54 protein-coding genes and 10 pseudogenes (1 of these 64 cut by a window edge) are annotated in these 55,536 nt (G+C 59.5%); 29 read left to right on the top strand and 35 right to left on the bottom strand.

Annotated features, from left to right (window positions below):
- Positions 1–13: 13 nt before the first annotated feature.
- Positions 14–282: pseudogene (locus tag IVB05_RS12785) on the top strand (SOS response-associated peptidase); the annotation flags it as partial.
- On the opposite strand, the gene IVB05_RS12780 reads toward IVB05_RS12785, so the two are convergent.
- Positions 232–723: a hypothetical protein gene (locus tag IVB05_RS12780; RefSeq protein WP_247787445.1), complete on the bottom strand. Its 492-nt coding sequence runs from the start codon at positions 721–723 to the stop codon at positions 232–234. The pseudogene IVB05_RS12785 and the gene IVB05_RS12780 overlap by 51 nt on opposite strands.
- Positions 665–1,084, bottom strand: a complete 420-nt coding sequence (locus tag IVB05_RS12775; protein WP_247784710.1) for an EamA family transporter — start codon at positions 1,082–1,084, stop codon at positions 665–667. The genes IVB05_RS12780 and IVB05_RS12775 overlap by 59 nt, the downstream gene beginning before the upstream one ends.
- A gap of 427 nt (positions 1,085–1,511) precedes the next feature.
- Here IVB05_RS12775 and IVB05_RS12770 point away from each other — a divergent pair, with 427 nt between their 5' ends.
- From IVB05_RS12770 to IVB05_RS12745, 6 genes and pseudogenes are all read left to right on the top strand, one after another.
- The gene (locus IVB05_RS12770; RefSeq protein WP_346771876.1) at positions 1,512–2,324 is read left to right on the top strand and encodes a methyltransferase domain-containing protein; all 813 of its coding nucleotides are present in this window, start codon (positions 1,512–1,514) and stop codon (positions 2,322–2,324) included.
- Between the two features lie 33 nt (positions 2,325–2,357).
- Positions 2,358–3,491 carry a glycosyltransferase family 4 protein gene (locus IVB05_RS12765; RefSeq protein WP_247784708.1) on the top strand — a complete coding sequence of 378 codons (1,134 nt, stop codon included), beginning with the start codon at positions 2,358–2,360 and terminating at the stop codon, positions 3,489–3,491.
- 193 nt (positions 3,492–3,684) lie between these two features.
- Positions 3,685–4,533: a nucleotidyltransferase family protein gene (locus tag IVB05_RS12760; RefSeq protein WP_247784707.1), complete on the top strand. Its 849-nt coding sequence runs from the start codon at positions 3,685–3,687 to the stop codon at positions 4,531–4,533.
- Positions 4,523–5,244, top strand: a pseudogene (locus IVB05_RS12755) (metallophosphoesterase). The gene IVB05_RS12760 and the pseudogene IVB05_RS12755 overlap by 11 nt, the downstream one beginning before the upstream one ends.
- 592 nt (positions 5,245–5,836) lie before the next feature.
- Positions 5,837–6,715 carry a zinc-binding alcohol dehydrogenase gene (locus tag IVB05_RS12750; RefSeq protein ID WP_346771851.1) on the top strand — a complete coding sequence of 293 codons (879 nt, stop codon included), beginning with the start codon at positions 5,837–5,839 and terminating at the stop codon, positions 6,713–6,715.
- A 9-nt stretch (positions 6,716–6,724) separates the two neighbouring features.
- Positions 6,725–7,126, top strand: a complete 402-nt coding sequence (locus IVB05_RS12745; protein WP_247784704.1) for a 6-carboxytetrahydropterin synthase — start codon at positions 6,725–6,727, stop codon at positions 7,124–7,126.
- Positions 7,127–7,257: 131 nt separating this feature from the next.
- On the opposite strand, the gene IVB05_RS12740 is transcribed toward IVB05_RS12745, so the two are convergent.
- Positions 7,258–8,208 (bottom strand): RibD family protein, encoded by a 951-nt coding sequence (locus tag IVB05_RS12740; RefSeq protein ID WP_247784703.1) that lies wholly within the window; start codon positions 8,206–8,208, stop codon positions 7,258–7,260.
- A gap of 2 nt (positions 8,209–8,210) precedes the next feature.
- On the opposite strand from IVB05_RS12740, the gene IVB05_RS12735 reads away from it, so the two are divergent.
- Positions 8,211–9,350, top strand: coding sequence for a GTP cyclohydrolase II (locus tag IVB05_RS12735; RefSeq protein ID WP_247784701.1), 1,140 nt, complete (start codon positions 8,211–8,213; stop codon positions 9,348–9,350).
- Positions 9,351–9,390: 40 nt separating this feature from the next.
- On the opposite strand, the gene IVB05_RS12730 is transcribed toward IVB05_RS12735, so the two are convergent.
- Positions 9,391–9,591 carry a hypothetical protein gene (locus IVB05_RS12730; RefSeq protein WP_247784700.1) on the bottom strand — a complete coding sequence of 67 codons (201 nt, stop codon included), beginning with the start codon at positions 9,589–9,591 and terminating at the stop codon, positions 9,391–9,393.
- Between the two features lie 164 nt (positions 9,592–9,755).
- Between IVB05_RS12730 and IVB05_RS12725 the strand changes: the two genes are divergently transcribed.
- A complete protein-coding gene (locus IVB05_RS12725) occupies positions 9,756–9,917 on the top strand; it encodes a DUF2934 domain-containing protein (RefSeq protein WP_247784699.1) in 162 nt (53 codons plus the stop codon).
- A gap of 427 nt (positions 9,918–10,344) precedes the next feature.
- Here the strand turns inward: IVB05_RS12725 and IVB05_RS12720 are convergent, their stop codons facing one another.
- Both IVB05_RS12720 and IVB05_RS12715 read right to left on the bottom strand, forming a co-directional pair.
- Positions 10,345–11,421, bottom strand: a complete 1,077-nt coding sequence (locus tag IVB05_RS12720) for an ROK family protein (RefSeq protein WP_247784698.1) — start codon at positions 11,419–11,421, stop codon at positions 10,345–10,347.
- 65 nt (positions 11,422–11,486) lie between these two features.
- Entirely contained in the window at positions 11,487–11,678 is a 192-nt protein-coding gene (locus tag IVB05_RS12715; protein ID WP_247784697.1) for a hypothetical protein, read from the bottom strand.
- Between the two features lie 59 nt (positions 11,679–11,737).
- Here IVB05_RS12715 and IVB05_RS12710 point away from each other — a divergent pair.
- Positions 11,738–12,276 (top strand): annotated as a pseudogene (locus IVB05_RS12710) (DUF892 family protein).
- Here the strand turns inward: IVB05_RS12710 and IVB05_RS12705 are convergent.
- From IVB05_RS12705 to IVB05_RS12665, 9 genes and pseudogenes are all read right to left on the bottom strand, one after another.
- Positions 12,267–12,755: a DUF3147 family protein gene (locus tag IVB05_RS12705; RefSeq protein WP_247784695.1), complete on the bottom strand. Its 489-nt coding sequence runs from the start codon at positions 12,753–12,755 to the stop codon at positions 12,267–12,269. The pseudogene IVB05_RS12710 and the gene IVB05_RS12705 overlap by 10 nt on opposite strands.
- Positions 12,752–13,098: pseudogene (locus IVB05_RS12700) on the bottom strand (DUF3147 family protein). Before IVB05_RS12700 ends, IVB05_RS12705 begins: the two are co-directional and overlap by 4 nt.
- Positions 13,095–13,700, bottom strand: coding sequence for a cupin domain-containing protein (locus IVB05_RS12695; RefSeq protein WP_247784693.1), 606 nt, complete (start codon positions 13,698–13,700; stop codon positions 13,095–13,097). Before IVB05_RS12695 ends, IVB05_RS12700 begins: the two are co-directional and overlap by 4 nt.
- 12 nt (positions 13,701–13,712) lie before the next feature.
- A complete protein-coding gene (locus IVB05_RS12690; RefSeq protein ID WP_247784692.1) occupies positions 13,713–14,636 on the bottom strand; it encodes a YihY/virulence factor BrkB family protein in 924 nt (307 codons plus the stop codon).
- A 440-nt stretch (positions 14,637–15,076) separates the two neighbouring features.
- On the bottom strand, positions 15,077–15,814 hold the full coding sequence (locus IVB05_RS12685; RefSeq protein WP_247784691.1) for a hypothetical protein: 738 nt from the start codon (positions 15,812–15,814) through the stop codon (positions 15,077–15,079).
- Positions 15,811–16,206 carry a phage holin family protein gene (locus IVB05_RS12680; RefSeq protein WP_247784690.1) on the bottom strand — a complete coding sequence of 132 codons (396 nt, stop codon included), beginning with the start codon at positions 16,204–16,206 and terminating at the stop codon, positions 15,811–15,813. The genes IVB05_RS12685 and IVB05_RS12680 overlap by 4 nt, the downstream gene beginning before the upstream one ends.
- The gene (locus IVB05_RS12675; protein WP_247784688.1) at positions 16,203–16,748 is read right to left on the bottom strand and encodes a hypothetical protein; all 546 of its coding nucleotides are present in this window, start codon (positions 16,746–16,748) and stop codon (positions 16,203–16,205) included. The genes IVB05_RS12680 and IVB05_RS12675 overlap by 4 nt, the downstream gene beginning before the upstream one ends.
- Positions 16,745–17,776: a DUF3618 domain-containing protein gene (locus IVB05_RS12670; protein WP_247784686.1), complete on the bottom strand. Its 1,032-nt coding sequence runs from the start codon at positions 17,774–17,776 to the stop codon at positions 16,745–16,747. The genes IVB05_RS12675 and IVB05_RS12670 overlap by 4 nt, the downstream gene beginning before the upstream one ends.
- 559 nt (positions 17,777–18,335) lie before the next feature.
- Positions 18,336–18,461 (bottom strand): annotated as a pseudogene (locus IVB05_RS12665) (NAD(P)-dependent oxidoreductase); the annotation flags it as partial.
- A gap of 170 nt (positions 18,462–18,631) precedes the next feature.
- Here IVB05_RS12665 and IVB05_RS12660 point away from each other — a divergent pair.
- A complete protein-coding gene (locus IVB05_RS12660; protein ID WP_247784685.1) occupies positions 18,632–19,234 on the top strand; it encodes an alpha-ketoglutarate-dependent dioxygenase AlkB in 603 nt (200 codons plus the stop codon).
- Positions 19,231–20,484, top strand: a complete 1,254-nt coding sequence (locus tag IVB05_RS12655) for a DUF763 domain-containing protein (RefSeq protein WP_247784684.1) — start codon at positions 19,231–19,233, stop codon at positions 20,482–20,484. Before IVB05_RS12660 ends, IVB05_RS12655 begins: the two co-directional genes overlap by 4 nt.
- A gap of 378 nt (positions 20,485–20,862) precedes the next feature.
- Here the strand turns inward: IVB05_RS12655 and IVB05_RS43755 are convergent, their stop codons facing one another.
- The 4 genes from IVB05_RS43755 to IVB05_RS12635 all read right to left on the bottom strand — a co-directional run bounded on the left by IVB05_RS43755 (position 20,863) and on the right by IVB05_RS12635 (position 25,131).
- Positions 20,863–21,162 carry a hypothetical protein gene (locus tag IVB05_RS43755; protein WP_346771850.1) on the bottom strand — a complete coding sequence of 100 codons (300 nt, stop codon included), beginning with the start codon at positions 21,160–21,162 and terminating at the stop codon, positions 20,863–20,865.
- 100 nt (positions 21,163–21,262) lie between these two features.
- Positions 21,263–22,300 (bottom strand): glycosyltransferase family 4 protein, encoded by a 1,038-nt coding sequence (locus IVB05_RS12645; protein ID WP_247784683.1) that lies wholly within the window; start codon positions 22,298–22,300, stop codon positions 21,263–21,265.
- Between the two features lie 58 nt (positions 22,301–22,358).
- Positions 22,359–23,600 (bottom strand): glycosyltransferase, encoded by a 1,242-nt coding sequence (locus IVB05_RS12640; RefSeq protein WP_247784682.1) that lies wholly within the window; start codon positions 23,598–23,600, stop codon positions 22,359–22,361.
- 988 nt (positions 23,601–24,588) lie between these two features.
- On the bottom strand, positions 24,589–25,131 hold the full coding sequence (locus IVB05_RS12635; RefSeq protein WP_247784680.1) for a DUF4142 domain-containing protein: 543 nt from the start codon (positions 25,129–25,131) through the stop codon (positions 24,589–24,591).
- Between the two features lie 166 nt (positions 25,132–25,297).
- On the opposite strand from IVB05_RS12635, the gene IVB05_RS12630 reads away from it, so the two are divergent.
- Positions 25,298–26,155, top strand: a complete 858-nt coding sequence (locus IVB05_RS12630; RefSeq protein ID WP_247784677.1) for an SDR family oxidoreductase — start codon at positions 25,298–25,300, stop codon at positions 26,153–26,155.
- 72 nt (positions 26,156–26,227) lie between these two features.
- Here the strand turns inward: IVB05_RS12630 and IVB05_RS12625 are convergent, their stop codons facing one another.
- Positions 26,228–26,743 carry a ferritin-like domain-containing protein gene (locus IVB05_RS12625; protein ID WP_247784676.1) on the bottom strand — a complete coding sequence of 172 codons (516 nt, stop codon included), beginning with the start codon at positions 26,741–26,743 and terminating at the stop codon, positions 26,228–26,230.
- 161 nt (positions 26,744–26,904) lie between these two features.
- Here IVB05_RS12625 and IVB05_RS12620 point away from each other — a divergent pair.
- Together IVB05_RS12620 and IVB05_RS12615 are read left to right on the top strand one after the other, a co-directional pair.
- Positions 26,905–27,021 (top strand): annotated as a pseudogene (locus tag IVB05_RS12620) (DUF72 domain-containing protein); the annotation flags it as partial.
- Between the two features lie 68 nt (positions 27,022–27,089).
- Positions 27,090–28,697, top strand: coding sequence for an FAD-dependent oxidoreductase (locus IVB05_RS12615; RefSeq protein WP_247784673.1), 1,608 nt, complete (start codon positions 27,090–27,092; stop codon positions 28,695–28,697).
- A gap of 44 nt (positions 28,698–28,741) precedes the next feature.
- Here IVB05_RS12615 and IVB05_RS12610 read toward each other — a convergent pair whose 3' ends face one another.
- On the bottom strand, positions 28,742–29,446 hold the full coding sequence (locus IVB05_RS12610; RefSeq protein ID WP_247784671.1) for an NUDIX domain-containing protein: 705 nt from the start codon (positions 29,444–29,446) through the stop codon (positions 28,742–28,744).
- Between IVB05_RS12610 and IVB05_RS12605 the strand changes: the two genes are divergently transcribed.
- Entirely contained in the window at positions 29,445–29,621 is a 177-nt protein-coding gene (locus IVB05_RS12605) for a DUF3072 domain-containing protein (protein WP_247784669.1), read from the top strand. The genes IVB05_RS12610 and IVB05_RS12605 overlap by 2 nt on opposite strands.
- Positions 29,622–30,187: 566 nt before the next feature.
- Here the strand turns inward: IVB05_RS12605 and IVB05_RS12600 are convergent.
- A complete protein-coding gene (locus IVB05_RS12600; RefSeq protein ID WP_247784667.1) occupies positions 30,188–30,877 on the bottom strand; it encodes an HAD family hydrolase in 690 nt (229 codons plus the stop codon).
- 731 nt (positions 30,878–31,608) lie between these two features.
- Between IVB05_RS12600 and IVB05_RS12595 the strand changes: the two genes are divergently transcribed.
- Genes IVB05_RS12595 through IVB05_RS12585 form a run of 3 tightly spaced genes read left to right on the top strand, consistent with a single transcriptional unit; the run spans position 31,609 to position 33,923 of the window.
- Entirely contained in the window at positions 31,609–32,166 is a 558-nt protein-coding gene (locus tag IVB05_RS12595; protein WP_247784665.1) for a diguanylate cyclase, read from the top strand.
- Positions 32,167–32,169: 3 nt separating this feature from the next.
- The gene (locus IVB05_RS12590; protein ID WP_247784663.1) at positions 32,170–33,444 is read left to right on the top strand and encodes an SDR family oxidoreductase; all 1,275 of its coding nucleotides are present in this window, start codon (positions 32,170–32,172) and stop codon (positions 33,442–33,444) included.
- Entirely contained in the window at positions 33,441–33,923 is a 483-nt protein-coding gene (locus IVB05_RS12585) for a DUF2269 domain-containing protein (RefSeq protein WP_247784660.1), read from the top strand. Before IVB05_RS12590 ends, IVB05_RS12585 begins: the two co-directional genes overlap by 4 nt.
- Here IVB05_RS12585 and IVB05_RS12580 read toward each other — a convergent pair.
- From IVB05_RS12580 to IVB05_RS12560, 5 genes are all read right to left on the bottom strand, one after another.
- A complete protein-coding gene (locus IVB05_RS12580; protein ID WP_247784659.1) occupies positions 33,920–34,360 on the bottom strand; it encodes a DUF6766 family protein in 441 nt (146 codons plus the stop codon). The genes IVB05_RS12585 and IVB05_RS12580 overlap by 4 nt on opposite strands.
- Positions 34,361–35,953: 1,593 nt before the next feature.
- Entirely contained in the window at positions 35,954–36,184 is a 231-nt protein-coding gene (locus tag IVB05_RS12575; protein ID WP_247784656.1) for a hypothetical protein, read from the bottom strand.
- A gap of 71 nt (positions 36,185–36,255) precedes the next feature.
- Positions 36,256–36,870, bottom strand: coding sequence for a hypothetical protein (locus IVB05_RS12570; RefSeq protein WP_247784653.1), 615 nt, complete (start codon positions 36,868–36,870; stop codon positions 36,256–36,258).
- Positions 36,871–37,269: 399 nt separating this feature from the next.
- Positions 37,270–38,127 carry an SIR2 family protein gene (locus tag IVB05_RS12565; RefSeq protein ID WP_247784651.1) on the bottom strand — a complete coding sequence of 286 codons (858 nt, stop codon included), beginning with the start codon at positions 38,125–38,127 and terminating at the stop codon, positions 37,270–37,272.
- A gap of 898 nt (positions 38,128–39,025) precedes the next feature.
- Entirely contained in the window at positions 39,026–39,316 is a 291-nt protein-coding gene (locus tag IVB05_RS12560; RefSeq protein WP_247784649.1) for a hypothetical protein, read from the bottom strand.
- A 719-nt stretch (positions 39,317–40,035) separates the two neighbouring features.
- Here IVB05_RS12560 and IVB05_RS12555 point away from each other — a divergent pair.
- Positions 40,036–41,247, top strand: coding sequence for a DNA topoisomerase IB (locus IVB05_RS12555; RefSeq protein WP_247786669.1), 1,212 nt, complete (start codon positions 40,036–40,038; stop codon positions 41,245–41,247).
- A gap of 203 nt (positions 41,248–41,450) precedes the next feature.
- Positions 41,451–41,720 (top strand): hypothetical protein, encoded by a 270-nt coding sequence (locus tag IVB05_RS12550; protein WP_247784646.1) that lies wholly within the window; start codon positions 41,451–41,453, stop codon positions 41,718–41,720.
- A 45-nt stretch (positions 41,721–41,765) separates the two neighbouring features.
- Here the strand turns inward: IVB05_RS12550 and IVB05_RS12545 are convergent, their stop codons facing one another.
- Positions 41,766–42,143 carry a PRC-barrel domain-containing protein gene (locus IVB05_RS12545; protein ID WP_247784644.1) on the bottom strand — a complete coding sequence of 126 codons (378 nt, stop codon included), beginning with the start codon at positions 42,141–42,143 and terminating at the stop codon, positions 41,766–41,768.
- A gap of 775 nt (positions 42,144–42,918) precedes the next feature.
- On the opposite strand from IVB05_RS12545, the gene IVB05_RS12540 reads away from it, so the two are divergent.
- Positions 42,919–43,119 (top strand): CsbD family protein, encoded by a 201-nt coding sequence (locus IVB05_RS12540; protein ID WP_108522348.1) that lies wholly within the window; start codon positions 42,919–42,921, stop codon positions 43,117–43,119.
- A 160-nt stretch (positions 43,120–43,279) separates the two neighbouring features.
- Here the strand turns inward: IVB05_RS12540 and IVB05_RS12535 are convergent, their stop codons facing one another.
- The gene (locus IVB05_RS12535) at positions 43,280–43,444 is read right to left on the bottom strand and encodes a DUF3309 family protein (protein ID WP_247784641.1); all 165 of its coding nucleotides are present in this window, start codon (positions 43,442–43,444) and stop codon (positions 43,280–43,282) included.
- A 161-nt stretch (positions 43,445–43,605) separates the two neighbouring features.
- Here IVB05_RS12535 and IVB05_RS12530 point away from each other — a divergent pair, with 161 nt between their 5' ends.
- The 3 genes from IVB05_RS12530 (at position 43,606) to IVB05_RS12520 (ending at position 47,026) form a co-directional block, all read left to right on the top strand.
- Positions 43,606–44,388, top strand: coding sequence for a DUF1236 domain-containing protein (locus IVB05_RS12530; protein ID WP_346771849.1), 783 nt, complete (start codon positions 43,606–43,608; stop codon positions 44,386–44,388).
- Between the two features lie 1,982 nt (positions 44,389–46,370).
- On the top strand, positions 46,371–46,592 hold the full coding sequence (locus tag IVB05_RS12525; protein WP_247784638.1) for a hypothetical protein: 222 nt from the start codon (positions 46,371–46,373) through the stop codon (positions 46,590–46,592).
- A gap of 14 nt (positions 46,593–46,606) precedes the next feature.
- Positions 46,607–47,026 carry a hypothetical protein gene (locus IVB05_RS12520; protein WP_247784636.1) on the top strand — a complete coding sequence of 140 codons (420 nt, stop codon included), beginning with the start codon at positions 46,607–46,609 and terminating at the stop codon, positions 47,024–47,026.
- A 35-nt stretch (positions 47,027–47,061) separates the two neighbouring features.
- Here IVB05_RS12520 and IVB05_RS12515 read toward each other — a convergent pair.
- Positions 47,062–47,732: pseudogene (locus IVB05_RS12515) on the bottom strand (Ku protein); the annotation flags it as partial.
- 1 nt (position 47,733) lies between these two features.
- Between IVB05_RS12515 and IVB05_RS12510 the strand changes: the two are divergent.
- Positions 47,734–48,114: pseudogene (locus IVB05_RS12510) on the top strand (3'-5' exonuclease); the annotation flags it as partial.
- Positions 48,115–48,683: 569 nt separating this feature from the next.
- Here IVB05_RS12510 and IVB05_RS12505 read toward each other — a convergent pair.
- Positions 48,684–48,884 (bottom strand): hypothetical protein, encoded by a 201-nt coding sequence (locus tag IVB05_RS12505; protein WP_247784633.1) that lies wholly within the window; start codon positions 48,882–48,884, stop codon positions 48,684–48,686.
- 229 nt (positions 48,885–49,113) lie between these two features.
- Here IVB05_RS12505 and IVB05_RS12500 point away from each other — a divergent pair, with 229 nt between their 5' ends.
- Together IVB05_RS12500 and IVB05_RS12495 are read left to right on the top strand one after the other, a co-directional pair.
- Positions 49,114–49,719: an RNA ligase family protein gene (locus tag IVB05_RS12500; protein WP_247784630.1), complete on the top strand. Its 606-nt coding sequence runs from the start codon at positions 49,114–49,116 to the stop codon at positions 49,717–49,719.
- Positions 49,720–50,338: 619 nt separating this feature from the next.
- Complete coding sequence (locus tag IVB05_RS12495; protein ID WP_247784628.1) at positions 50,339–50,707, top strand: hypothetical protein; 369 nt, start codon at positions 50,339–50,341, stop codon at positions 50,705–50,707.
- Between the two features lie 655 nt (positions 50,708–51,362).
- Here IVB05_RS12495 and IVB05_RS12490 read toward each other — a convergent pair.
- The 3 genes and pseudogenes from IVB05_RS12490 to IVB05_RS12480 form a co-directional block, all read right to left on the bottom strand.
- Positions 51,363–51,785 (bottom strand): annotated as a pseudogene (locus tag IVB05_RS12490) (YihY/virulence factor BrkB family protein); the annotation flags it as partial.
- A 12-nt stretch (positions 51,786–51,797) separates the two neighbouring features.
- A protein-coding gene (locus IVB05_RS12485; RefSeq protein WP_247777928.1) for an IS630 family transposase occupies positions 51,798–52,741 on the bottom strand; the annotation gives its coding sequence in 2 pieces (ribosomal slippage) (positions 51,798–52,403 and positions 52,406–52,741; 942 coding nt in all).
- Positions 52,742–52,775: 34 nt separating this feature from the next.
- A complete protein-coding gene (locus IVB05_RS12480) occupies positions 52,776–53,453 on the bottom strand; it encodes a YihY/virulence factor BrkB family protein (RefSeq protein WP_346771848.1) in 678 nt (225 codons plus the stop codon).
- A 587-nt stretch (positions 53,454–54,040) separates the two neighbouring features.
- Between IVB05_RS12480 and IVB05_RS12475 the strand changes: the two genes are divergently transcribed.
- Complete coding sequence (locus IVB05_RS12475; RefSeq protein WP_247784626.1) at positions 54,041–54,901, top strand: hypothetical protein; 861 nt, start codon at positions 54,041–54,043, stop codon at positions 54,899–54,901.
- 286 nt (positions 54,902–55,187) lie between these two features.
- Here IVB05_RS12475 and IVB05_RS12470 read toward each other — a convergent pair.
- Positions 55,188–55,536: pseudogene (locus IVB05_RS12470) on the bottom strand (biosynthetic peptidoglycan transglycosylase) (its annotated part continues 116 nt past the right edge of the window); the annotation flags it as partial.

Here is a 55,536-nt window from a genome sequence, read left to right as displayed (position 1 = left end):
CAGCTTTCGATAGATGTGCAATCTCCACAGCATCACCACCAACCAAGAAGCGATCCGCGCGCTGTTCCGCGTCATCAACCGCTACGTCGGCAACCTGTCGCCAATGCCGGGCGTTTTCCCGAACCACCCGGCCCCTGTCGTGCGCACTCTGGCAGTGAGCGCGAGCCTGCATGCCTCCGCCGTCACCCCGGGGCCGGTGGATTTTCGGTACCGAACATCCGCAGCACGTTATCACCGCATTGGCGGGCTTGGCTCGGCTCGGAAAACCGCTACTTGGCTCCCGCCTAGGGTCGGGAACCAGACACAAGGAAGCGCGTTTAGTTTAATTGAGCCGAGCCCTCCCCGCTGTGTGCCGAATGTTATGGTTCGGGCTGGGGAGAACAGACCGCAACCGCGGTCTTCCTTGCTCAACGCGATGAGGCCAACAGCGCCGACTTTCGATTGCTTGAAGAGGTCGAGGAAATCTCTGCGGTAACTTGGAACGCAGACCAGGAAAGTCAAACCGGTCATCGTTTGGCCGACGAGTCCCCAAAAAAGCGAAACCCAAAAACCCTTGTCCACGGCGATCAGCTTGAAAATGACGCCATTTACCGCACTCAAGAAGCAAGCCCCCAGCATCAATGCCACGACGTTTCGCTTGAACCGCATTCCCCGCCGACCAAACTCAAACGACAATGCAAGCGCACCGACAATAATAACGAACGAACCCAATTCCTTGAGCAAGCGTGATCGTTTCACTCAGAATGAAATAACCGAGGACGTAAGCAAAGATGGGCACCATCTGATAAAGCGGTGTGACGAAAGATGCTTCCTCGATGTCGAGTGCGTAGAGATAGCAAACAGCGGCGAAGACGCTCGACATCCCGGTCGCGCCAAGCGCGGCTCCTTGAACGAAGCTGACGTCGTACACGTCCGGCTGAATGAACAAAACGATCGCGATCGCCACGCCGCTGAACAGCGAAGAGAGTACGACAATAGATCCGATACTTTTCTGCTTGAGGTATCTCGACAGCAAAAACTTGTCGTTGTGATTGGCGCAAGCAAGTAAGAATGGCGCCCACAGGGCGATGAAAAACCAGCTCATAATCGACACTCCGCAGGAATTGTCTTCAGTTCCGCCGAGGCGGAAAACTGTGGCTGATCCCGATTACCGGCCCCTTGTGTGCGTTTCACCGCGTCAGAACCGAAACCCCAAAAGAAATTCTGCGGCGTGCACGATCTTTTCCGGCCCTTAAGCCTAGCACTTGCGGCCCTGCCAGACGATGCGGCGTGGCATTCAGCGTCCGCGAATTCGGGCCGAATGGCGGCTTTGCAAACCGATCGCATCGACGCGCCAGGATCTGCACGAGGGATAAATGCAGCGCGCCCACACCTTGTAGATTGCGCCATCTGGGAACTTAGGCGGAGCAATTGAATTATTTGGTTGCCGGAGTCGATTCTCGGGGGCGCCTGTCATGCGGATGATACAGACGCGAAATCCGATAAGTTCTGCCGATCTCGCAGGCCACCCGCTGCGGGGACAGACAGTTGGCACCGAACGGCGAGCGCCTTGGTCAGGACTTCGCGGTGTCAGGACCGCTCCCTCATGCAACACAACGGACATCCGATCTTTCTTTGATCGATGTGCGTCAACAGGATCTCCCGAGCAACACGGTCACCCGCAACGGTTGCTCGAATACCGACTCGCGCTCGTGCGAAACCTGGCTCGAATCCAGCCCTCTGATGTGGTGCTGGACCTCGGTTGCGGCAACGGCCATCACCTGCTCGCCCTTGCACCTGAAATAGCTCGTGGCATCGGGATTGATGTCTCGCAGGGCATGATCGCAGCGGCGCGCGCTCGTCTTGGGAACTCAGCCTGGAAAGCCAACCTTACGTTCGAAGTGGGCAACGCCGAGGAGCTGAACGCAATCCCGGACCAGTCGGTCGATCTGGCGATTTGTACCGGTGCCTTCGAGCATATGCTAGACAAGCGAGCGGCGTTGGCAAGCATCTATAGGGTGCTGAAGATTGGTGGCCGTTTTTTCTGCCTGACACCGGATGCCGATTACGTTTGGTATCGGACGATAGCACCTATGTTGGGGTTTGGCACCAAGCACCTTTCTAGTGACCGAATACTGACTCGCGAAGAATTTTCCGTGCTGCTGGACCAAGCTGGGTTTAGCCGCGGTCGCTCTGTTCCCTGGACGTTCATTCCCAAAGGAGACGTGCCCGCCCTCGCTGCGCTACTGCTGACCATGCTTGATGTCATCGGGCGGCACGCTCGCTTGGATTCTTTTCGCGGCGGCCTCTCACTATGCGCCTGGAAGGAAGCGAAACCTACCTAGCAGCGAAAGGAATGGCCGTCATGAAGACGGATATTGTTCGGCTTGCGGCTCGCGCAAATCCGTCTGACTTGCCGCAACCATCGCAGGATCCGCAGCGTGCGCACGTTTCCATACAATGAACTGCACCTTGTGTTCGCCGTGCCGGGTGATCTCGCCACGCCGACCGGAGGTTATCGCTATGATCGACGCATCATCCAAGAGCTTCGGCGGCTCGGTTGGCACGTCGATGTCGCCAACATAGGCAGCAGCTTTCCATTCCCGAGCATCGCGCAGCGCGCGACCGCGCTGGCGATACTGTCCGCGGTGCCGGCCGGCTGTCCGATGGTGCTCGATGGGCTTGCATTCGGGGCCCTGCCCGAGGCCGGCGCGCTCCGATCCCGCACACCCCTCATCGCTTTGGTGCATCAACCGCTTGCTCTGCACTCCGGTCTAGACAGAACGCAGGCAGACGTCTTCCGCGAGAGCGAGCGCGCGGCGCTCGCTGCTGCCGCGCACGTCGTGGTCACGAGTGAGGCAACCGCCCGGATTGTGATCGCTGATTACGACGTCCCGGCTCAGCGCGTCAGCGTGGTCCGACCGGGTAATGATCCTGTTCCGTCAGCGCCCGGCAGCAACGATGGCGTCGTTCGGCTTCTCTCGATTGGTTCGGTGGTACCAGGCAAAGGATACGATCTGCTGATTGCTGCTCTGGTCACACTTGCCGACATGCCTTGGCGGCTGACGATCGCGGGTGACCGGACCCGCAACCCGGCGGCCGCCGCGAAGCTTGACGCCGACATCGAGGCCTACGGCCTCGGCGACAAGGTCACGGTGCTCGGCGCCGTGCCGGCTGAGCGCATCACCGAACTCTATTTGGCATCCGACATATTTGTTCTTGCGTCGCGTTTCGAAGGGTATGGGATGGCGCTCGCCGAAGCGATCGGGCACGGCCTTCCGGTCGTGTCTACCAGGGCGGGCGCGATCCCAGAAACAGTGCCGGCGGAGGCCGGTCTGCTGGTGCCTCCGGACGATCCGATCGCATTGTCGCAGGCACTGCGCCGTCTGATCGGCGATCCGCATCAACGGCGGCGGCTTGCCGCGAATGCTCGCGCGGCAGCGGCTCAGCTCCCCACTTGGCAAGGTTCCGCCCGACTGTTTGCCAGCGCAATCGAGACGATCGGTAAATGAGTGGGGCTCGGCATCGTGTCACTAGTTTTGTCGTGTCCCTACTATGTCCGGTAGGCTTAATCTCGGAAATGCCGATTGTTGGTAGCCGCAAGCTGTGACCGCTCACCGGTTCACCGAGGCGGAGGATGTGATCCACCGATGTCTCTGGGATTCGGGCAAACCTATTTCTGGCGACGTCGTGCGAGGTCCGCGGATGGCACTTCCAGGATGCGCGCCGATTGGTATTGAGGACCAAATGGAGTGGTCAGTGCACGCGCGAGATCGCCCAGCGCCGGGTACGGTACGTTCGACAGATGTCGATGCGTTCAAACTCGCGGCTCTTACCCAAACGGAGCAGTTCTATTCAATTGTCCTGAGGGATCTCCTCGAATCGGACCTTCCGTTCATGATCGGAGGCGGGTACGCCGTAAATCTTTATACCCATGCGCGGTACCCGACAAAGGACCTAGACATTTTTACGACTGCCGCGGAATTCCCTCGCCTACTCTCTCACCTACAGCGGAACAATCGGGTATCGGCGAATGAGAGTTGGCTGGGAAAAGTTCACCGCGGTCGCGATTTCGTCGACGTCATCTTTGGTTCCAGCAATGGCGCCGTGCCGGTTCAGGAAGAGTGGTTTCAGTATGCAACACAGGCTCAAGTGCTCGGGCATTGCGTGCCTGTGATCAACCCCACCGAGCTGATCTGGACCAAGGCGTTCATCCAGAAGCGGAACCGTCATGATGGCGTCGATATCGTCCATCTCATTCTTAAGCAGCGAGAGGCAATCGATTGGCAGCGCCTGATCATGTACATGAACCCACATTGGGAGATACTGCTTTGTCATCTGCTCACGTTTCGTTGGATCTATCCGAGTGAGCGAGATGCCATTCCAGATTGGCTGCTTGACGATCTTCTTGAACGATTGAGTCGGCAGCGGGAAGGTCCGCCACCGGCGACGAAACTCTGCCGCGGTCGGTTGCTTTCCAGCTCCGATTACCGAAGTGCGACCGAGAAGTGGGGCTTCCTGAACGTCGAAGACGAGTGCGGCAATGAACGATGATGCAAGTTCATTCACATTTGCAGGCATGGGCGATCTTCATGTGAAGGATGGGCAGTCGGGCTCGCTCCGCGAATTGTTTCAAGCAATCTCGAAGAGTGCCGGCGCCCTGGTCCTTTGCGGCGACCTCACCGATACGGGAACTCCGGCACAGGCGGAAATCCTCGCTAAAGAGCTGCGTGCCTGCTCTGTCCCAGTAATCGGCGTCCTTGGGAACCACGATTACGAGTCGGGACATGCCGACGAGGTGAAACGAATCCTTTGTGACGCGGGCGTACACCTGCTCGATGGCCAGGCAGCCGAAGTTAATGGCGTGGCATTTATTGGCGTGAAGGGCTTTGCCGGCGGATTTGGTCCACGAATGCTAAGCTCTTTCGGCGAGCCGGCGATCAAGACGTTTGTTGCCGAAGCGATGAATGAAGCGATGCGGCTGGAGAACATCATGCGCACGGTGAACAGCCGGCGCGCCGTCGTGGTCCTTCACTATGCCCCGATTGTCGACACGGTGGAGGGTGAACCTCTCGAAATTTATCCCTTCCTCGGGTGCTCGCGCCTTGCAGAAACCATTGACCGCTTCAAGGTATGCGCCGTCGTGCATGGTCATGCGCATCGCGGGAAGTATGAGGCCGCACGCCCGCCGGAGCGCGGGTGTACAACGTCGCCATGGGCGTGCAGAAGCCTTCGGGGTTGCCCTATGCGCTCATTTCCGTCTGACGGTGGGAGTTCAGCTGAAAGCCCCTTGCATTGGGCGAGTCGTCTCTGGGCACAGTCACCCAAGTCCACGCGTACTTTGGATTTCTTGCCTTATCGCATTACCATTTCCTTCTGCCCGCTCGCGGCGTTGGGGCGGCCTTGCTTGGCCGTCGAGTATCGGTTCCTAGTTTGGATGATGTTCGTTGCGAACGTACAGGAGAATTGCAGTCGACGCCGTCACGGGTTCGTTGCCCTGGATCAATCCGGCCGCGGGTATCACTGCAGCAACGGCATCGGTGAAAAATGCATGATGACGAAGCCGATCACGGCATACAAAACCCTGTCACCTTTCAGGGCAAGGTGACCGCGAACAAAGAGAAGCGCCGCCAGATCGGGTGTGCCCGTAGCAAAGAGGTTATGCTTTTCATTCGCCGACGGGCGGTGCAGACTACCGCTTATAACACGTCAAGCCGTTGGGAATTCCAGTCCGAGATTTAAGAAAATGGCTGCTAGTGCGAGTACCGATATTGCCTCGGCCCTATGGTATCGCGGACCCGGACAGGTCGAGATTCGGCGGGAAGAGATGGCTCCGCCCCGCGCAGGCGAAGTACGCGTGAAAACCATCTATAGCGCAATCAGTCGGGGCACCGAATCACTGGTGTTTGGTGGGCGCGTACCCGTCAGCGAATTCGAAAGGATGCGCGCGCCATTCATGGCGGGTAGTTTTCCCTTTCCCGTCAAGTACGGCTACGCCGCCGTCGGACGGGTCGAGAGCGGCGGAGGCGCCTTGCAGGGCAAGAACGTCTTCGCGCTCTTCCCGCACCAGACCGCTTTCAACATCCCCGCGAGCGCAGCGGTCGCGCTTCCGGAGGACGTGCCACCACGACGCGCGGTGCTGGCAGCCAACATGGAAACCGCGCTCAACGGCGTGTGGGATGCTACACCGGCACCAGCCGACCGCATCGCTGTCGTAGGGGCTGGCGTCGTCGGTTCTCTCGTCGCGTATTTGTGCGGGCGGATTCCTGGTACGGATGTCACGCTTGTGGATATCAATCCAGGCCGGGCGAAATTGGCAGAAACACTCGGGGTTAGTTTCGCTGAACCCGGGAAAGGAAGAGGTGACTGCGACCTCATCGTTCACGCCAGCGGTTCGCCCGATGGACTACGAACGGCGCTCGAACTAGGCGGAGACGAGGCTACTGTGCTCGAGATGAGTTGGTATGGTGACGCCGCAGTGACCGCAATGCTAGGCGGCTCCTTCCATAGCCGCCGGCTTCGGCTGATATCAAGCCAGGTCGGGCGCGTTGCCCCATCGCACCGTCCGCGCTGGACGCGCGTCCGCCGTCTCGCGTCCGCCGTCGCACTGCTCAACGATCAACGGCTCGACGCATTGCTGGCACCAGCGATTGCGTTTGGAGATTTGCCGGATCAACTGCCGGGAATTCTCGACGCCAAGACCGGCATACTCTGCCAACCCGTCATTTATTCGTAAGGAGCTTCCTTGTTCACCATCGAAGTTCGCGACCACATCATGATCGCTCATTCTTTCCGGGGCGCGGTTTTCGGACCCGCGCAGACGTTGCACGGGGCGACTTTCGTGGTCGATGCGGCCTTCATCGCGGACACCCTCGACATCAATGGAATTGTGATCGACATCGGCCGCGCCCACAATGCGCTTAAGGCGGTACTGGTGCCACTCAACTACCGCAATCTCGACGACGTGCCCGAGTTCAAGGGCAGCAACACCACTACGGAATTTCTGTCCAAGTATATTTTCGACGGACTGGCGAAGCCGGCCCGAGCTGGCGAACTCGGCCGTCCCGGCCGGGAGCTCAACGCCCTGCGCATCACGCTCTCAGAGTCACACGTCGCCCGCGCGCAATATGAGGCGCCCTTGTGGTGAACACGTCGTCTTCGCCGTGCGGTGGCAGCCTCCGTGTGTGAAATCGAACCGCTATCCCGGCCCGAAATCGACAACTGGCTGGTCAGAAGAAAAGCCGCATTCCGCAAAGGCGTTTCAGCGGTGCGCGCAGGTCAGGTCGACTTCTTTGCCACACCGAGTACCACGCGCTGAGCCGACAGGTCGCAATCAAACAGTACGTCATCCTCGATCATGTGCACGCGCACAGGCATACGGTGGGCCTGATCGGCCCGCTCGAGCGGCGGCAACTCGATGCCAGGGCCTCCGGCGCCCAACATGACGGGCGAGACGGTTATATGCAGACGATCGAGACATCGGGCCGCGATAAAGCGCGAAAGGGTGTCAGCGCCGCCCTCGATCAACACGCGGCGCATCCCTCTCCGCGTCAGCGAGGCAACGATGGCGGATGGAGCTATATTTCCATCTTGGGCCGGCAGGGTCACAACTTCAACCCCGGGAGGCAGCGTGCAACGTGTGCCCTCTGCGGTGATTAGCAGGCGGCGAACACCATCGTCGGCGAACAATCTCGCATTGGCCCCGAGGCGACCTCTTGGATCGATCACGGCACGCGCCGGCTGAGGGCCGGCGACTTGTCTGACCGTCAATTGCGGATCGTCAGCGACGGCAGTCCCAACGCCAATGACGACAATGTCGACGAGCGCACGCAGCCGATGGAGGTGTTCAATGCCAGCCGGGCAATTGATATACTTTGAATGGCCGGTAGCCGTCGCAATGCGTCCATCGAGCGATTGGCCGATTTGCCCCACAATCACGAGATCGTCCACTCCCCCGTTGCGCAACGGGCCAAACAGATCCGCCCAGGCTTGAGGAAGGGGTTGCTGTCCTCGACGAAAACGCTGGACAAAGCTCTCCCATGCATCGGAAGACGCGAATTCACGGGTGCGTAATTTGCCAAGCAACACGGCAGAGATCAAAATCCGGAACCTGTGAACGATCAATGCTACTATTGACCACTCGGCTGCAGAAATCCATCTGATTTCTAGCGGAATGATTCTGAATTCTCGGTGTTCTACGAACGCGCCCGGTAAAGGAAGGTCACCCACGAATGAGCGCCGCGCATTCGTCTGCAAATTCAGCCCTGCTTGGCAACGCGGAATGCATCAGTGTCAGCCGCGCCTTGAGCGAGCTGCAGGCGCGAAGACCGATTCGTATTAGCGCATCCGGCGAATCCTTGCTCGCTTTGCCGGTCGACGGGCTTGACGAACAACGCCTGGGTGATTTTGCGGTCCTATGCAGGCCGAACGCGCCGAAACTCGTCGTCACGCAACAGCGAGCCCGCTCGATCGGCATCAAGGCATCGACCGCAATGGCCTTACCGCTTTCCCCGGTGGTCGGCGTGAGCACCATCTTCGACCTCGCTGCCAGTGCTGAAAACGAGGGGCACTTTGCAGGAACGGCGGAGACTGCAAGTCGTGCTGCCACGGCGGCAATCCGGCTCGCCAAGTTGAGCCGCAGCCTGCCGGCGGTGCTCGCAGCGAACGTGATGCCGAACCGCAACGACGCCTTGATGGACTTGATCGTTACAGTCGAAGCGGACGCGGTCAATCGGTTTGCCGCGGACGCGACGAATGCATTTGCGCTCGTGAGCGAAGCAACGATTCCATTGGCGTCAGGCACAGCGGCGCGCTTTGTCGTGTTTCGGGACCCTCTCGGCGCGGATCAGGTCGCCATCATTGTCGGAAAGCCAGATTTTACTCAACCTGTCCCGGTTCGGCTTCATTCGGCATGCCTGACCGGAGATGTGTTCGGCTCGCAGCGATGCGACTGTGGTGACCAGCTTCGGCTCGCCCTCGCCCGCCTAGAAAGCCTTGGCAGCGGCGTCATTCTATATATGGCGCAGGAAGGTCGTGGTATCGGCCTTGCGAACAAGATGAGAGCCTATCGGCTGCAGGACAGCGGGCTCGATACGCGTGATGCCAACACGACGCTCGGATTCGAAGACGATGAGCGCGACTACGGCGTTGCTGCGCTGATGCTGCGAACCCTGAATTGCACGCGGATCGTCCTGCTCACCAACAATCCAGCCAAGCTCGACGGGCTCACAAAAGCCGGAATCGAGATCACTGCCCGCGTCGCGCTTCAAGCGCCGGTCACCCCCCACAACAGGCGGTACTTAACGACGAAGGCGGCACGCTCCGGTCACAAAATCATTAATCTGAAGGCTTCGGTTTGCGAAAAGTCCTAAGCTTGCGATTCTTCTATTCGCTTAAAAGCGATATCCTACCTTACGCGATGACATGCCAGGCCGCGTTTTGCGCCTTGATGATCTCGCATTCCGGTATCTCAATCTCATTATCGGGGTAGGCCTGACCTGGTCCGCTGCGTTTGCCGTGATCGCGCTTTTCTACCAACTCGAGCTGTATGGCGATGGCGCGATGTTTTCCTACGCAGATGCAGTCCGGGATGTTTGGGCGTTCCACTGGCATAACATTTCCAGCCGAACGTCAGTCTTGTTTACCTTGCCGAGGAACTAGCGGCGTCACGCAGCATTGAATCCGAGGGCCAGCTTCACGCAAATGCTGGTCTAGCACGGTCTCGCCATTAAGCCCCCAACCCCAAAGGTGGGACCGTGCTCCAAGGAGGAACGGTAATGGCTAAGCCGAGCGATAAAGAGATCGCTGCCAGGGCTTACAAGCTATGGGAGCAAAATGGTCGACCCGAGGGGCGAGACGAGGAGTTCTGGCGTCTGGCTGAGCAGGAGCTGCTAAACGAAGATAAATCTTCACCACTACGTACTCCCGACACTTTGTGACAGGGATAGACTCTGCTCGACCTACGTTGACATCGGGCGGGTCTACGAGAACTATACTCACCGCGCTTGGTCCGAATTTGGCTGCATGTGTTGGGCCGGCGTGCTGTGCAAATGCAATGACGTTGAGCATCCAGACACAAGCGAAGTGATCGAAACGGAAGAGAGAGTGCGTCATTGAACGGCACCAGCGAGGTGCGCCACGAGAATACTCGACGTCCAGAGTGCAGCCAACGTTTTTCTGTCTTAGCCGAACGTTGCCGTGAGTGTGATCCCGAACTCCCAGTGATCTACGCCACGGCTTCTCGCCCGTTGCACCTCCTCCTGTGCCTGGCAACCTGTCCTTGCATAAACTCTATCACCTGAAAGAGATTGTGCAGGCCGTGAGGCAAGTGAGAGGAGCTCGGCCTGCATCGAATGGAGAGTAAGTTCAGCGCTCGCCCTTGCCGTTGCCATTACGATTGGTGAAGCGGGCGTTTCCAAGGCCCGTGCCGATCGTAAGCACGCCCCAACGTTTCACGTCCCGCATGAAGGGTACTTCGGATAGCCCCTGCACCACGCCGTCGTTGTGCATGACGATGGCCGTGTCGTGCTCTCCGATCTGCGGGATGGCTTCGACCAGGCTTGCCGGCAGATTGAACTTACTGCTCTCCCAGTTGCCGGGCAGGTTCTGCGCGCCCTTCTCGATCGAGCCATCGCTCCCGATCACGCCGGGGCAGGCGATGCCGATGAACGGCGCGAGCTTGAATCCATCCTTGTCCGCCTTCGCGACCAGGTCCCCGAGCATCTTGACGAGACGCTTCACCGCATCCTCACGGCTCTGCCCGTCGTCGGCATGGCGCCATTGCTCGGACTTCCACACGCTCGCCTTGGACAGGTCCGGTGACTTCTTGCTACGTGTTTCGATGACGCCGCAGCGGATGTTCGTACCGCCGATGTCGACGGCGAGGATGGAGTCATGCCCCTCGAAGATCCAGGAAGGAGCGAGGTGTAGCGCGCCAATAAGGCCTGCGTCGTCCGGGTGGTGGCGGATCGGCAGCATCTCGATCTTGAAGTCCTCGGCCTTAAGGATGATTTCGGTTCGTGCGATGGCGAGTTCGCCGAGCTGGCTGTCGCGAAAACCTCCACCCACCACGATGCGCTCGGTCTTCTGCCAGGCCTTGGTCTTGAGAAAGCGTCGCGTGACGTGGGCGAGCTCCTGGGCGAAGTCCTCGATGGCGCTGTGCACGACCGCCGAGGCTTCGGCGTCGTCGCCGACCAGGACGGTATCCAGCAACTTCTTGCTGATGTTTTCGGTCGGCTCCTTCCCGAAAGGGTCCTCGCCGGATTTGCGCATCGGCTTCCGCCACTTCTCGAGGATGTCCCGGAAGGCGCCCTTGCTGGCGCGGTCTCCCAAGAATCCTTCGTCGTCCTTCAGTTCGATGTTGAACGTGTCGATCTCCACCGACGCGAGGCGAGAGGCGCCGTGAGCGGCAATGCCGGTCGTCGTGATCTTTTCGTCGGCCATCCTGAACCTTCAAGCCGCGGGACAGCTGGCAGCTTGCATAAACTCGCGTGTCGAAACCCGGTTCCTCAGTCCGGCTTCGCCGGGTGCAGGGTCCGGGGATGACGGTCGTGCAGTAGTCGCGCCAGTTCCTCGCGCTCCGCGTCGTGCCCCTTCATCGCCGTCTCGAACAGCGCTTCCTGGATATCACGCGGCATGTCGCCCCACACGTCCATTGCAGCACGTCCCAGCAGATTGGCGAAGCGTTGTCCATCGGCCATCTCAGTACTCCGGTGCGCTCGTCATGGAACGGTAACCCCCACGGATCAGCGACGTTCCAATGCCATCATCGCGAAAGAAGACGTCGAAAATAAAATCGATGGAGGACCTGCTGATCCATGGTCTGCAGGACATCTACTACGCCGAGCAACAGATCATCAAATCGCTCGCCAAGACGATCGAAAAGGCGACGACGTCGCCGGACTGAAAGGTCATCTCGAAGAGGCCAACAAGCAGGTCGAGCGGCTTCAGGGGGTTTGAGAAGCTCGGCAAGCAGCCCGGCGGGACGTAGCGCCATGCCATCGATGGGCATCATCAAAGAGGCCGACGAAACGGCCGGCGAGATCGAAGACAAGGCCGTACTGGACGCCGCCATCATCGCGAACGCGCAGGCCGCCGAGCGCTGCGAAATGTGCCGTTACGGGACGCTGATCGTATGCGCAGAAGAACTCGGTCACCACGAGATCGTGCGCTTCCTCACGATCCATCTGAACGAAGAGAAGGCCGCAAACACCAAGCCTCCATACCGTGGCGCTGTGTAAGGGCGTCAACGCGAAGGCTTCGACCGCGGCTTGGTCCAGATTGTTCGATCAACCGTAGCGGCTTCGCGAAATCGCGGAGCCGCTGGTTTTTCCCGCAGTTCGGCGCCTGCGCGCTGACCGCATCTTGCGGCGCACGTACCAAGCCGCCACCGAGACGATCAGCCAGGCAAGCGACGCGCTGACAAAGGCGGCCGGGATGCTGCTTTCCACGATCAGCGAAAAGACAATCGCAAAGGCCAGCAGCCCGATTGCGCCGAGCGCCGCGCCGGCGGCGTCGAGCGCTGCTGCCTCTTTCCCGCGGCGCTCGCCGGCGAGACCCGCTTCCCGCTTGCGGCGGATTTCATGCTTCTCGATGAGCGTCGCGCTGGCGCAGAAGATGGCAGGAAGGGCGAGAAAGAGACCTCCGATGGATGCCCCATAACGGCTGCTGACGAGACCGGTGAAGACCGTCGCGGCGCCGCCGAGCACGAAGCGCATCAGGTATTCGTACCAGCGGCCTTCCCGCAGCGATGACGGGGAAAAGCGGATCGGCGTCATGTCTGCCCTCCGACGAGGATCAGCAGGCCGACGGCGACGATCATCCAGACGAGGAGCGACAGCAGCGTAGCGGGCGCCGCTCGCAAGCGCGCGCGAACGAGGAGATGGCAGACCACCACGCTGTAGACGCAAAGCGCGGTCGCTCCTGCCATCATCGAATGAGTTTGTAACGCTGCATAGCCGGCGCCGTGCGGTACACGGCGATACCCAGGGTGGCGAGCGCGACCGATGGCGCGGCTCCGAAGAGGCCGGCGAAGCTCTTGGGGTGCAGAACGTCACCGAGCACGGCGAAAGCCGATACGACGACGCCCCCGACGATGAAGCGGAGGAGGTACTCCGTCATTTCGCTTTCTTCCAGAGTTTCGACAGCGGCCCGCTGGTCCCGTAGACCGGATCCTTGCGCGGCGGCGGCACCTTCGGAATCGGCATGAGGGCACGGAGGCGGTCTTCGATCGTCGTGCACTCGTCGTACGTACCGGCCGGTGGGTAGGCGCCGACGACGAGGAAGTCGTCGTCAGCCGATAGGCACTGATGACCCGTGCCAGCGGGCAGGACAGCGACATCGCCGGCCTTCAACGTGAAGATTCGACCCTTTTTGCCACCGAAGCGGACGCGCCCCTTGCCGCGCGCGATGCCGAGCACCTCGTGGATACTGGAGTGATAGTGCACGTAGTCGTAAATGCCGTCGCGCCAGGTGTCGCCCCATCCGTTCGCTTCGAACAGGTCCTCGATTACTGCCGCCGGGTCGTGGCGCTCATCGAATTCGAAGGCGCCTCGATAGATGATCAGCGGCCATCGCGGATGATTGGGGACGAGACCATCGTCCTTGAAGCGGACGGCGTGGGGGTTTCTGGCCCGCGCGAGATCTGAAATCTTCCGCTTGCCGGGTCGCCGCAGACCTGTGGCGCGCTCCGCGTATTCCTTCAGATCTTCAAGAATCGGCATGATCGTCCTCCTTTAGCCGGTCCCCGACGGCGACCGTTGCTCGCGGTTCCGCGAAGGTCGGGACTGCGACGGCGGTCGCAGGTTTTCCGGCGCTTCGTCGGGATCGCGCCGCTTCAAAGAGCCGTTGTGCTTTGCGTAACTGTGGGTAACCTCCGCGCCCATCAAGATGATCTGTGACGTGTAGTAGACCCAGATCAGCACGACGACGATCGAGGCCGCGGCTCCGTAGGTCGATTCCAGCCCCTGCTTGCCGATGTAGAAGCCGATGGCCGCCTTCCCAATTTCAAAGAACAGCGCAGTGAGAGACGCGCCCAACCAGACGTCCCACCAGCCGACGGAGACGTCGGGCAGCCACTTGAACATCATCGCGAAGAGCGCCATCACGACGACAAATGAAGTTAGCATGCTGATGACGTGTAGCGCTCCCTCTGGCAGGTAGGTAGCGGCGTATTTGCCGGCTGCTGCGAGGCCCGCGCTCACCAGTAGCGAGACCAGCAGAAGAAAGCCGAGCGCCAGCACTGCGGCGAACGACAGCACGTGATTACGGGCGAACTGCCACAGCCCGGACTCCTCGGACTGCTCCACGTCCCAAACGACGTTGAGCGCATCCTTCAGCTGCACCACGACACCGATGGCGGCGAAGAGAAGTGCTCCGATGCCGAGGATGGTGGCAAGAACTCCCGCAGCGGGGCGGCTGGCTCCCGCCAGCATCGCCTCGACGGCCTTGGCTCCGGTGTCTCCGAGCATCTCCCTGATCGATGACATGACTTGAGAAGTGACGGCATCATGGCCGAAGAGCAGGCCGGCTACTGCAACGGCGATTACGATGATAGGGCCAAGCGAGAACACGGAGTAATATGCGAGGGCAGCCCCCTGCCTGGCATCCTTGTGGCTCGACCAGTTGGTCGCAGCCTCTTTCACCACCGCCCACCACATGTCCGATCCAATCGAGGCCGTCTCATTTCAATGAGCTATAAAGGCCGTCCGGATGGAATGTTCCTACGGGCTAGGCCGAGCGGAACCAGCAGCTCCGCCGAAACGTTGCACCACATCGTTTTTGATCTCGAACCCGTACACCGCGGCCACTGATGCGCCGTCCCAGCTACCATGACGTATGCCGGCAATCGGTAATACACGATGGAGATACCTTCCTGAGCAGTGGTCTGTACAAAAGTCACTTAGGAACTCGAGCCCCTGACGTGGAAAATACGGATCGAACTGTCAGCCGAGTCAGGTTCAAGGTCCTTGTCAGTTGTCTTGGTCGCGACAGTTTGTGGCCTGACGATGATCACCCGCATCGGAGGCGTGCGGGCATTGAACCGCTGCCTGTATAAAGCGACGCGGGCTGCACGAACTGACAGACTGGCAGATAGCACTCAGCTACGGACCTTTTCTTGAGCTGAAACCATCGCATCCCTGCCTGCCTGCTTAACGCGATCGACAAATTCGGCGCCGGCGTCTCCAAGCTCGGCCTTCATCGTGTCGGAGGCCTCCCCGACGCCTTGCGATACAGCCCCGGCGCGGGCACTCAAATCCGCCTTCAAGCTGTCGCTGGCATCGCCGACCCACTCGTCCTCAATGCTGGACTTGGTCAGCGCCCCGGCCACCGTGGCGCCGATCGCCAGACCGACCGCGCCAAGGACCAATGGTTGCCTTTCAAAGAGATCGGAAAGCGACGATTGCGCTTTTGCCAAGGTCTCCTTCCTAGGCATGGCCTCGCTCAGACGGTCCCACATCTCCCGCGCGCCGGTGGCACCTTCGTCGAATCGATCGCTCAAAGTGTCTGCTGTCCCTGACATGGCATCGGAGGCAGCACTTCTGGCGTGACGCAGCCCTTCGTGGAAGCCGCGCGATGCCTGGTCCTGCATTCGGGAAGCGCGATCCCGGACGGAATCGTAACCCTTCTCGAATGTCGAGGCCGCGGCGCGCTGACCGCGCGCGCCCATATCGGCAAGCGGCGCGGTAGCGGCGCTGACCGAACTGGCCGCGCTCTTCAGCTTGTCATTGCCTATCAATAGCCACAGTGCGCCACCTCCGATCAGGGCCGCAGCAAGCGGGTTGTCCCGGGCGGCCGCGGTCAGGACATCTATAAAATTTCCTTGCTTTCCGCTCATCGCACCATTCCCTTGACGGTATCCTTGTCCTTTTCGAGCTGGCGCAGCGTTTCGCGCGGCGCCAGATTTCGTGCGTCAAGCCGGTTCATTCCGACCGCAAACAAGATTGCCGCAAGTACCGCGGCGACGATCGCGGAGATCAGATAGGAAACCGGCTGTGACCATCCTGCCGAGATCAAGGCCGCTGAAAGCGCAAACAGCGCCATGACGATGGCGGGAATGACCAGGATGGCGCCGGCCGCAAACAAGCCGACGGCGCCACCAATTTGCTGAACCTTCTCGCCGAGTTCGGCCTTGGCGAGATCGATCTCGTTCTGAAACAGCTTGGCGAATTGCGAAAGGGCGTCGCCAAGCAGGTGCGAGATCGTCCGGAGATCGGTTTTCGTGCTCATGACGCCTCGCCGCGATGCGATGATGAGGAGGAAGTCTGGTTTCCAGACGCCTTCAGGAAACGGACGGCGGCGAAACCTGCAAGCACGGACAGCCCGAGAAATGCCGCAGGCTGCCGCCTCGCGAAATCCGTCGCGCCATCGACGAGGTCGCGGATGCTGCCGCTGCGGATCTTCTCGGCGGCCTCGTCCACATATTCAGCCGCGGAGTTGATGCTGCGGGCGGCAAACGGCGCGTCGCTCTCGAATGCGCGCGCCGCATCGCGGATATTTCCGGCCAGCCGGCCGACGAAATCCGCGCCCGAGCGCTGTTGGCCGCGAGCCTGATCCTGGAAACCATCCGCGGCTCCTGCCGCCACGCCCTTGGCGGCATCGGCCGCCTCCTTGAATTTGTCGCGTGCGACTTCCGTCGAATCTTTTAGCGCGTCGCGGGCGCGTTGTTGCATCTTCGCACCGGCGTCCGCTGCTTGGTCCTTCAGGTTCTGGGACGTATCTGCGGTCTGCGAAGAATTCGTGTTCTGGGTGGAAAGGTCCAAATCGCTCATGGCGGCCTCTTTTCATTGTGCGGGGTACGGGAAGGATCGAACGCCGTCGTGACGACGTCGTCGGCCACTTCTTTGAGCTTGTCGGTCACCCCCTCGGTGATCCGGCTGGCGTGTCCTCCGAGGTCGGCGTCGGCAACGCTTTTTGCCGCGGCGTCGGCTGCCGAGAGCGCGGTGTCCTTGGCTGCCTCAAATCCGGATTGAGTAGCCGTACTGGCGGCGCGCTTCACCCGGTCGCTTGCTTTGCCCATCGTGCCCGCTTCAGCCCTGGTCGTGGGAAGCGAGGCGGCAAGGATCGCGCCGATCGCCACTCCAAGACCGCCAATCAGCGCGGCGTTGTCCCGGATCATCTTGCTTGCCGTTGGCGGAGTAGCGGTCGCTGCGGAGCGAGCCCGCTCTATCGTCTCTTTTGCCTTTTCCGAAGCTGCATCGATGCCAGCGCTGACCTTGCTGGTGACGGCATCGGCGGCCTGCGCTGCGCGTTCCCTCAAGTCACTAGCCATTCCACCGGCTGCATTCGCCGGTCCAGCCGCGGTATCCTGAGCTTCGCTGGCCATACCGGTTGCCTGGCTCTTGGCTTGGGAAATCGCTTTCCGCACGCCATCGCCCAAGGACTGCGCGCGCGCCGCTGTCTCATCCATCGCTTCCCTGGCCTTCTCGATTCCAGGCGCGGCCGCTTCCGCTGCGCGGTCGCGAACGGTCTTCGAACCCAGCGCCAGTCCCGCGCCGATCATCAATAGCGGCAGCGGGAACCCGCGTGCCAACCGCAGCACGGGCACGGCAACTGCGGTCCCGGCGGCAATCACCTGCATAGGATTGTCCATGGCTTGCTGCCTGAGCGCATAAAGCCAGCTATTGGTCTTATGGCTGATGAATCCGGACACCTCGGCCTTGATTCCTTCGGGCGAGACCTTGTAACGGATGTCTTCTGCGGTGTCGGTGATCTGTTCCCTCAACCGATCGACGGTCGCCGCGAGTTGCGCGCGGCTTTGCTCGGAGTCCCTTCTTAGCTCGTCAACGGATCGTGTCATGTCGTTGCCACCCTGTGGGTTCGTGTTCGTGTTTCAAAGCGAACTCACGCAATGTTCAATTGTTCCTAGCGCGTCTGGCGGCCGCCGGGCTGCGCTCGTCATGGATCGCCTTCATCAGTTCGGCGCCGAACAGAAAAATCTGCGCGGAGTAAATACAGGCAGAACATAAGGACGGTCAGCGCGCTCCCCGCGCCGTTGGCCGAACTCCGCGCGGCGCGACCGAGTACTATCCGATCAGCGATTTCCTGAAGACCAACAGCAGAGCTGTGACAAATGCGCTCAGCGCAAGTCGTCGCCAGGGAGTCATCGTATCGAGCAGCACCCATAGACCGGTGTGAACAACAGCGTGAATATGGCGATCACCACCGTGTTAACGGCACTGCACGATCTTGCCTGGAGAAGCTGTTCCAGGTCGGATATTCCCCCCGGTGCTGGCGGCCTATGACACGATCAGCATGGAGCCAAGCGCGTCCACGAGGCCAAGGCTGGCGGCGCGCCTGGTAACGGGGCCTCCCGTCAGGATACCCTCCCTTCTAACAGCCGTTGAATTCGCGCGCATAGCGATCGCCACGGCGTGGCCGATGCCGCTGTCGCCGCGGCTAATCACGGCCTTTCTACCCTTCAACGTGCCCGAGCCCTCGCGCCTCTTTTCGCCGTTATCAGGCCGCGGGTCCATTTTCGTTATTGAGCGGGCATCGGCTATCTTTGGTTCGGATAAGGCTGCTTTGGAGACTCGGGCGTCATGAATGGGTTGGCGGAGCCTCAATCGCCGCGGCGCAGAGCCCTCCCTTCTTTCGAAGTTGCTTCGCCCTATATGAATTCTGCCCTCAACCACCCAACGAATGGATCACCGGATTGGCCGAGCAGCTTCCACTTTTTGCCGATCAATCGCCCGCTCCCGAGGGTCTGCGCTACGCCACCGGGTTCGTCTCGCCGGTGATCGAACAGGACTTGATGGCGCGCATCGCGGAGCTTCCGTTGCAGCCGTTCCAGTTTGGCCAATATGAAGGCAAGCGGCGCGTGGCCTCATTCGGCTATCGCTACGATTACACCTTGCGGCGCCTGCAGGACGCCGATCCCATCCCCGAATGGCTGGCGCCGCTGATCGAGCGCGTCGAGGCCTTTGGTGGCGCGGGCACTCGGATAGCGCAAATTCTCTGCACCGAATACGACACGGGCGTCGGCATCGGCTGGCACCGCGACAAGCCGCATTTCGACCAGATTTTCGGATTGTCGCTGGGCTCGGCCTGCAAGTTCCGCTTTCGGCGGCCGGCAGGTGACAGATGGACCCGCTTCACGCTCGATGCAGCGCCGCGATCGATCTATCAGATGACCGGTGCCGCCAGATCGGATTGGGAGCACAGTATCCCTCCGGTGGAGGCGCCTCGCTATTCGATCACTTTCCGGACGATGACCCAGCAATCCTGGCCGCGCCTCACCCTTCCCGGACCACGATGACACGACGAACCGGCAGCGCCGATCTTCCCCTTCACGGCGGCCGTGTGCCGCCCTGGCTCGCGGAGCGCATGGCTTCGCTGGGCGCGATCATCACGCAAGCCGTGGTTCACCACTACGGCCGCGACGAATTCCTCCAGCGCCTGTCTCATCCGTTCTGGTTTCAATCCTTTGGTGCCGTCATGGGCATGGATTGGCACTCGTCAGGCATCACCACGAGCGTGATTGGCGCGTTGAAGCGCGGGCTTGCCCCGTTGCAAGGTGAGCTCGGCATCTCCGTATGCGGCGGCCGAGGGAAGCATTCGCGCCGGACGCCGGAGGAATTGATGGCCCTCGCCGAGCGCACGGGCTTCGACGGAACGGCGCTCACGCGTGCCAGTCGGCTGGTGGCCAAGGTCGACAGCGCCGCCGTCCAGGACGGCTTCGAACTTTATCTCCATGGCTTCTTCGTCACCGATAACGGCAAGTGGACTGTCGTTCAGCAGGGCATGAATGGCGACAAAGGCCAGGCCCGACGCTACCACTGGCACTCCGAAAGCTTGCAAAGCTTCGTCGACGAGCCTCACAGCGCAATCGACGGACCCGGTCAGGGCGAGATCGTCAATCTGACCGATCATCGCGCGGAGAAATCCCGCAATGCACAGGTAGACCTCCTCAGCGCGCTTGGACCGGACGGAATCGCACGCGAATTTGCGGCGCTCTCAAACCAGATTGCGGCGCAACCAGAATTGCCGCATCTCGTCATGCCCGCGCATCACGATGTCCGCTTCAGCGATGTGTTCACGCGCCGGCTGCATGGAACGCTGGCCGCCGCTGCCGAGCGCGGCCCGCTGGATTTTCCGGAACTGCTGCTGACGCCGGGCGTCGGTGCACGCACGGTGCAATCGCTGGCGATGGTCGCGGAAGTGGTACACGGCGCACCGTATCGCTTTCGCGATCCTGCCCGTTTTTCCCTCGCCCACGGCGGCAAGGACCGCCATCCCTATCCCGTTCCGATCAAGGTCTACGATGAGACCATCCGTGTACTGAAGTCCGCGGTGCAGCGGGCAAAACTCGGACGCGATGAGGAAATGCAGGCCCTTAAGCGATTAGACGACCAAGCGCGCCGGTTGGAGCGAACCGCAACAGGGCCATCCTTTGAAGCGTTCGTCGCCAGCGAACGAAGCCGATCCGCCTCGCTTGACGGACGCTCGGTGCTAGGATGGGAAGCGGACCTTACCGGTCCTAAGAAGATCGCTCCAAACAAGTCTTGATAGATCGTGTCACCACGATGACTCCCGCGTGCCGGCTCTGCCATCTTAATGCTGCTGGTCAGCACGGCTGGCGCCGGCCTCGATTACGCGCTGCAGAATAGTCGGCTCGGGCGCCACGAGCCTTTGTGAAGTTCACCCAAGCTGGGACCGATGCGCCCGGCCCCCTCACCGCAGCACGCTCATTTCGAGCTGCGCTCTGTTGCCGTGCATGGCGCGTTCCCCATTAACCGACCTTAGGTCCATGCTAGTTGGCACAAGGGAAATCTGGCATTGTGCATCGCACTTGACCGGTGGGTCACGTGTCATGACGAAAAGCACTGCTGGCGACAGCTACAACGTTTTCCTCGTCGAGGACGAAGCGCTAATTCGGATGATTCATCATAATGCTGGAGGCGCTAGGCCATCGCATTTCTCAGCGAGGCCGGCCGGATAGCGCAAGCCATAGCGCTGGCGCGGACCGCTGAATTCGATTTTGCTATCCTCGATGTCAATGTTGGCGGTCAGTTGATTACGCCGATTGCCGAAATCGTCGAACTGCGAAAGCGGCCGATCATTTTCGCGACCGGGTATGCACCTGACGTAATTTCCGAGCCGGTCCGCGATCGGCCGGCGCTGCGCAAGCCATTCATTCGAAGAAATGCAAAAGGCCATCACTCTCGCGATGGCGAGAGATGCCACCAGCCAACGCCGCTACGTCGCGGTTCTTTGCAGAAAGGCCCAGCCGTCGTACGCGCGTAGGGCTGGTCATTCGTTTGTATCTGCCTCAATCATATACTTCTCAAACAGTACTCTTGCGATAGGAGAGCGTTTCGTAGTGGCGCAAATATTCTTCCGCCATCCGCCTTGCGGTAAACCTTTTTTCGAAATGTGCTCGCACCCGTTGTCGATCGAGTTCACCGAGGCGTGCGATGGCCAGGTTGGCTTCCTCTTCGCTCGACACAACAAAGCCCGTTATTCCGTCGTCAACGACTTCCGGTACGGAACCGGCCTTGAACGCAATAACGGGCGTGCCGCAGGCCATGGCCTCGATCATCACGAGGCCAAAAGGCTCAGGCCAATCGATTGGAAAGAGCAGCGCCGCGGCGCCGGCAAGAAACTGACGCTTGGTTTCGTCATTTACCTCGCCGGTAAGCTGGATTTGCTTGCCATCGACCTGCGGCTCAAGTCGTTCCTTGAAGTACCCCCGCTCGCCTCGCGGTACCTTTGCAGCAATATGAAGTGGCATTCCAACTGCACGTGCAATGCGAATTGCGGCTTCCGGTCCTTTCTCTGCGGTGAGACGACCGAGAAAAGCGAGGTACAAACCCCGTTCGAATGAAGGTTCGTACAGGTTGACCGGCAGCCCATGGTATACGGTGCCTATCCATTTCGCTTCGCGCAACGGGACACGCTGGTTGTCCGATATCGACACGAAGGGCGCGGCGGGAAATCGGCCGATCACATCGGGGAAACCCGGCAAATCCATTCGTCCGTGACAGGTGGTCAAAAACGGAGTGCCTAGCCGACTGAGCAACGGAAGGTGCAGCCAATCGATATGCGCGTGGATCACGTCGAATTCAGCCGCTGTTCGTGCCACTTCTTCCAGCAAGGCCGCTTGAACCGCCATTGGATCCGTGCGTGGCCGGCCAAGGCGAAGAGCGCGAGGCCATACAGCATTGAGCCGAGCCATTGTCATTGAATCCCCACTTGCGAAGAGGGTCACCTCATGGCCCAAGCTGACCAGTTCATCAATCAACCACGCAACGACGCGTTCGGTACCGCCATAAAGCTTTGGAGGTACACTTTCCGCTAAAGGTGCTATCTGGCAAATTCGCATCGGCGCTTCCACGTTTCAGGATATCCGCGTGTTTCGTTTTGTTAGCGGCCGCTGACCGTCAGATCTCCGGCCGGCCGTATTGGATCAGCAGATCGAGCCAGTCCTCGAGCAGCCGGCTCATTAGAAATTTCTCCCGAACGCTCTCCTTCGCTCGGGAGCCGAGTTGCTCTCGAAGCTGAGGGTCCTTCAAGACTTGGACTATTCTTGCAGCGGCCTCATCGGGCGTCTTCACCAGAAACCCGTTCCACCCGTCCTTGATTTGGTGACGAATGCCGCCCACGTTCCCGCCGACGACGGCGGCGCCTTTCCACATCGCCTCGGTGACAGTGAGGCCAAACCCCTCGCGGATTGACTTCTGCAAGACCACGGCTGCCTGGCGCTGCAGTGCGTTCACCAGGATTGGATCATCGACCGCGAGGATGACTATGTCCCCATCTATCGAATCCTCCAGGGACTCCAGAATAACATGACCCTCCGGATCGTCGGATGCGTTATTGCCCACCAAGACGAGCGTACTATCCACCTGTTCTCTCGCCCTGCGGAAAGCATCGATGACACCCAGGGGATCCTTCCACCGATCAAACCTGGAAACCTGCACAACCAACGGTCGATCCGTGGGAATTTTGTAATTGGCCAGGAATTGTCGGATCTCTTTCTCAGACAGTTCTCCGTTTTTGGGTGAAAATGGGTCGATCGCCGGTGGCACGAAATGCTGATCTATGCCGAGATGCTGGGCATATTCGGGAAGAGAGAAAATTGCCGCATTGTATTTTTCGATAAAGCCGCTCAGGTAACTCCACACCGGCGCAAATGGCGAGGAAAGGTCGACGTGGCATTGCCACAGCCAGGGCATCTCCCGATCGGGAAACTGCGAGACAAGTGGCAGCGGCTGAGGATCGTGAACAATGATCGCGTCGCACTCTTCGAGATGAAGTCTCGTTGCATTCTCAAATACGACTTCTTCGTATATGGCTCTTTCAGCTTCAGACAAATCTAAGTTCTCACCTTGCAAGGTGTTGTGCAGTTTCTTTGTGCATCCGAAAAAACCGGGAGTGCCTTGAATCAGGTGCCAGTCGGTCTCGATTCCCATCGCGTTCATCATCAGCGTCAGCGGCGTAAGTAGTTCGGTAACGCCGCCGCCATAGAACGTAGAACTGACGTGGGCGACGCGCATCGCGCGGACGCGATCAGCCTTCATGGCTATCCGTTCCGCTGCAGCAGAGCCGATCAGCGGCTCATACTGTTCGATCGTATGGAGCCCAAGTTTGGATCTCTCAACAGCCGAGTTAAGTAGAGACATTGAGCAGTATCCTTTCACAGAGATGGATTTCCATAACCGATCGCCCGGTCCCAATCCTTAGTCAGCCATTGGCGAGATTGTAACGACACTCGGCTCTCGACCTGGCTTCCCGCCGCTCGGGCACGGACGTCCGACGAACCATCACTGAAGCCATTGCTCAGCGACACGCTTTTACCACTTTTTCCCATTCGATAAGCCCAAGCGCCGGTTGAAGTTTCGTAATCAATTGGAAGGGTAGTGCCGATGAATGGACGTTCATCATCGGGCGACGCTTCGGCGAGTTCCGCGTTGCTAAGATGGCCGATGCGTGCCGAGTGCGGTTTCCGAAGGAGATGGGAAGTTGAAGTGAAAAGCGCGTTTTAGGATAGCCGCCTGAACACGGGGGACCTGACGAAGAGACCATGCCCGCAAAGGCGCTATGGATAGCGAGCCCCAAAAATTCCCTGAAAGTTCCCTGGCGTACCCGCCAACAATACCGCCGCCAGACATGGCAGCCTCAAACCCGCTGGGCCAAATGAGCCTCCGTAGCGTGCGGCTTTCAACTCCAACCAAGGCACCCTGGTCGACCAGCGGAATGGTTTGCTACGATCTGCCCGAAACCCCTCACATTCGGTCAGACGAGACTGGAACTTTGGCTGTTATTCCCGAGTTGCGCCTACGTCGAACGTCAAGGTCCAGTCTCCAACGCCATGGCAAACACGTTAGTCACGCGCAATCAATTCAACATCACGCCGCAAGGCATAGTGCATAAGCCGACCGAGGCCGCCTTCGTCCCGGATCCCGGCGATCCGCGTTCCGGCATTGTCCGCTTGGGTCAGCTTGGCAACGAGCTGCCCCAACGGCAATCATTACGAGTCGGAGGACGTTCAGAGGATGATGCGCGAACTGTGGGAAGAGTTCATTGCCGAGAATCCGGAGATGTTCAAGACGTGATCCGTGAAAACCTTGTGGCCGCGTCCGGCAGTCCCAGGTCTCCGCTAATGAAGCGTTAGTGCTTTCCCACGGTCTTTCCAGCCGCCATCTCCTGGGCCATTTCCAGATGATGCCGCAAGGTCGGCAACATCTTGTCAGCCCATTCCTTCAGTTTCGGATCGTCGCCGCCATTGGCATAGCGTTCAAACAGCGAAACGGCATCCTTGTGGCCGCTGACCTGTTCAAGGTTGTAGCGTGAGCTGAAGTCGGCGCCATTAAGAGATTTGAGCTTGTCGAGCTTGGTTTGATGAGTGCTGTCCAACGCGGTCGGTAGCGACGTTTTCCACTCGCCGGCAAGGACCATCAGATCAGCCGAACTCCCTTGGTGATCCTTGATCATGATCCCGGCAAACGTCTTCTGGTCGGCGTTGCCCCGTTCCTGCGCGATCTTGCTGGACTGAATTTCGAACATGTCACTGATGGCAACTTGCTTCACGAAATCTTCCGTCTTCGGCGCGATGCCGAGGGTGGAGTTAATGCCGGTCTTTTCGCCTACGGATTGCGCCATTGCAGGCGCGCCAAGGAGGATGAGCGCAAGGCATGGGGCTAGATACTTCATTTGTAATCCTTCCTGAAGACGGAACCTCCGGTATCAATCGGCGACGGCCCACTTCGTTCCTCGCATCAAAACCACGCGCCCCCTCGCCTGCCCGGCTCAGCGCAGGAACGATCGTGCCAGGCGGATGTTAAGTACAATTGCGATCAATGAGAGCGCAGGCCGAGCCATGCTGGACTATCCCCGCCCTCCGTTTCCGAACCAACGCCAGCCAATGCCCGGCAAGACTGCCGCGATGAATCCGGCGCCTGATCATGGCGAAACGTCCTACAAGGGCAGCGGCCGCCTCAACGGCAAGAAGGCCGTTATCACCGGCGGCGATAGCGGGATCGGCCGCGCGGTTGCCATCGCCTATGCCCGCGAGGGAGCTGACGTTCTGATCTCCTATCTCGACGAGCAAGACGACGCCCGGGAGACCGAGCGGCTGGTGACGGAAGCCGGCAGAAAGGCCGTCCTGCTTCCCGGCGACATACAGGATCCCGGTCAATGCCGCGCAGTCATCGCGAAGGCCGTTTCGGATCTCGGCGGAATCGATATCCTCGTCAACAACGCGGCCCATCAGGCCAGTTTCAAATCGATCGACGACATCAGCGACGAGGAATGGGAGCTGACGTTCAAGGTGAACATCCACGCGATGTTCTATCTCACCAAGGCAGCGATAAGGCACATGAAGCCGGGAAGCTGCATCATCAACACGGCGTCGATCAATTCGGATGTACCCAACCCGACACTGTTGGCCTATGCAACGACCAAGGGTGCGATCCACAATTTCACGGCGGGATTGGCGCAGATGCTGGCCGACAAAGGCATTCGCGCCAATGCGGTCGCCCCGGGACCGATCTGGACGCCGCTCATTCCTTCGACCTTGCCCGACGACTCTGTGAAGAATTTCGGCAAACAGGTGCCGATGAAGCGCCCCGGCCAGCCCGTCGAGTTGGCCACGGCCTATGTCATGCTGGCCGATCCGCTCTCGAGCTACGTATCCGGCGCGACGATCGCCGTCACTGGCGGAAAGCCCTTCCTATAGCAGACGTTCCTACCGGCCCCTTAGGCATCCAAGGCCCCTTTTCTCGCCGGAGCCTTGGCTGCCAGTGCCGGGTCAGGCGGCGTTCGACGCCTTGGTGTTGACGCCCTTCCGAAGCGCGATGGTATTGAGCTTCGTGTTCGCAGCCTTTTCCTCGTTGAGGTTGGTGGTCAGGAAGCGAACCACTTCGTCATGACCGAGCTTCTCGGCCCAGGCAATCAGCGTACCGTAGCGGCAGATCTCATAGTGTTCGACGGCTTGCGCGCCGGCGACGATCGCCGCATCAAGCACAGCCTCGTCCGCTATCTCGCCGGTCAACTCATCGGCCTCCTTGATCAGACCATCGATGGCCGGGCATTGCGTGCCGCTTGGCTGCTGCTCAAGCTTCAGAAACACCTTGTCCAGCCGCTCGATCTGCTTGTTGGTCTCCTCCAGATGCGCCTTGAGGCCGGCGATAAGATCGCGGTTGGTTGCCTTGTCGATCATCTTCGGCAACGCCTTCGTGATCTGCTGTTCTGCATAATAAATATCCTGCAAGCCGTGCAGGAACAGGTCGTCCATCGTCTTGATGTCTTGCGTGAATAGGCCCATGGGCAATCCTCCTGATTGGATGCTCGCTAAACGTTATTGCCAGGATTATTGTTCCTAACCAGCCCCTCTCGCTCCTCGGACGAGCCTCCTGCGCGAACATGTCTACGGCTTGGCGGATCCGGGCTCGGCCATTTTACGATGCTGACGCGCCAAAATGCCCGAGGCGGCAAGGCTGCGACGTGTTCGTCTATTTCGACAACGACCAGAAAAGCGCGGCACCGGCCGATGCCAGACGCCTGACTGAGTTGACGGCGCCGGCCCGACGACAGCGGAACTGATAGGAACCACTCCTCTGATCGGCCGTTTGTCCTCCAGAAATCATTTGGTCGACTTATTGGGCTTTCGGATGGATCATTTCGTCGATCGGCGCAGCAAGTCGCTTTGGATGGACGTTGCGGTCGCCCCAAACGCGACACCGCTCCAGGGCAGCAAGGAATGCGATGTTGTAATTATTGGCGCGGGTATTGCCGGGATTTCCACGGCCTATGAACTCGCCCTCGGAGGTTCGCGGGTCATCGTGGTTGATCGTGGGAAGATCGCAGGCGGCATAACGGCGCGTACCACCGCGCATCTGGCGCCGCTATGCGATGATCTGACCTCGGCGATGATAAGCTTTCGTGGCGAGGAAATGTCCCGCCTGTTCTATGAGAGTCAGGCGGCAGCCGTAGATCGCATCGAGGAAATTCAGAAGCGGGAATCCATCGACTGCGATTTTCGGCGGCTGGACGGTTATCTGTTTCAGGCGTTCAACACCGACTCCAAGATCATCGAGGATGAACTGGAGGCGGTCCGCAAGGTCGGCGCGCCGGTTGATCGGCTGGTCGGCGTCCCCCTCGCCCATTGCGGGCAGCAGCACGCGTTGCGCTATACGCGCCAAGGCACCTTCCATCCGCTCAGATATCTCAAGGGTCTTGTCGCGGCTATCGAGGCAAAGAGCGGCAGCTTCCACTCTGACACGGTTGTCGAAGGTTTCGAAGAGCGCGACGACGGCAAGGTGATTATTACGGCTGGCAGCCGGACGATAACGGCCCGGGCTGCGGTCGTGGCGACCAATGCTCCAATCGTCGATCGATTTGCGCTGCATACCAAAATGGCTCCCTATCGCACCTACGCGATGGCCCTTTCGATTCCGAAGGGAGCCATTCCGGACGCCCTATACTGGGACACGCTCGACCCCTACCACTATGTGCGGCTGCAGCCTGGCGATGGTCGAACCGACTTTCTCATCGTCGGCGGCGGCGACCACAAGAGCGGCGAAGCCGATGACGCCGAGGTCCGCTTTCAGGCTCTCGAGGCCTGGACGCGTAACCTCGTTCCAGCCGCGCAAGACGTCACCCATCGGTGGTCGGGCCAGGTCCTCGACACCATCGATTATGCCGGCTTCATCGGCCGAAATCCGGGAAGCAACAGTGTCTATGTACATACCGGCGATTCCGGCCAAGGCATGACGCACGGGCTTGTGGGCGCGATAATCAACTCAGCGCTGATCCTGGGGCGAGAAGCCAAATGGGCCGAAGTCTATGAACCCTCGCGAAAGACGCCCGCCGCGATCGGCAACTTCCTGCGAGAGAATGTAACCGCCGTGAAGAACTTTGCCGAGTACCTCGCGCCGGGCGAACTGGCCGATATCAGCGAGCTGAAAGCCGGGCACGGCGCTATCATCCGGCAGGGTACGAGCAAGATCGCAGCCTATCGTGATCCTTCCGGCACGCTGTACGCCCGCTCGGCGGCCTGTACGCATCTGGGCTGCCACCTGCACTGGAATTCCTTCGAGACCTGCTGGGATTGTCCCTGTCACGGATCTCATTTTGCAGTCGATGGAACGCCGCTCAATGCGCCCGCTGTCGGCCCGCTGGCTGAGGTAAGTATCAAGGCGGAGCGACGCGATGGCGAAGAACTAGAGAACGAACCGAGGGACCTCACCCCATTCGAAAATCTCAATCGCCTTACCTAGGTCACCGCACGGACGATCCGCGCCGCCCAATGTCCGCGCGACAGTCACAAGCTTTTCGGGGTCCGGACGCGTTCGCTTAAATACTGGATTAGCACGACTGTTTTTGCATCGAGGATCTCTCTGGTGGCGACCATGTTCGCAGCGTTCTCCAGGGTGGTTTCGACTACCTCGATATCTTCCCCCTCCTCCTTGAGTCCGCCACCACCGGAAATTTTTTGTGCAGGCGAATAGGAACAAGTGAAGAAGAAAACCTTCTCCATGATCGATGCGGGACTGACATAAAGCTCGAACAATCGTTCGACCTCAACAATCCGGTAGCCTAGCTCTTCTTCGATCTCTTTTCTGATCCGCTCTTCGGCCGTTGCGCCGTCGAGCTTCCCGGCGCAGGCCTCCAGCGCGTTCTCTTTTCCATCTTGGAGGAATATGGGAAGCCTCAATTGCCGCGTCAGCAATACTGTCCTGCGGGCCGGATCATAGGGAAGAATGACAGCAGAGTTTCCGCTATCGTAGATCTCGCGCTTGCGCTGCTGCTGGTCGCCATCTCGTCTACGCTGGGCATAACTGACGCTCATCAGCTTGCCTTTTTTGCTTTGCACGCGCGTTTCGATATTACGGATCTGCACCGTTTCGCCGACCGGTCTCATGGCCAATAAACGCCGACGAACGGTTTTCGATCCAGGCGTTACTCTCGAGTCCGGAACGAGCGGACGCTGCTCGCGTTGGCTCCAAAGTGAGGAGACCACCGCCATGGCATTGAATGCCCATACCGATCCAATGACCGAAGCCCAGCGCAAGGAACTCAAGCGCCTCTGCGACGAAGCGGACGTTCCCGATAAGTCCGGCGAGTTACTCACGTGCACGGGCGCGCAACAAATGATCGACGAACTTCGTCACAAGGCTGCCGAGCATCGATCAAAGATCTAAGTCACACCATGCTCGGCTGAACCAAGCCTGGCCCTGCAAGTTCGTGTCGAGTGCCGGCCGCCCCGGCAGAGACCAGGGCGAGATGGTCTCAGTTCGCCCCGCTGAGGCCATCCGGATGGGAAGAAAGAACCCGCGATGAAGTATTTTGCACTCCTCTTGATCGTAGTGCTAGGCAATCAGTCGGTTGCGCTCGCGCGGAGCGGCGGCCCAAGCGGTCGTGGCTGAGATCCCGCCGGAAGCTCGGAAAACCCAAGGGCAGCGCCCAGTGGAACGACAGGCGCAGCATCAGGCCCGAGCGGCAGCGGCAGTTCGACCTCGGCCGGTCGCGGCGACAACAACGACCAAGGCAGGGACAAGATGCCCGATAGCGATATATCGGTTAGGCCCGCGCCCGGTAAACCGGCCATTCCACCGCCACGCCCGCAATAAAAGCGTGACCGGCGGACCGGGGCCGCTTCTCGCACAGGTGCGCGGCATGGATGCGCCGCCGACCCTACCAACGCGCGCCACGCGACGCTGCGAAACAGTAAGTCATCGGATGCATCGGATGCCTGCTCTATGGAAATTCAAGCTGGGCTTCCTGAGCGGTCCAAAGAACCTTCATCGCTCATACTTTCCAGACTCATTAGAAGCTCGGGCAGATCACCTGCAACGATGGAGCATCCAGCCTCCAGCAGAGCTTCCTTGGCGAATCCGCCAGTAAGGAGACCGGCGGCTGCCACACCGGCTGACCTCGCGGCCTCGGCATCATATGGAGTATCGCCAATCATGATAGCCTGCTTGACCGACACACCTAACCTTCGAACCGCCAACCCCACCAGCCGAGGGTCTGGCTTGCCATGCTCGACATCGTCCCCACACGCCACACAGGAGATAAGGTCGTCAACATCCAGAAGCGATCGGTAATGTTTGAGTTCTGGGCCTTTGCAATCCGTTGCCAGCGCAATTCGTCCGCCAGCTTTGGCTATCGCCTCAAGTACATCACGCACGCCCGCGAAGGGCTTTGCCATTGCCAGATATTTGCCGTCGTAAACTTTCTCCTTGGCTTCAAGCACCCTTTTGCGCTCTTCAGCGCTCATAGCGGGAGCAATGAGCTGAAGCGTCTGGTCGCCGTCCAATCCGGAATAGAGTTGCAAAATTTCATAGGGTACCGTTGCGCCAAAATTGGCCAATGACTCCTGCAGGCTCAGCAAATTCTGGCGCACACAGTCGACTAGCGTACCTTCCACATCGAATATGTAGCCCGAAAACAGCATACAGCCTCCCACACCTTACACCGCGAGCGGCCTGACGATGATAAAGCTGTGCGGTCGAAACGGTTCCTAGACAAATGGCAAAGCAATCATACTTCGATCTGAAGCGCCCTTTGTCGCGTTAGATATTGGGGTTCGGGCGCCCCCTGCCGCGATATCAAGGCTCCCGCGGCGAGGGCCAAGCTCGCAAAACATCGATTGTTCGGTCAAGATCAACTCCCAACCTGGCGTTAGACGCTTTGGAGTTGTTCAGTAATCCACGATCCCTGCGATTGCCGACATCGCAGCGGAGTCGCGATAGTCGATTGATGACCGGAGCGGATGGAACACCAACCATACCTCAAAAGCAGCGCCCAGAACGGGGCTGATGCCGAGACCTGTCCTCGTACGCAAGGTCGACCCAGCAAAACTGCCTGCACTCTCGGCGTGGGACCAACAGCTGCTCGAACTCGTAGGTTGCATAGCACGTTTTGCTTCCGCTTTCGCCAATGCAGCGAGCGCGGGCGTCGAAACCACCCGGTTACGCTGCCCGTCAAGAGGGCCGAAATCAACGGTTGCAAATTTCAATTCGACCACGGCAACAACCACTACTCGCGATCTAATGTTGCACGAGCGATCACCTGGTTACGGATTCGAAGCGGTCCGCAGGGCGAAGATTGGAGGTGGCCCTCCAGAGGAACGTTTGTGGCGGCTGCCGATTTATCCGTCCAGACGCGTTGCACAGGAGGTGTGACATGGGGCCTGACGAGGTTCTGCGGGGAACGTTAATGTATTTCGTGCTGCCGCTTTGGCTTGCCGCCGGCTTTGCCGATTATCTCTGTCATCGCGCCGCCCATATCGAAAAGACGAGCGGATGGAGAGAGTCGATCCTGCACCTTCTTCAGTTCGGCGAAATGGCTATTCCGGTGCTGGCTGCGCTTTTCTTTGAAATTACATCGGGCGTTATTCTGATTATGATCGTGTTTCTGATTCTTCATGAAGCGACTGCCATTTGGGATGTCCGCTACGCATCGGCAATGCGCGAGATCCAGCCGGCCGAACAGCACGTCCACAGCGTTCTCGAAATGCTTCCCCTAACGGGCTTGCTGCTGGTGATTGCACTTCACTGGCCAGCCTTCGCAGCATTGTTCGGCATTGGTATGCCGGATTTTTCATTCACGCTGAAGCAGCAACCGCTACCCATCCCTTACATCTTCACGATGCTGGTCTTGACCGCGCTCCTCGAAGTTTTGCCCTACCTGGAGGAGTTGATCCGCGGTCTGCGTCACCGGAACCAGCCAGCACAGGAATAATCTATGCGCATCCTGATCGTTGGTGGCACGGGTTTCATTGGATCTGCTATTCACGCACGGCTTTCCGTCGAGGGGCACGAGTGCATATCGGTGTCGCGCTCCCCGACGGGGCTGCGCGGGGTGCGTCACGTAGCCGTCGACCTTGCTCAGACGACGGACCCTGCCAACTGGAAACCAATTCTCAAAGGCATCGACGCAGTTATCAATGCAGCGGGAGCGCTGCAAGGGCAGGATATGCATGGCGTTCATATCTCGGGCAGCGGCGCGCTTTACGCCGCTTGCGAATCGGAGGGCATCCGCCGCGTCATCCTTCTTTCCGCCATTGGCGCAAATCGTGATACCCCGAGCGTCTTCTCGCGCACTAAGCGGGAGGGCGAAGCGGCACTGACGTCACGCGACCTCGATTGGGTTGTTCTGCGTCCCTCCGTTGTGATCGGCAGAGGCGCCTACGGGGGCAGCGCTTTGTTGCGTGGCCTTGCGTCGTTGCCGATTCTGCCAGTCATGCCCGACACGGCGCTCATTCAACCAGTGCATCTGGACGATGTTGTCGAGACTATCGCCTTTTTCACGAGACCCAACGCCCCCTCGCGTATCGCGCTGGATTTGCCCGGGCCACTGCAGATGACTTTCAGCGATGCAGTTGCTCTCTTCCGCCGCTGGCTGCGATGGCGACCCGCTCGCCCTTTGAAGCTGCCTTTATGGGCTGCCTCGTCCTTTTATCTAGTGGGGAACGTCGCCCAGACATTCGGCTGGCGAACACCCATCAACACGACAGCCCAAGCCGAAATGCGACGCGGTGCCACCGGCGATCCGGAGCCTTGGCGTCGTGAGACAGGAATCGCACCGCGCGATGTTGAAGTCGCGCTCGCAAGCGAACCCGCGTCAGTTCAGGAGCGTTGGTTTGCGCGGCTGTATTCACTGAAACCACTCATATTCGGCGTCTTCGGCCTGTTCTGGATCGTCACCGGCGTCATTTCGCTCGGTCCGGGCTGGAACCACGGCATGTCCTTGCTCCAGGAAGGCGGGCTGGAAGGAAACTTCGCTGCCCTCACCGTTACCGCAGGAGCCCTCGCCGATATCGTCATTGGCCTGGCCATCCTTTCGCGGCCGTTAAGCCGTTATGGCTTGTGGGCTGCGCTTATCATCTCGTTAGCGTACATCGTGATAGGGACGGCCCTGGTCCCGCGATTGTGGAGCGACCCGCTCGGTCCCATGCTCAAGATCTGGCCGGTGCTGATGCTCAATTTGGTGGCGATGGCGATCCGGGAGGACCGGTGACATTTTACTTCCTCCTCAAGACGGTACACGTCATCGGCGCGGCCGTCCTCCTCGGCACCGGCGCCGGCATCGCCTTCTTTCTGCTTGTGGCGCATCTGCGGGGCGAGCCGCGTGAAGTGGCCGGCGTTGCGCGGACCGTAGTACTGGCTGATTTCCTGTTTACCGCGACTGCCATTGTTCTTCAGCCAATTACGGGGGTCTGGCTCGCCTGGTTGAGCGGCTATTCTCTCGGGGATGGATGGATCGCAGCTTCCATTCTGCTCTATGTAGTGACTGGCGCTTTCTGGTTGCCGGTGGTGTGGATGCAGATGCGCATGCGGGATCTTGCCATCCGCGCCGTCAAGTCAAACTCATCGCTACCCTACGAGTACACGCGTCTTTTCCGTTGGTGGTTCGCCTTCGGTTTTCCCGCGTTCGCCGCCATACTCATCATCTTCTGGCTCATGATCGCCCGTCCTGCCATCCCCTATTGGGACTAATCTCTCCTCCGTTTGGTTCGTCCGTTCTTTTCCAGCGATTCGACGAAGTGCCTATCGGTGTGGCGACCTTCATAGGCGTCATCAATTTCCTTAAGGACCGCCTCCGCTTTCTTGGAATCAACAGCCAGCAGGATCGCATCGATTTTCGCTTCCATGCGATCATCGCCTTCTTTCGACTGCGGTGACCCAACGTGCAACAGTATCGCGAGTCCTGCGACCTGCCAGAGCAACTGCAGAAATTCCGACTGCCAGTTCTCAAGCGTGTCTCTCATCATTTGGATGAAATAGCCGCTGAATTCAATGGTTGCGCTGTGGTCTTGCTGCTCGCGCACAAATGCAACCCATCCAAAGATCCAGTGGCCTGACAAACTGATCAGGAAGAGCGAGAGCGTAACCCAAAGAAAGCCGTAGCGGCTCCAGATCGACTTGCGCGGCATGGCATCCTCCTGCGTTGCCCAACATTCAACGCGACTGCCGCCCCTGCGGTTGCCAACTGTCTCGTCGCGCCTCCATTGGAACCTAGACGAGAGATGCTAGTACGCAGGTCAGGGAATTGCGCCGCTCTCAAACCAGGGACCATCATCTCCGAATGATCCAGCGTGTGTCTCAGAAGTGTTCCGGCGGCGGCGTCTCGATGCCACCTGGGACACGTTGCTCCCGCAAGTGGCGGTGACCCGCCATTGAAGCCGGACCTCTATCAGGTGAGTTTGGGGACGTCCCACATCACTCGCTGTTGATCATCGGCTGCAGCTGATACAACCATTTGCAGCCATTCCGCCAATGCCCCGGCTCCCCGGCCAGTTGGCACAATCGTTAGGAACGATTTACGTCCGATGGCGTAGGAATCTCGTGGCGTCTGGCGTCGCCTATACTAACTCCATGAAAGGCTCTAGCTCTTTGCGCCGACGACGCTGGAGGCCACCTCGGGGTTACGCAGGCGTCCCTCTGCGCGTTGATCATGGCTTTTTGCCGCCGCTGTTGGGCACTTTGCGCTCTCCTATACGGGAGGCCGATCACGTTCCTGCCAAGACACCTTCCACGGCCTGCAACGAGATTGCATGTCCGGCGTTGTGGAAATGGATGTTCGAGTAAGGGTGTGGCAACATGCATATGCAAGTGACAGCAGAGCAATTCGTATTGAATGGCGACAAGCTTACGCACGGTCCGACTGGCGCAACGTTTTGGATGGGAGACAAAGACGTCGTCTGTTGCGAACCGGGTCGTTTAACTCTTGAGACCGGCGATGACTATCAGCTCGACGAACTCAAGGACGAAGCTTGGCGCATTATGGCAGTTGAGCGGAAGTCATGCACTTAAGCGCCGGACTGCTCTCATTTGATTAGTTTGACGGCACGATGGATGGCCGAAATCTTCAAACCCGCGGTTTGGCGCGAATTCGATCTCTCAGAAATTGGATAGAAACGACCGTCTTGGCGTCGATGATGTCGCCGGCAGCAACTATCGCTGCGTCCTGCTGCAGCAGGTTTCATATCTCCTCCCTCATCAGCCAGGCCGTCGCACTCGGACACCTTGTCCGCCGCTGAGTAGGCGCAAGAACGTGATCTTCTCCACCACGGTGGCGGGCTGACGTAGACTTTCCATCTAGGTGCTTCGTGATTCGAGCCTCGGCATTCTCACTGTCGAGCTTGCCGGCACATGCTTCTATAAAGTGGTCCAGGCCGTCCCTGTTGGCGGGTGATTAGAACGGTATTTCGACTGGCGCAGGACGACGGGCGAATTGCCGTGATCGTAGATCTCCCGCTTGCGCTATTGCCAACCGCCGTCCCGTCTGCGCGGTTCGAACCTGACACTCGTGAGCTTGCCACTGTTCTTACCCGAGCGTCTGCATATTCTTATGTGCACTGCAAAGCTATCATTCTTCATGATAACTCGACGCAGAACACCCGTTGTCGATCGGCTTTGCGCCCCAGACGCGCTCCCGCAAGGTGGCCGATCGACATCGAATAGTTGCTGCTGATCAGTCCATGCAAAATGACCGCACGCAATGATCCGACGCATGGCCTCGCCGATTATTCTGCGACACTTCCCTGGGACGATTGCCGACCAAAATTCCGCTTCAGGAAGGAAAGGCCGCTCACGGTCAAGCGCTCCTCATCGGTTTCGCCTTCGGCAACCAAGCCCTCAAGGTAAGTCTCGAGTTCCGGAAGCCTCCGCTCAAAGTCACCGACGATCCCCATGAGGTCGCAGGTGTCTTTGATGCGCTCGATCGGCTTGTCGAGAACGTTTATTTCCGTGCGCATGTTGGTTCTCTCGCTCCGGCGCGGAAAAATGACCGCGCTCCATCGGTTGGCGAACTGCGACCCGAATTTTCCTACGTAACTGGTCGTGCCGTTTCCTTGACAGCCTGACTTGTGGTGGCCATCCCGGCCGCATAGGCAGCGCCGGCGCCAAGCAGCAGCGCGCAGAAGCTTGCAAACATCACATAGGCGAAGTGTTTGCGCGCCTCTTCGATTTGCGCTTGCGTCGGAGACCGGGCAGCCGAGCCGACGGTTTCGCGGTTCGGCACACCCGACAAGGCCGCGACGCGGGCGCTTGCCGCGTATGACGGGCCGACCAAGTTGCTGGCAACGCTGGTGGCGGACGCCGGGATCATTGCCGCTGCCGCTACTACGACCACGGTTGCGACCGACCAGGCGGCCAGGGCATGTCCCACTCGCCCGAGACCCGTCTGATCGGGCGAATTGGCAGCTGCGACCGCGCCGCCCGTAAAGGCGGCGATGATGCCCGATACCGCCCACCATACGAAGGCGGCCCAGCTGGCGCCCGCAGGCGCGGCCTGAGCGGTCGGGACATCAATCGCGAGCAGACCGATGCCGAACCCCAGCATCGTCAACAGGATTTGAACAACCAACGAAGCAAATACTCCCGCCAGTACGGCTGACCAGGTCCAACCGAAAAAGGCATTAGGCACTGTGCGCGAGGCCATGATGAACTCCTCCAGTTCAACAATACTGTGGTGGAAACGCAGGGTTCAAACTTCTGTTCCCTTTCGGGAACTGCCGATGCGCTTTTTCGTTTAGAATCCTAGAGAGACCTAAAAGAGGAGTTGACGATGACGTTTGGCAGAGGCGCCCTGCTATGGCTCTTGGGCATTCCTCTTCCTGTCATTCTGCTGCTCGCGTTGTTCTGGCGTTAGCTGCAAACGGCGAGAACTGGTGGCAAGGAATAGATGTCCGACGGCCCCACCGGACGGGCCACAATTATGTGGCTGCTCCGCCTTGGCCCGCCTTCCCAAGACTCTCGCAGGCAGCGGGCATGATTTTTCCGTGCGGCAGCGGCCACCGGATGGTGGTGAGAGCGCGACAGGAGCCAACAGGCTTCGCGATCATGAAGGGCGGGTTCTTGCATGGATATCTGCAAGGAAGGCCACCAGCGCATCATCTGCGCACGCTCCGCTTTCGGGCGTCAACAGCGTAATTCCCCAGCGGGCGAGCATCGCCTCTTGCACGGGGTTCGATGAGGGCATGAACACAAACGAGCGCGGACGATGATCTCGGTGACCTGATCTTTCCCAAGTCTGCCAAATGCCGTGCAATAACAGGCGGATGTTGGGGTCAGACATGCTATATCCAATGAACAGGATGGTGCGACCCAAGGCGTCCGCGCGAAACTTGATATCCAGAGGGGAGTCGAAGGATAATCGGTCAAGAAAATCGGTCTCGGTCAGAACCAGCGACGCATCGTCGTCGAAGTCGCCATGATACTTAATGATATGCGTCACGCCATCCGCAGCATCGGCCATCTGCTTCGCATTCGCGATCTTTGCGTAAGGTTTATTGTGGACTTCGAACGCCGTTTCGAGGTTGCGGTCATAGTTAGTGGTGTAAATGGCTGGAAAGTCGAGCTCGACGATGAGTTTATGAAGCTGCGACTCGGCGACGCGATCCGGAGCGACTTTCCAAGTTCGATCCAGCCAACTTCGTAAAGGACCCATTCCACCCTGCTTCAGGCGATAAAATTCGGCCAGCAGTTGATAACCGTCGCTCATTCCATCGATCACGTCGGGACTGAGGTCGAGCTCTTTCAGCAGGTGATCGACGAGGCTTTGCCAAGACGGCAACCCCACAGCCATCGAGACGCCGGCGCCAACGAATAGAATCGCGTGACGCCGCTTGATTGCATCTGCCAAGACGTCCCTGGAAGATGATTTTCGCCTTTCCACACTTGCTTCTGAAGTTCTCATCCGTTTTCAATAGGTCAGGGCTATGCCGTTCTCTATTCGCATCGAGCCTTTCTGGAATGGGTCCGCTGGAGCGTCTGAGTTAATTGCGGCTTCGCAAGAGTGCGGCGCACTTCAGCAGAACGAGCAACGGCAGACTTCTTCATCTTAAGCGGCTTCCTTGGGGAGCTGCTCAGATCGCTATAGGCTCGCTCGATTGCGTCACAGAGAGTCAGCGAAGTTGATACGCTCGCGCCTCAACCTCCTTCTTTGCTCGGCTCGGCCATACACTGTTTCTCCGACTTGGAGCACGGCCCCACCTTGAGGTGGTCATGGAGGTTTATCGGCGGGACCGTGCATGGCCAGCATTCCTTTGTGACTGGCCTATGGATTTAATTCCATATGAAGCGGCTAGTTCCTAGTTTGATGTTCCCATTGCTGCGGGACGCCCGCATCCAGTTGCGGTCCGTAGTTAGCCGGTGTGAGAGGCCTTATTCGATGCCGATCTCCTTGATTGCGAGGGCGGAAATCTGAGCCGGATCTCGGACGTCGGTTTGTGCAATCTCGATGATCTTCTTCGCTAATCAGCGATGGCGCATAGGGCGTAGCAGCCGCGGGCTCGAATCTCCGCAAGGGCCATCGGAACATTCCTGCCAGAGATGTGGAACACAGGCCGCCCTGAACTCCTGACCCTACCGTCCGTTGACTCCGCGACCTTGGCCATCGGCTTGGCTTTTGCACCCTTTGTGCGTTGGAGTTTCCGTGCCAGCGTGCCGACCCTACTGGAAGGGCTATCTGAAGCTGTCCTTCGTCTCGTGTCCTATCGCGCTCTATTCCGCAATCTCGGCGGCCGAGCGGATCTCCTTCCGGCGGGTCAACCGGCCAACAGGCCATCGCCTCAAACAGAAACTCATCGATTCCGTTACTGGCCAAGCCAGACGCAGCCGACAAGGCGCGCGGCTATGAAGTCGGCGAGAACGAATTTCTGCTGGTCGAGGACCGAGACCTTGAGCGGGCGCGACGCGAGCGCCCGGCGCCTGGTGAGGCGGAACTGGCCGCCCCGCCCCGCCGTGAAAGCCCGCCAACCGTTCCCACCAGCCTTCACGACGAGCCCGCCAAAGAGGGCGCGGCCGACTATGATGAAGACGAGGAGCAGGAGGAAGCCGTCACTTTCCCGCGGCCGCAGAACACGCGCACAATCCAAATCGAGCACTTCCTTCCCGCCGGGCAGATCGACTCGCGATATTTCGAGAAGCCGTACTACATCATGCCCCGCGAGGAGATCAGTCAGGAATCGTTTGCGGTGATCCGAGATGCGATGAGCCGAGAGGCCGTTGTCGGCTTTGCGCGCGTGGTGCTGTCCTCACGCGAGCGGCCGTTTCTGCTTGAGCCGACGGGCCGCGGCCTCCGCGGCGTGACGCTGCGCTTCGCACACGAGGTCCGAAATGAGTTGGAATATTTCAGCGAGATTCCAGAGATGAAGCTGCCGCCCGAAATGATGAAGCTCGCGCAGCACATCATCCGGACGAAGTCAGCCGATTTCGATTCTGCTATGCTGGAGGATCACTATCGCAGCGCCTCGTGCGCATCCAGCGCAGAAAGCAGGCGAAACGTCCCGCGCAGGCGCCTGCAGTCAAGCCGTCACGCGAGAACGTCGTCAACTTCATGGACGCTCTCCGGCGAAGCGTCGCCGCCAACCGCCCGGCAAAGTCTACCCGCCGGAGCGGCGCGGCGAAACCGGCCACGGGAAGGCGCGGCGGGCGCCACCGCAGAGCCGGTTAACCCAAGATAGCTTCAGCGGCGCCCGCTCTTTGAGCCCACCGCTAAACAGTGGCGTTGTTGATAGCTTATGCCTTTTCTGCCTCTTCAAAACCTCAAGGAACCTCCCTTGATCAGAAAGGTTCATTTGGAGGCAGGATAGGAGGCGTGTTGCTGGTCGAGCCACCGGATAGCGCGCAGGCGATCGTCGACCCGCGGGATGCCGCCGAATCCGCGGGCCTGAGATATGTTTCCGACGAACGGCCCGGCATTGGGCGCAAGAAGGCGGGGACGGGATTCAGCTACAGACGACCCGACGGCTCGAGGCTCATCGAGCCTGACGCGCTGAAGCGGATAAGAGCACTCGCGATCCCGCCCGCCTGGACTGACGTGTGGATCTGTCCGCTTCCGGATGGCCATATCCAGGCAACCGGCCGTGACGCAAAGGGTCGCAAGCAGTATCGTTACCATGCGCGCTTCCGCGAGGTGCGGGAAAGCACGAAGTACGAGCATGTGGTCGCATTTGCAGACGCGCTGCCTTCCATTCGGGAAACCGTACGTGAGCACATGGCATTGCGCGGCCTGCCGCGGGAAAAAGTTCTGGCAACCGTCGTGCATCTCCTAGAGACCACGTTGATACGTGTAGGGAATGACGATTACGCCAGGCAGAACAGCAGCTATGGCCTGACCACGTTGAAGAACCGGCACGTGGGCGTCGAGGGAAACGAGGTTCGTTTCCGCTTCACCGGTAAAGGGGGCAAACAATGGTCGCTGCGCGTACGAGACCGGCGCGTCGCAAAGATCATTAGGGCCTGTCAGGAGCTCCCCGGACAGGAGCTACTTCAGTACATCGATGAACCAGGCAATTGCCAGGATGTCACATCGACCGACGTGAATGAGTATCTCAAGGCAATTACCGGTAAAGACATTACGGCAAAGGATTTCCGAACCTGGGCGGGGACGGTGCTGGCGGCCATGGCCTTGAGCGAACTTGAGAGCTTCGACAGCGCCGCTCAGGCGAAGCGCAATCTTCGCGGCGCGATCGAGAAAGTCTCCGCACGGCTCGGCAACACGCCGACGATCTGCAGGAAGTGCTACATCCATCCGGAGGTGCTGAACTCCTACATGGATGGAAACCTGGTCCTTGAGATCAAGTCACAAGCCGAGAACGAGCTTCGGAACGCTGTCGTAAATATGAAGCCGGAGGAAGCCGCCGTGCTCGCGTTACTGCGCGGCCGGCTCGCCAAAGAGGCGGAGCTGCCGGCCAGCGCCGATCCAAAATTGTTGTCTGGCAAGCGGAGCTCCACAACAAGGGGCCACGTGCCATGCCGAAGATCGAGAGCAAGGAATGCCCCTCCGGCTACTTCACCAAGCGGCGATGCATGAAAGCCTTCCGATGAAGAACCCAGGCTGTCTTTCCTCCTCAAGCCGCCGATCCAGCAAGCGAAGAAAACGCCGCGCCTGATTGCTGTTGTGCCCAGGGCGGCGGAACATGGGAGGCCGCTGACTTGCTAATTCGGAATCCCTCCCTGTGTTAGCAGCCCGGAACGGGCGACGGCCAAAGGATTTGTCCGGCAGGAGTGATCTCGATGCTGATGATGAACGAACGGTTGCCGGCCCTCCGGATGCTACGCGGCTGGGCAATCTCGGTGCTCCAGAAGGCGGGCGCCATCCGTGAGTGCGAGGAGCATGGCTGCATGAAGGACCGTGCAGACCCGCATTCCCGCGAGCTGGCGCTAGTCGTCGTGTGCCAGGACCCGCCGTTTGGCGTTTCACCGGACGAAGCTCTTACCGCGATCAAGGACGTCCTTGACTCGATTGGGGATACCTGCCCGGAGTGCCTACCCGATTGCGGCTAGGCTGCTTCCCGCTTCCCACGAAACTTTCGGATACGCTACCTAGCGTTATAGGCCGCCCCGCCCTTCCCAGTACGTAGGCATCCCGTAGTACCGGTGGGTGCGCGTTTCCCAGTCTCTATCCTGCCATGAGTCATCACTGAACTCAGGCGCATCCTTCAGCTGTTGCTCGGTGATACTGGTTCGAAAACCAGCAAGCGAGGTATCGTATGTCAGAGCGGCCCAGGGGATGGGATAATGGCTGTGGCCTAACCCAACAAATCCGCCAAAGCTCATGACGGCATAAGCCACGCGACCTGACGCCTTGTCGATAATGAGGTGATCAATCTCACCGATGTTCTTTCCATCTGCTCCATAAACCTCGGTTCCATGAATGTCTTCGCTTGAGATGCATTGATGATCCGGATGGGCTGTAGCGCGGGCCATCGGCTTCCTCCCTCAGTGAGTTCTGTCGACTTAACTCGGCCGCTACGGGGTCGTTCCTGGCGCTCCGGAGGACATTTCACAACGAAAGCACCCGCCGTAGCGCTCATCATCGATCTATCGTCGCCGACACTGGCTCTAACGACCTTCAGTCCGACCTGTTGCTAAGCTCCCTGTTGACGCAGCCCTGATCTCGAAACGTAGTCGAAAAGATGTTGAACGACGCGCCGGCCCCAAAAGCCGGTACCGCCGGGGAAAGTCACTTTTCGGCTGGTCATCCTGGTTCAACCTGACCCAAACTCGGCTCGACGGCCCCGCACAAGATTTTCGACCCTTGCTTCTCAAACGATCGCGCAAATTGGTCGCATCTTCTTTTTTGAGCGCAGGGGTCGCAGCAATAATAGGTGCCATCCCTTTTCAAGGCGGTGCGGAACGGACCTGCCGGGGCGGCCTGACGTTCGTGAGAGTATAACGCACCTACTGTTCAAGCAGGGACACTTCCGAATTTGGCCGCCTCCCTTTTGAAGGCGTTTTCGCTGACACTCGAAAGCATGATACGAGCAGCCCCGCCTACGGCATCGTTCCGCTCGCAGCGCACATAGGGGCTGTAGACGCGCGTTAGTTCGTAGTCGCGCTGAATTCAGGGGCTTCTTTTCGTCCTCCCTAAACTGTCCTCCTCCGGACGCACCCATTTCCTGCACGCCACCCCGCGGCCGCGGCGGGTAGGAACCAGACGATGGTCTAAGCGTTGCGGTTTCCGAAGCCGGAGGATCACATCATGGACTGGAATCGAATCGAAGGGAATTGGAACGAGGTCAAGGGCAAGGTCAAACAGAACTGGGCCAAACTGACGGACGATGACCTGACCGCCATCAACGGCCGGCGCGATGAGCTCGAAGGTCGGCTGCAAAAGCGCTACGGCTACGCCAAGGATCAAGCCCGTAAGGACGTTGATGATTGGTTTTCGACATTGCCCTGAACCCTCACGTTTAGGACAAACGCAAACTCGTTCGGTGTCCTTAAGCCGCCTTGCCACCCTGCAAGGCGGTTTTTGCTGCGACCGGATTTGGCAGGATGCTCCAGTAATCCGGACAACCTGTCCGCGCCGGTAAACTGCAAAAGAGCTTGCCCAAAACGATTCAGATTCTGCCCAGCAGAATCAAAATCAGCAGGATAATAATTACGAGGCCCAATCCACCGCCGCCGTAGTAGCCGGTCCCATAAAATGGGCCGCCGCCAATGCCGCTAAAGCCACCCAACAACGCAATCACCAAGATAATCAGAATGATCGTACTGATCGACATGGAACTCTCTCCATTCCGCATGGGCGCCAGACTGGAGGGATAAGCAATGCTGGAACTTTTGTTTCAACACGTGAGAGGACGCTGGGGATTTCGAGCATGGTGACGCATCCAAGGAACGTCATAATTTCCTTTTCGTTAAATCGCCGAGGGCAGTGCAAACTGTGGAGGAGGATTCCATGACTAAACGTTTTTTGATCTCGGTCGCCGCGGCGACTCTGATCGCTGGAACCGGTTTCGCCAATGCGCAGGGAACCGGAACGGGCCGTGACTCGCCGTCGGGCGGTGCCGCAACCCAGCAGCGTGGCGCGACAGAAGATAAGTCCGACATGAAGTCCGAGCAGAAGTCGATGGGCGCTGAAAAGAGCCAGCGCACAGAAGACCAGATGAAGGGCGGCAAGGACATGAAAGCTGAAGGCCGCGAAGACAAGGGCATGAAAGCCGAGGGCAAGGAGGACCGCGGCGGCTTGAAGGCCGAACAAAAGACGACCGGCCAGGGCACGACCCAACGTGACCAAGGCCGTGATCAGAGCACGACGCAGCAACGTGATCAGAGCACGACCCAAGGCCGCGAGCAGACTACGCCTCAGAAGGACCAGAAGGCCCAGGGCAAGGAAGACCGCATGCAGACTCAGACGCAGGGCGGAGCCGCGGGCAAAGAGACGACCACGACGGGCCAGGCTGGCGCTGCCGGGAAGCTCTCGACCGAGCAACGCACGCAGATCACCAGCGCGATCAAGGAGACCCGCGTTGAGCCGGTGACGAACGTGAACTTCTCGATTTCGGTCGGGACTAAGGTACCGCGCGACGTGACCTTCCACACGCTGCCGGAGCGAGTGGTGACGATCTATCCGGAATGGCGCAGGTACAAGTACATCCTCGTCAAGGAGCAGATCGTGATCGTGGATCCGAACACCTACGAGATCGTGGCGGTTCTGGAGGCCTAAATCCGACGGTTGACTGCGAGTTCAGGGCGGGCAGAAATGCCCGCCTTTCGCATGGGGCATGCCTGCTCAAAACCGTGGCCGGGGACGCTTAGTCTAGCGCAGCGCGGACTCAGGGATGAAAGCGCGGCCTTGATTTTTTCGAACGGGCTTAGTCCCGCATTCATCGCATCAATGCTGTATTTGGTCTGAGACCCGCTCATGGGCATTTCGGAATGCTTGGCTATCCAGCGCTTACGCGAATTATTCATGAATTACATTCGCGAGGCCGAAAGACTCGAACGAAAACGTGTCGCCACGCGGGGCCAAGCGAACAATCTCCGCAGCCCCAGATGCGATAGCCCGCGACTTTTTTCCTCGGCTCTGCAAAATATCTCGAAAGAGTAGTCCGTCTACGCGCCGGTAAGCCGTCGTTATCTGACCTTAAGCCGGGAGAGAGACCGAGAGCGATCGGCTCCTAGGCAAATCGGAAACTTCCGAGTGGCACCAAGCGGACCTGCCAAGCGCACTGGTGGATGTCCGCTTTCGACGTGAATAAAGGACTTTAACTACTTCTTGCGATGCCGCACGGATGCTTCGGCTTCCTGATGGAGTAGGAAGGCCAGTTTCGAATTCGCTGCCATCGTGGACATGCTCGACCTACCCGAGATCGCGTATAGCGATCCACTGCCCAGCTGTTAGATGCCGTCAGGTGTTCGCGCCTAGATATTTTCCGCCTGGAATTTCGGCCATGCAGCGTCCAACGCCTCGTATTCGAAGGCGACACTTCGGGATCGTGCTTAACAAGCCATGCGTCGGCAGCGTCGCGGTTCGCAAAGACTTTGAGATGATCACGGTCGCCGACTGTCTTGCTGGTATCGACATAGACCCAGACTGTTGCCATCAGTGTTCCGCACCCAGCGTTGCAGCCTGCGCCGTTTTCATCCGGGCTGGCATCGCCACCGCACGGTATTGGCGGACACGGCCCCGCGCCCTCTCGGGGGCATGGGGTTGAGGCGGGGGCCGCGCCGGGCCACTGATACGCGTACTGAGTGGCCCGCAAACGAAACGGGTTCGCAGACAGAGTTGTTCCTAGCGATCCGTTGCCTGCCTGGCGAATAAGGTTGCGGCGGGCAGGTCAGGACGTTGTCAGCCGTCGCCTTTACGTGCAGGTGACATCTCGCCCTCAAGCCAGTCCTGTTCCTCGGCTAATGCTCTCCAAGCTGCTTTCATTCGCATGTACTGTTGGCGGGTTGGCTCCGTTGGGAGCACCTTCCGCGAGGTAGCGCAGTTCTCCGCATTTTGCCGGTATTATTTCAGTTGCTTCATGATTTCCGCGACGCAACCGGCCGAGCTTTCCTTATTGCTGCTCCTTCGGAGTAATCTCGGGCGACGGCGTCGGCGCTTTATCTTCCGGCGTGGTTGTTCTCAGTTCAGGCGCCGCCGTGCAGTCACCGGCCCAGAGCTTTGTGCCCTTGACCGTTCCGACGAGCTTGCAGCCTATCGGCGCGCTCGGCTTTATTTGCATAAGCGGCTTTCCTCCGACGTTGGCTTCTTCTGGGTGCGGCTTTGCGCGAGCGCGACGTTTGACAATGAGACCAGCACAAGCCCCAATGCGACAGTGGCGCCAATAGCACTATGGATGGTCATCTGTCGTGCCTCTCTCAGAAGCGGTGCCGATCGTGGGCTCGGAGCAAGCTATTGTCTAGCAGCATCACGAAGGCATGATTGTCGCCGTCTCATCTTTCTCGCCAGCCGCCTGCCATGATCTTTACGAAACCGGTTCGCCCCTTCGCTATTCTCTAGTCCAAGAACGCCTGCTCGAAGGATCGCGGTATAGCTTGGCGTATCCTCGGCGCAGTTCAGTCAAGAGCATCGGCTGCACCATCCGCGATCAGCAGGCGACCAACATGTTGCAATGGAAATGTTCTTCTCTTGAAAGAACACAACTTCGGGCCGATACTGATCGAAGTCCTTGACTATCACAGCAATCCGAGGAGGCGATCATGGCAATCCAGATCGTGATGGATCGCACCGGCGACAGCCGTCATCACTTCAACTCCCACGACACACAAGAACTAGCGAAGGCGGAGCAGCGGTTCTACGAGCTGACGAAGGTCGGCTTCACCGCGGCGGTCCGGACTGGTCCAGGTCAGGTCTGCCGGATCCGATCGTTCGATCCGAACGCGGAAGAGACGGTCTTCTTCCCCCGGCTGGTCGGCGGGTAGTCGGCTTTTCTGCGATGTTCGGCTTTCGACCGCTACCAGGCGGCCGCTCCCGCAAGAGAGCGACGCGAGCACTCTTCATCAGGCACGGCGCCGAGGGCACGCCGGAGGGCCGGTCGCTGCGGCTATTGCGAAAATGGCTGTCGCCGAGCCAGCTGGAGCAGTTCGGCAGACGGGGCTACTTTGAGGTCGTCGGAAGCGACAGCGGAAAGCGGTACAGGATCCACGCCGGGGCCTCGGTGAACGTGTGCGAGATCGACGAACGAGGTCGCCTGCAGGAGGGGTTGTGTTTCATGCCGATCGGCGCTCTGCCGATCGGAGATGTCATGCTCGCCCAGAAGATCGCGCTGGAGACATGCGAGGACAAGGCGCGCGCCGTGGCCCGCAGGTTCACTCCGAACGGCTTCCATTTCAGACAAACCCGACCTCTCGGCTGACGCCGCGGACCTCATCACGGCTGCAGCGGAGCGTTCTATGCCGACTTCCGCTGCGGCTTCGGCGTCGTCTTCTTTGCGGCGTTCTTCTTCGCCGGCTTCTTACCGGAGATCGCCAGCAGCATCTCCTTCTGTCCGGCGGCTTTCCTCGGCTTCTTCGTGGCCTTCGAGGGCTGCTCCTTGCCGACGCTCCGGCGCAGCGCCTCCATCAGGTCGACGACGTTGCCGGCGGCGAGACGCTCCTTCGGAGTGATTGGCTTGCCGGTGCGCTTCTGGTTGATGAGGTCAATCAAGGCCGTTTCGTACTGGTCCTCGAACTTCTCGGGTTCGAACCGGCCGGCCTTCTGGTTCACGATGTGCTTGGCGAGATCGAGCATGTCCTTGGTAACTTTGACGTCCTGGATTTCCTCGAAATACTCCTGCTCCGACCGCACTTCGTACGGGTAGCGCAGGAGCGTACCGACAAGCCCTTTGTCGAGCGGTTCGAGCGCGATGATGTGCTCGCGGTTGGTGAGGACGACACGTCCGATCGCGACCTTGTCCATCTCGCGGATCACCGCGAACGCGTCATGGCCGACCTTGCCATCGGGCCGCAGGTAGTAGGGCGGATCAGATAGCGAGGGTCGATCTCGCTGCGGTCGACAAACTCGTCAATCTCAATCGTGCGGGTCGATTCCAGTGCAACGTTCTCGAGCTCCTCCTTCGAGACCCTGTCCACGATCCACTCCGGTAAGGGCCAGGAGTGGAAGTCGGTCTATCTGCTCAACGTGGTCGATGGCTGCATGCCTTCGGACCTCGGCGCCGGCACCTCGGCTGAGATTGAGGAGGAACGCCGACTGCTCTATGTGGCGATGACCCGCGCAAAGGACGACCTTCATCTGGTCGTGCCGCAGCGCTTCTTTGTGCATGGCCAGCACGCGCAGGGGGATCGCCACCTCTATGCATCAAGGACACGATTCATTCCTGAAAAGCTGCTCGGTCTATTCGAGTGGACTGCTTGGCCAGTCGTGCCAGCCGGCGCCACGGCACGCACCGCCGGTCAGGGACCAAGGCTCGATATTGGCGCCCGCATGCGCGGTATGTGGCGGTAGAAACTAGGCCACTAGGGGTCGTAACAGACCAGGACCGACCCCCGGTGCTAGGGGCTGGGTGCTCTTGGAACTTACGGTTCCGATAAGATCTAGCCCGTGCCTCCCGGCTGTATCGCCCCCCAAGCCCCAGCCGGGAGTTGGCGGTCCGGGGCCGTTTTTCTTGTGGCATTCACGGTGAATTCATCTGCGGAACGGTACCAGCGAGAGCTCCGCTTACCTGCTCGACATCCTTTGAACGAAAGAGGCCGCCAACTTAGGCGGCCTCTTAAAGAGCTGTTCCGACTATCGACGGCCGCCCCTTAGCGGGGTCGTCTTCTTGGCGATCATTGACGACGCTTGGCTCTATATTGCCGCTTCATTCGTTCGCTCTCTAATGATCGCGTGGATTGCGAAAACCAACTCGGTTATATCAACCAATTGCCGCTTGTTCCCGAATTATGCCTTTGTGCCTTTGATCCCCATTGCCCCGAGGCACGCCTAGGGGTCCCAGCCCTCCACGAGCCGGCTTGCGCTGGGGCCATTTTATTCTGGGCCAGGGCATGTCTGGGTCAGCAAGTACCCAGTCTCGACTATTTCGGAGGCTGTAGGCCGGGTGACATCAGCCATTCGTTGATATGACGGACAGTATCAGCCTGCCTTGCCTGCAGCTCCAATTGCTCGCGCTCGATGCTGCCTGGAGGAAGAGCTTCAGCCTGTGCCCTGATCTCGTTCGCACGTTCGGCGAGACGCTCTTTAAGGGAACTGGTCTGTTTGAACCGACGGCGCAACATTATGACCTCCGTTCAATGCTGCCTAATAACGGTTACGGTCACATCGCGGTTCTGATTTGAACCCAAGGCCCCGCGTTGCGGCATTCACGATTGAGCGAGCGAAACAAATGGCCGGATTTGATTTTGTCGGCTACCGGACAGACGGCGTGGAGAGGCGATGTGTTCAGTTGATCCTTCGGCTGGTCTAACTCAGACTCGCATTTAGACCCCGGTTGCCTATTTATCCCGCATGCCTAACTCTGCGTTCGACCCCTGCATTCCGACCCGCGGGACCAAGGTCCCTGATCGGCCGGACTGGCTTCACGAGATCAAGCACGATGGCTATCGGCTAATTGTTCAACGTGAAGGCAAGCGCGTGCGGCTATTCACCCGCAACGGATACGACTGGAGCCACCGTTTTCCGATCATCGTCGAGGCCGCGCTGCGGCACCGGTCGAGCTCGTTCGTGCTCGACGGCGAAGCGGTGCTGCTCGGCGTTGATGGCCGATCCGATTTCGATGGGCTGCATTCGCGCCAGCATGATGAAGAAGTCCAGTTCTATGCCTTCGATACGCTGGTGGCGGACGGCGACGACATCAGGAAGCTGCCGCTCAGCATGCGGAAGACCAGCCTCGCCCGGCTCCTTGCCCGCCGGATCCACGGCATCTTCATTAGCGACTTCGAACAGGGCGAGATCGGCCCGGACCTGTTCCGGAAGGCTTGCGAATTCGGGCTTGAAGGGATTGTTTCGAAGCACCGAGATCGACCGTACCGCGGTGGTCGACAGCCTCATTGGGTTAAGAACAAGAACCGGAAACACCCGGCAATGAATAGAAGTTTTGAGGATGAGCGGTAGCCCTGCCCCTCAACTCGGGGACGGAACCGCTGCACCGCAATTGAAGTGGTGTCGGGTTAAGGAGACCGCCGATTAGTCGGTTGGGACGCGGGTGATGCGGTACTGTCCTCGGTGCGACAATAGTCGCTGGGTTTGCGAAAACCACGTTGATCGGCCCTTCGTCGGCGAAAGGGCATGCAAGTGCGGCGGTGCCGGTGCACCCTGCCCGGACTGTAATCGAACTGATCCAGCCGATCCAAACGCCGTCCCCCGCGATGCCGGCAGGCTTCGAACCCGATATGAGTTAGGCACTTAGGCGGCACGAAGACGTTAAAGAGGAGCCGCGTTGATAAGCGCGCAATTGCCGGCGCGGTAAGGCCCGACGGCAACCCTCCTCTTCCCGCCGTCGGGCCACTGAGAATGAGTCGTGAAACGATCGCGAAAAATCACGTTCGGCGAAATGCGCGAATCAGGCGTTCGTCGCGTGCTAGTCTATGTTTCGACCACAAATGTAGCCACTCAATCGAGATGGACGCCGATATGTGGCCGGGATAACTCGGTCGCAACATTGCGCGGAACATCCGCGCACGCGGGCCATTGTTTATTCGCTTAGCTGGGGCGCTACCGGAGGAACGAATTCATGGCATACCATCCGAACGATCCCCATCGTGCGGGCCGGAGTGAAGAGGAAATGCGGCGTCGCGATAATGAGCTGCAAGCCGATCCCCAGCTCGTCGAAGGTCCCGCCAGCGGCACCAAGGTCGCAATGTACGCCATCGCCATCGCAGTCGTGCTGGGTGTCGTGTTCTACGGCCTGAACAACAACAGCGTGGACCAGGCGGGGACCACGCCGCCCAGCGAGACCGCGCAGCAGGCCCAGCCGGCCAACCCTGCGGGCAAGACCACCAACACCGAGCCCGGCACGACCACGGGAGCGGCGACGACCAACCGTCCGACGCCGCCGTCTCCGAACCCCACAGGTACGGAAGTCGATCGCAGCAAACAGTAAAGGTCAATAAAAATGGCCCCAGCGCGAGCATGCGCCGAGGCCATCCAAAGTATTACCTTCCTAACAGCCGGATAGAGTAGTGGGTACCCATCCGGCGTTCCGATAGAAACGGGAAAAGATGGCAACGTCTGCCCAATAGTGAACAGAACCTGGAAGATCGTTGAGCCCGCAGCCTGCGTCGGGGCCTTCTAAGGAACCTGCAGCGTTGCTGAGAGTCGAATCCATCGCTCCCGGGGAATCGTGGAGACAAACCGGGAGAAAGTGGCGGCCCCAGCTAACTCCGTGCTGGGGCCGTTTCTCATTCAGAGCGGTCAGATACACTCTACCACAACTTCCAATTAATTTGGTTCAAGTCACGGGCTGACATATGCAATGATCCGCGCGCGCAGATAAACGCCCTCGCCGATCACCCGGCCGTGGTTCCCTGAAATCACGATCGGCAGGCGTGAAGCCTGAGACGAGACCGACGTGACCGCCGCCTCGGCGTCTTGTCACCACCATCGCCCCGACCTCTGGTCGATCTGCGCGACCTCGGCCAGGTGATGGCACATATTGACGATCAGGACATCGGACTGTGAGTACTTCACCGGATGCTCGGATGGGAGCGGCGATGTCAAAGCTCAACTGGCTCGCTGCGCCGTGTGTTACTTGCCCGCTAATAATTCTGCGCCGGTCCAACGCTACCGGCCATGCCAGCTCCGCGAGCTCCCAATGGATCAGCCGCTCCCGTCGTCGTGTAGCGTGCGGTCTGGTGCTCCATTTCGGCGTTAAGTTCGGCCCCGATCAGGATCACGATCGCAGACAACCAAATCCAGGTCATGAAGCCGATGACCGCGCCCAAGGACCCGTAGGTCCGATTGAAGCTCCCAAAATTCGCAGCGTACCTTGAGAATAGCATGGAGACCGCAATCCAGGCGAAAGCGGCGAACGCGCTCCCCCACGTGATCCACCGCCATCGCGGCTTCTCGCGCGATGGTCCGTAGCGATAAACAAGAGCAAGTGCCGATGTGAGGACGGCAAACAGCGCCGGTCAGCGACCGGCCCACACAAGAAATTCTGCTAATTCCGACAAGCCTAGAGCGTGATGAGTCTAGGTTTGGTCATAACCGGCGTTGGCGAAGTAATTGGCGCATTCGGCCGGTGATACGGTGTCGAGGATTGGAGCGATAGCATCGTAGACGGCCTCGGTGGTTCGCTGCGCGGCTTTGCGCAGCCAGTGTTTGAACTTGGCAAAGAACTGCTCGATTGGGTTGAGATCTGGCGAGTATTTCGGCAGGTAGAAGAGTCTTGCGCCGGCGGCACGGATGGCGCGACGCACGGCGCGGGCCTTGTGCGAGCCAAGATTGTCCATGACCACGATGTCGCCGGGCCGCAGGGTCGGAACCAAAACCTTCTCGATGTAGAGAAGGAAGGCTTCGCCGTTGATTGGCCCCTCGATGAACCAGGGAGCGGTGATGCGATCGTGGCGCAAAGCGGCCATGAAGGTCATGGTGTGCCAGCGGCCGTGCGGCACCTTGGCTTTGAGACGTTGACCACGCGGCGCCCAGCCCCGTAGCGGCGCCATATTGGTTTTGGTCCAGGTCTCGTCGATGAACACCAGCCGAGTGGGATCGATCCGATTCTGATACTTGGTCCACTGCATCCGCCGACGGGCAACATCGGGACGATCCTGCTCGGCGGCAATCAGCGTCTTTTTTTGTAACTGAGCTTCTCAGCGTGGAGGAACTCCCACATCGTGCGGTAATCGACCTTGAGCCCACGCACAGCGAGTTCGGCCACCAGCCCGCGCACGGTAAAATCCTTCCGGCACCGTTGCATCAGCCATTCGCGGTGCGGCCCCGCAATCTTCTTTGGCCTATAGCCGCCGATCTGGTCCGGCTTGACGCTGCCGGTCTCGTGGAAGCGCTGTACCCAGTTGATCGCCGTGCTGATGCCCACCCCAAATTGGGCGGCCGCCTGATGCCTCGACAGGCCGCCTTTGATGACAGCCTTCACCACCCGCTCACGAAGGTCGTTCGAATAGGGTTTTCCCATCCATGCTGGCCTCCTTCCCAGCCAGCATGTTGAATCAGAAGCCTTCCGATTTGGGAATCCTCAATCGATTCAAACTAGACCCATCCCGCTCTAGATATTTGAGTGCGGACGGCAGAACGACCAAAGCGGCGATGGCTACTAGCACGAAGACAATGCCGGCCGCGGTGAACGCAAGCGAGATGGCGTTCAGCTTGATGAGGCTTCGCGCCTCTGTTTCGGCGTACGCGACGTTGAGCGTGTCGAAGACCGACTTCATCGCCGCGTTCGCGCTCCACAAGGATACGGCAAGTCCGACGATGAAGGTCAGCCCGAGCGTGCTGCCACGCTGGGATGCGACCCGGGTGAGTTCGTCCCGGATGACATCGATCGCGCCTCCTGGCAGCAGGCCCGACAGCTTCTCCAGATGAACGGTGAGCGTTGCGGGGTCCGAGACAGCCCATAGATCGCGACCAGGGCCGCGATGGCAGGAAATATGGCCAGCAGAGTGTAGAACGTCACGCCGGCGGCCAGAGCAATGATCCGGTGTTCGGAGATTGTTGTGAAAAACCCGGAGCAGAATGTCCTTCCATCCGCGCGCCGAAATCTCCGAGGGCGCGCTTGCGAGACGGCCGCGCCCTTCATCCGGTGCCCCATATGATCGACTGGTACCGGCGACAGCCGCCGCGGCCGAAAGCCGGCTACGAACAGGGCTATGGTGGTCACGATAGCCCAAATCGGCGGGCGGTCGTCTATCCGCAGAAGTTGCCCTCGGTCAGAGAGGCGCATTTTCGGCCTTCCATGGCTGTATCATCAAGTACCCATGGCGATTTCGATGACGATGCATCGCTGGTCCTTACCGAAGCCGATTTTCTGAATCGACTATCCAGGTTGATTACCACCTGCGCTGGAACAGTTTTGAGACCTGCTAGGATTGCCCGTGCCACGGGTCGACGTTCGATGTCGGCGGTCACCGATCAGTCCTCGGGCCATCGGCCCCTGGCGACGGTCGAGCGCTGACAACTGCTTCTGCGGCGGCTTACGCTAAGCACCTTCCTATTTAGCCAATCGATCCCGCCGGCGGCCGATGGAGGAGCCCCGTCTCCTTACCGGATTGGAACAGGGTTCGCTCTCCCGAATTGTGCTCTTGAGAGGAAGCGTATGGAGACTGCGCTGAAGGCGTGGCCCACGATGTGCCGCGCCTACATTTCCAGCCAATTCAATAACCAGGAGCGGGACATGCACCAGCTAATCTATCTCGTTGGACTGATCGTAGTAATCCTCGCCATCCTTTCCTTCTTCGGGCTTCGTTGAGCAATTGCCATGACCACGATCGAAGAGGAACGGATCTATCCGGGCCATATCGCAGCTCCCAGCTATCTTGGCTGGACGCCTGCCATCGCAGGAGCGTTGATCGCAACGGCGCTTTCCGCCGTTCTGATCGCCTTCGGAACGGCCATCGGATTGGGCGTGGCATCCTCCGCGCCGACCTGGCGCGACGCCTCGGTGGCGCTTTGGCTGCTATCGGGCATCTATCTGATATTAGTATCGCTGGTCAGTTTCGGCCTCGGCGGCTACGTTGCCGGCCGCATCCAAACGACCATGCCTGCCGCTGATGCCGGTGAGGTCGAGTACAGGGACGGCCTCCACGGCCTGGCTGCCTGGGCCATCGCCGTCGTCATGACCGTGCTCATCACCGCTCTGCTCGGAAGCGCGACCCTCGCGCGTGCGCCTTCCACCCAAACCGCGCCCGCCGCCAGTGCGGCGGAGCCGATGTTGAGTTACGAACTCGACCGGCTGTTCCGTCCGGCGCGACGAACACCCAATGCCGAGACGGCGATGGAGCGTGCGGAAGCCGGACGTGTTCTGCTCACCTCCTCCAGCCACAGCGGCGTCGCGGCCGAGGACCGCGCCTATCTGGTGCAGTTGGTGAGCGGCGTTACCGCGCTGGCAGGCCCCGACGTCGAACGCCGCGTCGACAACATCATCGCCAGCGCCAAGACCGCGATTGTCCGTTCGCGGCGCAGCGCCATCATCGCGGCATTTTCGGTCGCGACTTCAATATTGCTGGGAGCTGTCGTGGCGTGGTTCGCGGCTTGCGAGGGCGGTCGCCATCGCGATGGCGCGGAGCCGGCCTGGCTGACAAATCGTCCTTTGACAGCAAGAGAACAAGGTATCCCGTGAATGGAGGCTGCCGCCACGCCGTCCACCACGCGGCTGCAAGGCGATGTTCATGAGCCAGAACACGATACGATTCGCGCAGAGGTGATCGGCTCCGGCGCCCTTCATCTCTGGCCGGACCTGTTGCGCGAAATTCAGGAACGTCTATTCGAGGAAGCCGTTCTGGACGATCAGGCGTTTCGGCACGCATTGGCGCTTTACCTGCACGACCATCATCCTCGCACGGCGCGTCGAGCACGTGTTCGGCCCGCTGACGCGCGGCTTCAGGATTGCGGATTGGATTGTAGGCCGACGGCGCTTGAATCAGACCGGCGAGCATGGCGGCTTCAGCCAAGGAAAGCGCGGCCAGCCCCTTTCCGAAATACACGCGAGCACCGGACAATACTCCGTAGGCTCCGCCGCCAAGATAGACGCTGTTCAGGTATTCGGCGAGGATCGCGTCCTTATCCATGTGAAAGTCGAGCCATAGCGCTGCGAATGCCTCGCGCAGTTTGCGGTTCATCGACTGTTCGCGCCCGACAAGACCGCGCAGCCTCACGAGCTGCTGGGTGATTGTGCTCCCGCCCTGGACAACCCCGCCGGAATCGAGGTTCACCGTCGCTGCGCGCAGCATTGCGATGGGATCGATCCCGACATGC

It is taken from the genome of Bradyrhizobium sp. 170 (genome assembly GCF_023101085.1).
GTDB lineage: Bacteria > Pseudomonadota > Alphaproteobacteria > Rhizobiales > Xanthobacteraceae > Bradyrhizobium.
Note: the sequence above shows the minus strand (reverse complement) of the source record. Positions and strands in the feature narration are given on the sequence as shown.

Bases quoted from the DNA above. Each gene is read 5' to 3' on its own strand.
- IVB05_RS12775 (WP_247784710.1), bottom strand. From the start codon at position 1,084: ATGAGCTGGTTTTTCATCGCCCTGTGGGCGCCATTCTTACTTGCTTGC.
- IVB05_RS12760 (WP_247784707.1), top strand. From the start codon at position 3,685: ATGGCACTTCCAGGATGCGCGCCGATTGGTATTGAGGACCAAATGGAG.
- IVB05_RS12735 (WP_247784701.1), top strand. From the start codon at position 8,211: ATGAGCGCCGCGCATTCGTCTGCAAATTCAGCCCTGCTTGGCAACGCG.
- IVB05_RS12730 (WP_247784700.1), bottom strand. From the start codon at position 9,591: ATGCCAGTGGAACGCCCAAACATCCCGGACTGCATCTGCGTAGGAAAA.
- IVB05_RS12725 (WP_247784699.1), top strand. From the start codon at position 9,756: ATGGCTAAGCCGAGCGATAAAGAGATCGCTGCCAGGGCTTACAAGCTA.
- IVB05_RS12720 (WP_247784698.1), bottom strand. From the start codon at position 11,421: ATGGCCGACGAAAAGATCACGACGACCGGCATTGCCGCTCACGGCGCC.
- IVB05_RS12715 (WP_247784697.1), bottom strand. From the start codon at position 11,678: ATGGCCGATGGACAACGCTTCGCCAATCTGCTGGGACGTGCTGCAATG.
- IVB05_RS12705 (WP_247784695.1), bottom strand. From the start codon at position 12,755: ATGACGCCGATCCGCTTTTCCCCGTCATCGCTGCGGGAAGGCCGCTGG.
- IVB05_RS12695 (WP_247784693.1), bottom strand. From the start codon at position 13,700: ATGCCGATTCTTGAAGATCTGAAGGAATACGCGGAGCGCGCCACAGGT.
- IVB05_RS12690 (WP_247784692.1), bottom strand. From the start codon at position 14,636: ATGTGGTGGGCGGTGGTGAAAGAGGCTGCGACCAACTGGTCGAGCCAC.
- IVB05_RS12685 (WP_247784691.1), bottom strand. From the start codon at position 15,814: ATGAGCGGAAAGCAAGGAAATTTTATAGATGTCCTGACCGCGGCCGCC.
- IVB05_RS12680 (WP_247784690.1), bottom strand. From the start codon at position 16,206: ATGAGCACGAAAACCGATCTCCGGACGATCTCGCACCTGCTTGGCGAC.
- IVB05_RS12675 (WP_247784688.1), bottom strand. From the start codon at position 16,748: ATGAGCGATTTGGACCTTTCCACCCAGAACACGAATTCTTCGCAGACC.
- IVB05_RS12670 (WP_247784686.1), bottom strand. From the start codon at position 17,776: ATGACACGATCCGTTGACGAGCTAAGAAGGGACTCCGAGCAAAGCCGC.
- IVB05_RS12655 (WP_247784684.1), top strand. From the start codon at position 19,231: ATGACACGACGAACCGGCAGCGCCGATCTTCCCCTTCACGGCGGCCGT.
- IVB05_RS12645 (WP_247784683.1), bottom strand. From the start codon at position 22,300: ATGCGAATTTGCCAGATAGCACCTTTAGCGGAAAGTGTACCTCCAAAG.
- IVB05_RS12640 (WP_247784682.1), bottom strand. From the start codon at position 23,600: ATGTCTCTACTTAACTCGGCTGTTGAGAGATCCAAACTTGGGCTCCAT.
- IVB05_RS12635 (WP_247784680.1), bottom strand. From the start codon at position 25,131: ATGAAGTATCTAGCCCCATGCCTTGCGCTCATCCTCCTTGGCGCGCCT.
- IVB05_RS12630 (WP_247784677.1), top strand. From the start codon at position 25,298: ATGCTGGACTATCCCCGCCCTCCGTTTCCGAACCAACGCCAGCCAATG.
- IVB05_RS12625 (WP_247784676.1), bottom strand. From the start codon at position 26,743: ATGGGCCTATTCACGCAAGACATCAAGACGATGGACGACCTGTTCCTG.
- IVB05_RS12615 (WP_247784673.1), top strand. From the start codon at position 27,090: ATGGATCATTTCGTCGATCGGCGCAGCAAGTCGCTTTGGATGGACGTT.
- IVB05_RS12605 (WP_247784669.1), top strand. From the start codon at position 29,445: ATGGCATTGAATGCCCATACCGATCCAATGACCGAAGCCCAGCGCAAG.
- IVB05_RS12610 (WP_247784671.1), bottom strand. From the start codon at position 29,446: ATGGCGGTGGTCTCCTCACTTTGGAGCCAACGCGAGCAGCGTCCGCTC.
- IVB05_RS12600 (WP_247784667.1), bottom strand. From the start codon at position 30,877: ATGCTGTTTTCGGGCTACATATTCGATGTGGAAGGTACGCTAGTCGAC.
- IVB05_RS12595 (WP_247784665.1), top strand. From the start codon at position 31,609: ATGGGGCCTGACGAGGTTCTGCGGGGAACGTTAATGTATTTCGTGCTG.
- IVB05_RS12590 (WP_247784663.1), top strand. From the start codon at position 32,170: ATGCGCATCCTGATCGTTGGTGGCACGGGTTTCATTGGATCTGCTATT.
- IVB05_RS12580 (WP_247784659.1), bottom strand. From the start codon at position 34,360: ATGCCGCGCAAGTCGATCTGGAGCCGCTACGGCTTTCTTTGGGTTACG.
- IVB05_RS12575 (WP_247784656.1), bottom strand. From the start codon at position 36,184: ATGCGCACGGAAATAAACGTTCTCGACAAGCCGATCGAGCGCATCAAA.
- IVB05_RS12570 (WP_247784653.1), bottom strand. From the start codon at position 36,870: ATGGCCTCGCGCACAGTGCCTAATGCCTTTTTCGGTTGGACCTGGTCA.
- IVB05_RS12565 (WP_247784651.1), bottom strand. From the start codon at position 38,127: ATGAGAACTTCAGAAGCAAGTGTGGAAAGGCGAAAATCATCTTCCAGG.
- IVB05_RS12550 (WP_247784646.1), top strand. From the start codon at position 41,451: ATGCTGATGATGAACGAACGGTTGCCGGCCCTCCGGATGCTACGCGGC.
- IVB05_RS12545 (WP_247784644.1), bottom strand. From the start codon at position 42,143: ATGGCCCGCGCTACAGCCCATCCGGATCATCAATGCATCTCAAGCGAA.
- IVB05_RS12540 (WP_108522348.1), top strand. From the start codon at position 42,919: ATGGACTGGAATCGAATCGAAGGGAATTGGAACGAGGTCAAGGGCAAG.
- IVB05_RS12535 (WP_247784641.1), bottom strand. From the start codon at position 43,444: ATGTCGATCAGTACGATCATTCTGATTATCTTGGTGATTGCGTTGTTG.
- IVB05_RS12525 (WP_247784638.1), top strand. From the start codon at position 46,371: ATGGCAATCCAGATCGTGATGGATCGCACCGGCGACAGCCGTCATCAC.
- IVB05_RS12520 (WP_247784636.1), top strand. From the start codon at position 46,607: ATGTTCGGCTTTCGACCGCTACCAGGCGGCCGCTCCCGCAAGAGAGCG.
- IVB05_RS12505 (WP_247784633.1), bottom strand. From the start codon at position 48,884: ATGTTGCGCCGTCGGTTCAAACAGACCAGTTCCCTTAAAGAGCGTCTC.
- IVB05_RS12500 (WP_247784630.1), top strand. From the start codon at position 49,114: ATGCCTAACTCTGCGTTCGACCCCTGCATTCCGACCCGCGGGACCAAG.
- IVB05_RS12495 (WP_247784628.1), top strand. From the start codon at position 50,339: ATGGCATACCATCCGAACGATCCCCATCGTGCGGGCCGGAGTGAAGAG.
- IVB05_RS12475 (WP_247784626.1), top strand. From the start codon at position 54,041: ATGACCACGATCGAAGAGGAACGGATCTATCCGGGCCATATCGCAGCT.